General features: G+C 73.0%; 56 protein-coding genes (2 of these 56 running past the window's edge). 21 read left to right on the top strand and 35 right to left on the bottom strand.

The window, feature by feature from the left end:
• Positions 1–951, bottom strand: partial view of a carbon starvation CstA family protein gene (locus tag FS793_RS14395; protein WP_144721528.1) — the start only. 1,284 nt of this gene lie to the left of the window's left edge; the window shows 951 of its 2,235 coding nt (coding positions 1–951); it begins with the start codon at positions 949–951; the stop codon falls past the left edge of the window.
• Between the two features lie 83 nt (positions 952–1,034).
• On the opposite strand from FS793_RS14395, the gene FS793_RS14390 reads away from it, so the two are divergent.
• Entirely contained in the window at positions 1,035–1,775 is a 741-nt protein-coding gene (locus FS793_RS14390) for a GntR family transcriptional regulator (protein ID WP_260980181.1), read from the top strand.
• 169 nt (positions 1,776–1,944) lie between these two features.
• On the top strand, positions 1,945–4,107 hold the full coding sequence (locus FS793_RS14385; RefSeq protein WP_144721526.1) for a metallophosphoesterase family protein: 2,163 nt from the start codon (positions 1,945–1,947) through the stop codon (positions 4,105–4,107).
• Positions 4,108–4,177: 70 nt separating this feature from the next.
• On the opposite strand, the gene FS793_RS14380 is transcribed toward FS793_RS14385, so the two are convergent.
• The 7 genes from FS793_RS14380 to uppS form a co-directional block, all read right to left on the bottom strand.
• Positions 4,178–4,849 carry a methionine ABC transporter permease gene (locus FS793_RS14380; protein WP_144721524.1) on the bottom strand — a complete coding sequence of 224 codons (672 nt, stop codon included), beginning with the start codon at positions 4,847–4,849 and terminating at the stop codon, positions 4,178–4,180.
• Positions 4,846–5,877 (bottom strand): methionine ABC transporter ATP-binding protein, encoded by a 1,032-nt coding sequence (locus tag FS793_RS14375; RefSeq protein WP_144721522.1) that lies wholly within the window; start codon positions 5,875–5,877, stop codon positions 4,846–4,848. Before FS793_RS14375 ends, FS793_RS14380 begins: the two co-directional genes overlap by 4 nt.
• Before the next feature lie 87 nt (positions 5,878–5,964).
• Complete coding sequence (locus tag FS793_RS14370) at positions 5,965–6,867, bottom strand: MetQ/NlpA family ABC transporter substrate-binding protein (protein ID WP_144721520.1); 903 nt, start codon at positions 6,865–6,867, stop codon at positions 5,965–5,967.
• Between the two features lie 98 nt (positions 6,868–6,965).
• The gene (locus FS793_RS14365; protein WP_144721518.1) at positions 6,966–7,520 is read right to left on the bottom strand and encodes a prepilin peptidase; all 555 of its coding nucleotides are present in this window, start codon (positions 7,518–7,520) and stop codon (positions 6,966–6,968) included.
• Between the two features lie 57 nt (positions 7,521–7,577).
• Positions 7,578–8,174, bottom strand: a complete 597-nt coding sequence (locus tag FS793_RS14360) for a hypothetical protein (protein WP_144721516.1) — start codon at positions 8,172–8,174, stop codon at positions 7,578–7,580.
• Between the two features lie 113 nt (positions 8,175–8,287).
• The gene (locus tag FS793_RS14355) at positions 8,288–9,613 is read right to left on the bottom strand and encodes a PhoH family protein (RefSeq protein ID WP_260980180.1); all 1,326 of its coding nucleotides are present in this window, start codon (positions 9,611–9,613) and stop codon (positions 8,288–8,290) included.
• A gap of 559 nt (positions 9,614–10,172) precedes the next feature.
• Positions 10,173–10,943, bottom strand: a complete 771-nt coding sequence (uppS, locus tag FS793_RS14350) for a polyprenyl diphosphate synthase (RefSeq protein ID WP_260980179.1) — start codon at positions 10,941–10,943, stop codon at positions 10,173–10,175.
• Positions 10,944–11,016: 73 nt separating this feature from the next.
• On the opposite strand from uppS, the gene trhA reads away from it, so the two are divergent.
• Both trhA and FS793_RS14340 read left to right on the top strand, forming a co-directional pair.
• Positions 11,017–11,763, top strand: coding sequence for a PAQR family membrane homeostasis protein TrhA (trhA, locus tag FS793_RS14345; RefSeq protein ID WP_144721512.1), 747 nt, complete (start codon positions 11,017–11,019; stop codon positions 11,761–11,763).
• A 99-nt stretch (positions 11,764–11,862) separates the two neighbouring features.
• Positions 11,863–12,963: a trypsin-like serine peptidase gene (locus FS793_RS14340; protein ID WP_144721510.1), complete on the top strand. Its 1,101-nt coding sequence runs from the start codon at positions 11,863–11,865 to the stop codon at positions 12,961–12,963.
• An 18-nt stretch (positions 12,964–12,981) separates the two neighbouring features.
• Here the strand turns inward: FS793_RS14340 and FS793_RS14335 are convergent, their stop codons facing one another.
• The 8 genes from FS793_RS14335 to FS793_RS14300 form a co-directional block, all read right to left on the bottom strand.
• Positions 12,982–13,458: an FBP domain-containing protein gene (locus FS793_RS14335; protein ID WP_186329545.1), complete on the bottom strand. Its 477-nt coding sequence runs from the start codon at positions 13,456–13,458 to the stop codon at positions 12,982–12,984.
• 1 nt (position 13,459) lies between these two features.
• On the bottom strand, positions 13,460–16,327 hold the full coding sequence (gene secA / locus FS793_RS14330) for a preprotein translocase subunit SecA (RefSeq protein ID WP_144721506.1): 2,868 nt from the start codon (positions 16,325–16,327) through the stop codon (positions 13,460–13,462).
• 128 nt (positions 16,328–16,455) lie between these two features.
• Complete coding sequence (gene hpf, locus FS793_RS14325) at positions 16,456–17,091, bottom strand: ribosome hibernation-promoting factor, HPF/YfiA family (RefSeq protein WP_144721504.1); 636 nt, start codon at positions 17,089–17,091, stop codon at positions 16,456–16,458.
• A gap of 111 nt (positions 17,092–17,202) precedes the next feature.
• A complete protein-coding gene (locus FS793_RS14320; RefSeq protein WP_186329544.1) occupies positions 17,203–17,826 on the bottom strand; it encodes a ComF family protein in 624 nt (207 codons plus the stop codon).
• Positions 17,827–17,930: 104 nt separating this feature from the next.
• Positions 17,931–19,583 (bottom strand): LpqB family beta-propeller domain-containing protein, encoded by a 1,653-nt coding sequence (locus FS793_RS14315; RefSeq protein WP_260980194.1) that lies wholly within the window; start codon positions 19,581–19,583, stop codon positions 17,931–17,933.
• Between the two features lie 2 nt (positions 19,584–19,585).
• Positions 19,586–21,190 carry an MtrAB system histidine kinase MtrB gene (mtrB, locus tag FS793_RS14310; RefSeq protein WP_144721497.1) on the bottom strand — a complete coding sequence of 535 codons (1,605 nt, stop codon included), beginning with the start codon at positions 21,188–21,190 and terminating at the stop codon, positions 19,586–19,588.
• An 8-nt stretch (positions 21,191–21,198) separates the two neighbouring features.
• Positions 21,199–21,879, bottom strand: coding sequence for an MtrAB system response regulator MtrA (gene mtrA, locus FS793_RS14305; protein WP_144721494.1), 681 nt, complete (start codon positions 21,877–21,879; stop codon positions 21,199–21,201).
• A 49-nt stretch (positions 21,880–21,928) separates the two neighbouring features.
• Positions 21,929–23,215 (bottom strand): MFS transporter, encoded by a 1,287-nt coding sequence (locus tag FS793_RS14300; RefSeq protein ID WP_144721492.1) that lies wholly within the window; start codon positions 23,213–23,215, stop codon positions 21,929–21,931.
• Positions 23,216–23,281: 66 nt separating this feature from the next.
• On the opposite strand from FS793_RS14300, the gene FS793_RS14295 reads away from it, so the two are divergent.
• Together FS793_RS14295 and FS793_RS14290 are read left to right on the top strand one after the other, a co-directional pair.
• On the top strand, positions 23,282–23,833 hold the full coding sequence (locus FS793_RS14295) for a winged helix-turn-helix domain-containing protein (protein WP_144721490.1): 552 nt from the start codon (positions 23,282–23,284) through the stop codon (positions 23,831–23,833).
• A gap of 34 nt (positions 23,834–23,867) precedes the next feature.
• Positions 23,868–24,248: a hypothetical protein gene (locus tag FS793_RS14290; RefSeq protein ID WP_144721488.1), complete on the top strand. Its 381-nt coding sequence runs from the start codon at positions 23,868–23,870 to the stop codon at positions 24,246–24,248.
• A 152-nt stretch (positions 24,249–24,400) separates the two neighbouring features.
• On the opposite strand, the gene FS793_RS16320 is transcribed toward FS793_RS14290, so the two are convergent.
• The 4 genes from FS793_RS16320 to FS793_RS14270 are packed head-to-tail and all read right to left on the bottom strand — an operon-like array spanning position 24,401 to position 28,012.
• Positions 24,401–24,904, bottom strand: coding sequence for a biliverdin-producing heme oxygenase (locus FS793_RS16320; RefSeq protein ID WP_369008508.1), 504 nt, complete (start codon positions 24,902–24,904; stop codon positions 24,401–24,403).
• A 19-nt stretch (positions 24,905–24,923) separates the two neighbouring features.
• On the bottom strand, positions 24,924–26,720 hold the full coding sequence (locus FS793_RS14280; protein WP_144721484.1) for an ABC-F family ATP-binding cassette domain-containing protein: 1,797 nt from the start codon (positions 26,718–26,720) through the stop codon (positions 24,924–24,926).
• A gap of 31 nt (positions 26,721–26,751) precedes the next feature.
• Entirely contained in the window at positions 26,752–27,030 is a 279-nt protein-coding gene (locus FS793_RS14275; protein WP_144721482.1) for a DUF3467 domain-containing protein, read from the bottom strand.
• A 28-nt stretch (positions 27,031–27,058) separates the two neighbouring features.
• Positions 27,059–28,012, bottom strand: a complete 954-nt coding sequence (locus tag FS793_RS14270; RefSeq protein WP_144721480.1) for a 4-(cytidine 5'-diphospho)-2-C-methyl-D-erythritol kinase — start codon at positions 28,010–28,012, stop codon at positions 27,059–27,061.
• 48 nt (positions 28,013–28,060) lie between these two features.
• On the opposite strand from FS793_RS14270, the gene FS793_RS14265 reads away from it, so the two are divergent.
• Entirely contained in the window at positions 28,061–28,447 is a 387-nt protein-coding gene (locus FS793_RS14265; protein WP_144721478.1) for an MmcQ/YjbR family DNA-binding protein, read from the top strand.
• A 29-nt stretch (positions 28,448–28,476) separates the two neighbouring features.
• Here FS793_RS14265 and rsmA read toward each other — a convergent pair whose 3' ends face one another.
• Both rsmA and FS793_RS14255 read right to left on the bottom strand, forming a co-directional pair.
• Entirely contained in the window at positions 28,477–29,310 is an 834-nt protein-coding gene (rsmA, locus tag FS793_RS14260; protein WP_440130470.1) for a 16S rRNA (adenine(1518)-N(6)/adenine(1519)-N(6))-dimethyltransferase RsmA, read from the bottom strand.
• Complete coding sequence (locus FS793_RS14255) at positions 29,307–30,212, bottom strand: TatD family hydrolase (protein ID WP_440130469.1); 906 nt, start codon at positions 30,210–30,212, stop codon at positions 29,307–29,309. The genes rsmA and FS793_RS14255 overlap by 4 nt, the downstream gene beginning before the upstream one ends.
• A 159-nt stretch (positions 30,213–30,371) precedes the next feature.
• On the opposite strand from FS793_RS14255, the gene FS793_RS14250 reads away from it, so the two are divergent.
• A complete protein-coding gene (locus tag FS793_RS14250; protein WP_144721474.1) occupies positions 30,372–30,899 on the top strand; it encodes a hypothetical protein in 528 nt (175 codons plus the stop codon).
• A gap of 35 nt (positions 30,900–30,934) precedes the next feature.
• Positions 30,935–31,279, top strand: a complete 345-nt coding sequence (locus FS793_RS14245; protein WP_144721472.1) for a hypothetical protein — start codon at positions 30,935–30,937, stop codon at positions 31,277–31,279.
• A 7-nt stretch (positions 31,280–31,286) separates the two neighbouring features.
• On the opposite strand, the gene FS793_RS14240 is transcribed toward FS793_RS14245, so the two are convergent.
• The 4 genes from FS793_RS14240 to rsmI all read right to left on the bottom strand — a co-directional run bounded on the left by FS793_RS14240 (position 31,287) and on the right by rsmI (position 34,693).
• The gene (locus FS793_RS14240; protein ID WP_186329543.1) at positions 31,287–31,754 is read right to left on the bottom strand and encodes an SRPBCC domain-containing protein; all 468 of its coding nucleotides are present in this window, start codon (positions 31,752–31,754) and stop codon (positions 31,287–31,289) included.
• 77 nt (positions 31,755–31,831) lie between these two features.
• Positions 31,832–32,272: a gamma-glutamylcyclotransferase family protein gene (locus FS793_RS14235; RefSeq protein ID WP_222123770.1), complete on the bottom strand. Its 441-nt coding sequence runs from the start codon at positions 32,270–32,272 to the stop codon at positions 31,832–31,834.
• Positions 32,269–33,807, bottom strand: a complete 1,539-nt coding sequence (metG, locus tag FS793_RS14230; RefSeq protein WP_144721465.1) for a methionine--tRNA ligase — start codon at positions 33,805–33,807, stop codon at positions 32,269–32,271. The genes FS793_RS14235 and metG overlap by 4 nt, the downstream gene beginning before the upstream one ends.
• A gap of 61 nt (positions 33,808–33,868) precedes the next feature.
• Positions 33,869–34,693: a 16S rRNA (cytidine(1402)-2'-O)-methyltransferase gene (gene rsmI / locus FS793_RS14225; RefSeq protein ID WP_144721463.1), complete on the bottom strand. Its 825-nt coding sequence runs from the start codon at positions 34,691–34,693 to the stop codon at positions 33,869–33,871.
• Between the two features lie 42 nt (positions 34,694–34,735).
• On the opposite strand from rsmI, the gene FS793_RS14220 reads away from it, so the two are divergent.
• Entirely contained in the window at positions 34,736–36,301 is a 1,566-nt protein-coding gene (locus FS793_RS14220) for a dolichyl-phosphate-mannose--protein mannosyltransferase (protein WP_186329542.1), read from the top strand.
• A gap of 3 nt (positions 36,302–36,304) precedes the next feature.
• On the opposite strand, the gene FS793_RS14215 is transcribed toward FS793_RS14220, so the two are convergent.
• Positions 36,305–37,186 (bottom strand): aminoglycoside phosphotransferase family protein, encoded by an 882-nt coding sequence (locus tag FS793_RS14215; RefSeq protein WP_186329541.1) that lies wholly within the window; start codon positions 37,184–37,186, stop codon positions 36,305–36,307.
• Positions 37,183–37,779 (bottom strand): TetR/AcrR family transcriptional regulator, encoded by a 597-nt coding sequence (locus FS793_RS14210; RefSeq protein ID WP_144721459.1) that lies wholly within the window; start codon positions 37,777–37,779, stop codon positions 37,183–37,185. Before FS793_RS14210 ends, FS793_RS14215 begins: the two co-directional genes overlap by 4 nt.
• A gap of 78 nt (positions 37,780–37,857) precedes the next feature.
• On the opposite strand from FS793_RS14210, the gene FS793_RS14205 reads away from it, so the two are divergent.
• Both FS793_RS14205 and FS793_RS14200 read left to right on the top strand, forming a co-directional pair.
• On the top strand, positions 37,858–38,475 hold the full coding sequence (locus FS793_RS14205; protein ID WP_144721457.1) for an NAD(P)H-dependent oxidoreductase: 618 nt from the start codon (positions 37,858–37,860) through the stop codon (positions 38,473–38,475).
• Positions 38,472–39,137 (top strand): alpha/beta hydrolase family protein, encoded by a 666-nt coding sequence (locus FS793_RS14200; protein WP_144721455.1) that lies wholly within the window; start codon positions 38,472–38,474, stop codon positions 39,135–39,137. The genes FS793_RS14205 and FS793_RS14200 overlap by 4 nt, the downstream gene beginning before the upstream one ends.
• A 90-nt stretch (positions 39,138–39,227) precedes the next feature.
• Here the strand turns inward: FS793_RS14200 and FS793_RS14195 are convergent, their stop codons facing one another.
• The 4 genes from FS793_RS14195 to FS793_RS14180 form a co-directional block, all read right to left on the bottom strand.
• The gene (locus FS793_RS14195; protein ID WP_144721453.1) at positions 39,228–40,058 is read right to left on the bottom strand and encodes an aldo/keto reductase; all 831 of its coding nucleotides are present in this window, start codon (positions 40,056–40,058) and stop codon (positions 39,228–39,230) included.
• 107 nt (positions 40,059–40,165) lie between these two features.
• On the bottom strand, positions 40,166–41,038 hold the full coding sequence (locus FS793_RS14190; protein WP_222123769.1) for an alpha/beta hydrolase family protein: 873 nt from the start codon (positions 41,036–41,038) through the stop codon (positions 40,166–40,168).
• Position 41,039: 1 nt separating this feature from the next.
• On the bottom strand, positions 41,040–41,684 hold the full coding sequence (locus FS793_RS14185) for a hypothetical protein (RefSeq protein WP_144721451.1): 645 nt from the start codon (positions 41,682–41,684) through the stop codon (positions 41,040–41,042).
• Between the two features lie 94 nt (positions 41,685–41,778).
• Complete coding sequence (locus FS793_RS14180; protein ID WP_144721449.1) at positions 41,779–42,063, bottom strand: DUF1540 domain-containing protein; 285 nt, start codon at positions 42,061–42,063, stop codon at positions 41,779–41,781.
• 195 nt (positions 42,064–42,258) lie between these two features.
• Between FS793_RS14180 and FS793_RS14175 the strand changes: the two genes are divergently transcribed.
• Positions 42,259–42,918, top strand: coding sequence for a hypothetical protein (locus FS793_RS14175; RefSeq protein ID WP_144721447.1), 660 nt, complete (start codon positions 42,259–42,261; stop codon positions 42,916–42,918).
• A gap of 13 nt (positions 42,919–42,931) precedes the next feature.
• Here the strand turns inward: FS793_RS14175 and FS793_RS14170 are convergent, their stop codons facing one another.
• Entirely contained in the window at positions 42,932–44,692 is a 1,761-nt protein-coding gene (locus FS793_RS14170; RefSeq protein ID WP_144721445.1) for a DEAD/DEAH box helicase, read from the bottom strand.
• A 103-nt stretch (positions 44,693–44,795) separates the two neighbouring features.
• Between FS793_RS14170 and FS793_RS14165 the strand changes: the two genes are divergently transcribed.
• The gene (locus tag FS793_RS14165) at positions 44,796–45,143 is read left to right on the top strand and encodes a hypothetical protein (RefSeq protein WP_144721443.1); all 348 of its coding nucleotides are present in this window, start codon (positions 44,796–44,798) and stop codon (positions 45,141–45,143) included.
• A gap of 113 nt (positions 45,144–45,256) precedes the next feature.
• On the opposite strand, the gene FS793_RS14160 is transcribed toward FS793_RS14165, so the two are convergent.
• The gene (locus FS793_RS14160; RefSeq protein WP_144721441.1) at positions 45,257–45,706 is read right to left on the bottom strand and encodes a GNAT family N-acetyltransferase; all 450 of its coding nucleotides are present in this window, start codon (positions 45,704–45,706) and stop codon (positions 45,257–45,259) included.
• Between the two features lie 72 nt (positions 45,707–45,778).
• On the opposite strand from FS793_RS14160, the gene FS793_RS14155 reads away from it, so the two are divergent.
• Together FS793_RS14155 and hrpA are read left to right on the top strand one after the other, a co-directional pair.
• Positions 45,779–45,964, top strand: a complete 186-nt coding sequence (locus tag FS793_RS14155) for a hypothetical protein (RefSeq protein WP_144721439.1) — start codon at positions 45,779–45,781, stop codon at positions 45,962–45,964.
• Between the two features lie 68 nt (positions 45,965–46,032).
• Complete coding sequence (gene hrpA, locus FS793_RS14150) at positions 46,033–49,782, top strand: ATP-dependent RNA helicase HrpA (RefSeq protein ID WP_144721437.1); 3,750 nt, start codon at positions 46,033–46,035, stop codon at positions 49,780–49,782.
• A 57-nt stretch (positions 49,783–49,839) separates the two neighbouring features.
• Here hrpA and FS793_RS14145 read toward each other — a convergent pair whose 3' ends face one another.
• The gene (locus tag FS793_RS14145; protein WP_186329539.1) at positions 49,840–51,588 is read right to left on the bottom strand and encodes a carboxylesterase family protein; all 1,749 of its coding nucleotides are present in this window, start codon (positions 51,586–51,588) and stop codon (positions 49,840–49,842) included.
• A 154-nt stretch (positions 51,589–51,742) separates the two neighbouring features.
• On the opposite strand from FS793_RS14145, the gene FS793_RS14140 reads away from it, so the two are divergent.
• From FS793_RS14140 to FS793_RS14120, 5 genes are all read left to right on the top strand, one after another.
• Entirely contained in the window at positions 51,743–52,903 is a 1,161-nt protein-coding gene (locus FS793_RS14140) for a thiolase family protein (RefSeq protein ID WP_144721433.1), read from the top strand.
• A gap of 41 nt (positions 52,904–52,944) precedes the next feature.
• Positions 52,945–53,682: an SDR family NAD(P)-dependent oxidoreductase gene (locus FS793_RS14135; RefSeq protein ID WP_144721431.1), complete on the top strand. Its 738-nt coding sequence runs from the start codon at positions 52,945–52,947 to the stop codon at positions 53,680–53,682.
• Between the two features lie 59 nt (positions 53,683–53,741).
• Entirely contained in the window at positions 53,742–54,944 is a 1,203-nt protein-coding gene (locus tag FS793_RS14130; protein ID WP_144721429.1) for an MFS transporter, read from the top strand.
• Between the two features lie 108 nt (positions 54,945–55,052).
• Positions 55,053–55,868, top strand: a complete 816-nt coding sequence (locus FS793_RS14125; RefSeq protein WP_144721427.1) for an aldo/keto reductase — start codon at positions 55,053–55,055, stop codon at positions 55,866–55,868.
• A protein-coding gene (locus FS793_RS14120) for a TetR/AcrR family transcriptional regulator (protein WP_144721425.1) crosses the window boundary here: on the top strand, positions 55,865–56,306 show its 5' end (the start). Its footprint extends 518 nt past the window's final position; the window shows 442 of its 960 coding nt (coding positions 1–442); it begins with the start codon at positions 55,865–55,867; its stop codon lies beyond the right edge, outside the window. Before FS793_RS14125 ends, FS793_RS14120 begins: the two co-directional genes overlap by 4 nt.

Genomic DNA, 56,306 nt, shown 5'->3' with positions numbered 1-56,306 from the left:
GAGCATGCCGATGACGCCGATCTTCATGAACGTCGACAGGTAGTCGCGCGGCGCGAGCAGCACCCACACGGGCAGCACGGCGGCGATGAAGCCGTAGACGATGATCGCCCACGCGAGCGTCGTGCGGTCGAGCGTGAAGACGTCCTGACCCCACTGGGTCTCGGCGACGGCGCCGCCGCCGACGATCGCCGCCATGAGCAGCACGAAGCCGATGATCGACACCTCGGTGATGCGGCCGGGACGGATCCACCGCAGGTACGCGCCCATGAACAGCGCGATCGGGATCGTCATGGCCACCGAGAAGACGCCCCACGGGCTCTCGCCGAGCGCGTTGACGACGACGAGGGCGAGGATCGCCGTGATGATGATCATGATGAGCAGGGTCGCGACGATCGCGGCGGTGCCACCGACGCGGCCCAGCTCGTCGCGCGCCATCTGGCCGAGCGAGCGGCCACCGCGACGCATCGAGAAGAACATCACGAGGTAGTCCTGCACGGCACCGGCGAGCACGACGCCGACGATGATCCAGATCGTGCCGGGCAGGTAGCCCATCTGCGCGGCGAGCACGGGCCCGACGAGCGGGCCGGCGCCGGCGATGGCGGCGAAGTGATGGCCGAAGAGCACGCGACGGTCGGTCGCGACGTAGTCCTTGCCGTTGGCGAGGTGCTCGGCCGGCGTCGCCCGCAGGTCGTCGGGCTTGACGAGGTGGCGCTCGATGACCTTCGAGTAGAAGCGGTACGCGATGAGGTAGGTGCACACGGCGGCGAACACGAACCAGATGGCGTTGACGGTCTCGCCGCGCACGACGGCGAGCATGACCCAGGCGAGGCCGCCGAGCAGGGCGATGCCCGCCCAGAGCGCGATCTTCGCAGGGGTCCAGCGGGTGCGGGTGACGGGTGCAGCGGCCGGCGGCAGCTCGCGATCCTTCGTGGGGGTCGTGTCGGTGCTCATCGCGATGTCTCCTATGACGTCGTGGGCTGTCCCCCAGCGTAGGCGATGAGCACCCTGAGGATCCCCGATGGGAGGATGGATCCGTGGAGGGCGGGCGCGAGCAGCAGGCCGCGCCGCAGCGTCTGCGCTACCGCGAGGTCGCTGCCGCGATCGACGTCGAGATCGCCTCGGGCGCCGTGGCAATCGGGTCGCGACTGCCGTCGGAGGCGTCGCTCGCCGCTCGCCACGGCGTCGCACGCGGCACGGTGCGCAAGGCGCTCGCGCACCTGCAGCGTCGCGGCGTCGTCGCCCCGCAGCGCGGTGCCGGCTGGGTCGTGCAGTCGCCGGTGCGCGCCTACGGGCTCGCCGGCTTCCGGTCGTTCGCGCAGTGGGCGCGCAGTCGCGGGCTCGAGCCCGGGGGCCTCGTCGTCGCCTCCGCCCAGCAGCCCGCCGACGCCGCGCTCGCGCGCCGCATGCGCGTCCCCGTGGGCGACGCCGTGCTGCACGTCACGCGCGTGCGCACGCTCGACGGGCAGCGCGTGATGGTCGAGCGATCCGCGTACCCGTCGTGGGTCGCGCCCGTCGTGCGCGACCAGCCGCGCGATGCGCCCTCGGTGGCCGAGCTGCTCGCCGATGCGGGCTTCGCCGAGGCGGAGGGCTCGCACCGGCTCGACGCCGTGGCCGCCTCGAGCGACGACGCACGACTGCTGGGCGTGCCGCGCTCGAGTCCGCTGCTGCTCGTCGACCGCCACGCCATCGGGGTCGACGGCCGCACGATCGACGTCAGCGTCGACCGCTACCTGCCCGGCACCGTGACCTTCGAGGTGCGCTCCGACGGACGCTGACGCGCCACCGCGCAGGGCCGCGGTGGACAGGTGCGCGCAGCCGTCCGCTCGGATCCCGCGCGGGCGCGGGGTGGGCAGCCGGTCGGTCGCCTCCCGTTCACCTTCGCGTCGACGACCCCCGCGAGGCTCCGGGTGCGCGTCCTCCCGACGCGCGAAGAGAGGAGCTCCCATGCACCCCCGATCGCAGCGCCGCCGCTCCGCGACGCGCATCGTCGCCCCCGCGGCCCTCGTCGCAGCGCTCGTCGCCTCGCCGCTCGCCGCATCCACGGCCATCGCCGCACCCGACGCCGCACCCGACGCGGCGGTGCAGGCCGCCGCGTCGACGCTGACGCTCGACGCCGTCGTCTACGAGACGGGCCAGCCGATCACGGCCACGTACGCGACCGACGTGCCCGACGCGACCAACTGGGTCGGCATCTACCCCGCCGGCGTCACGCCCGGCGACCAGCCGTCGACGCTGTGGGACTACGCGCCCGACGCGTCCGGCGCGCTGCCGTTCTCGGGCGACCTCGCGGCAGGCGAGTGGACCGCATGGTTCCTCGCGCAGGACGGCTACGAGTCGCTCGCCGAGCCCGTCGCGTTCACGGTGGCGGCCGACCCCGAGGCGTCCGTGCCCGGCGACCCGTCGGCGCCCGTCGCGATCGACCCCGTCGTCACCGACGTCACGACCGACGGCGTGCTCGCCCGCGAGGGCTTCGACGCCGTCGGCGCGCCCGACGCGCCGGCAGCCACCGGCACCTGGGCGAGCATGACGCGCGACGCGTGGACGGCTGACGTCGACGAGATGCGCGGCCGGTTCTCGCGCGCGCACGGCGCCATCGCGATCGCCGACGCGCAGCAGGCGGGCGGCGAGGCGTACTCGGCGACGCTCGCGCTCGACCCCGTGTCGGTCGAGGGCCTCGCGGCCGTGCGCCTCACCTTCGACAGCCACTACCGCGGCGCGCCCGGCCAGTCGGGCATCGTGCTCGCGTCGTTCGACGGCGGCGAGGCGACCGAGGTGCTGCGCCTCGACGACACGACGGTCGTCAGCGGCTACGACGAGACGCAGATGAACGCCATGCAGAACGTCGTGCTCGACGTGCCGGTCGGCGCCTCCGACGTCGCGTTCACGTGGGTCTTCGCGGCCGGCACCGGCGGCCGCTACTGGGCGATCGACTCCGCGACGGTGCACCAGGTGCAGCAGGACGTCGCCGGCTCCCCGACGCAGGCCTGGGTCGTCTCCGACATCCAGGGCCACCCCGCCGACCTCCAGCAGGGCATCGGCCAGATGGCGCAGCTCGCCCCCGACGCGAACGGCCTGCTCATGGTGGGCGACATCGTGAGCTCGGGCACGACGGCCGAGTGGGATGAGATCGACGCGGTCATGGATGCGACGGCCGGCGTGCGCCCCGAGCAGACGATCGCGGCGATCGGCAACCACGAGCGCTACGCGTCGGGCGGCTTCGAGGCGAACCGTGCGCGGTTCCTCGAGTTCGCGCAGCGCGAGGGCGTCTACGACGAGTACGTGCTCGAGGGCACGGGCGGCGCGGTGCCGGTCATCGTGCTCGGCCAGGAGTTCGCCTCGCCGACCGACGTCGCGATGAGCGACGCGCAGGTCGCGTTCCTCGAGGAGCGCCTGGCGCACTGGACCGCCCTCGACCGCCAGGTCGTCGTGCTGACGCACTTCCCGCTCGGCGAGACGACGTCGGGCACGTGGGCGCCGAACTACTCCGAGCACCACCAGATGAACGATCGCCTCACGAGCATCCTCGGCAACTACCCCAACGCCGTCGTCTTCTCGGGCCACACGCACTACCCCGCCGAGCAGGGCGACTGGGCGATGCAGCGCCGCACCGACGACGGGCACGCCGACGGCTTCTGGTCGATCAACACCATGGCGATGCACATCGAGTGGGATGCGGTCGGCGAGGACACGGCGACGCGCTCCGAGGTCACGACGGGCGACGTGAACCGCGGCAGCGTGCTCGACGTCTACGGCGACCGCCTCGTGGTGACGGCGTACGACTTCTTCGCCGACTCCGCGCAGCTGCAGCAGGTCACGATCCCGAACCCGCTCGTGGCGTTCGACGAGCAGGCCGCCGAGGTCGTGCCCTCGCCGGAGCCGTCGCCCGAGCCTTCGGTCGACCCCACGCCGTCGCCGAGCGACGACCCGGCTCCGTCGGCACCGACCCCGTCGACGACGCCCGGCGTCGGCGACGACGTCGCGGGCGGCGAGGGATCGCTGCCGCAGACGGGCGCCGACGTCGCGTGGCTCGCAGCCCTCGTGGCGGCGGCGGTCGCCGCGGTCGGCGGCGGGCTCGTCGCGCGGCAGCGCATGCGCCGCCGCGGCTGACGCGGGACCGCATGCTGGAGGCGGCCGGGCTGACGCCCGGCCGCCTCTCGCGCATCCGCCCTCAGCCGCGTCAGTGGCGCAGGATGCGGCGCGCGAGCCAGTTGCCGAGGCCCTGCACCAGCTGCGTGACGACGATGATGATCGCGAGCGCCGACCACGTCACCACCGGGTCGAAGCGGCGGTAGCCGTAGTCGAGCGCGTAGGCGCCGAGACCCTCGCCGCCGATGATGCTCGCGACCGACGACATGTCGATGAGGGCGACGGTCGCGAACGTGTAGCCCAGGATGAGCGGGCCGAACGCCTCGGGCAGGATCACGGTGCGGATGATGCGCCACGGGCTCGCACCCATCGCCCGCGCCGCCTCGACGACGCCCGGGTCGACCGAGATGAGGTTCTGCTCGACGATGCGCGCGATGCCGAACGTCGCGGCGATCGAGATCGAGAAGATGATCACGTTGGTGCCGAGCCCCGTGCCGAGCACCGCACGCGCGACCGGCTGCAGCGCGACGATGAAGATGATGAACGGGATCGGCCGGATGGTGTTCACCAGAGCGTTCAGCACCCAGAACGCGACGGGCTGCGCGAGCACGCCGCCGCGTCGCGTGACGTAGAGCGCCGTGCCGACGAGCAGGCCACCGATGCCGCCGAACAGCAGCGAGACCGCGACGAGCCACAGCGTGATGCCGGTCTGCTCGAACAGCGTGGGCAGCAGCTCCTGCAGCCGCTCGACGAGATCGTTCATGCCGTCACCTCCGTGATCGTCACGCCGGAGCCGATGCTCGCCACGGCATCGCGGATGGCTGCGTCGTCGCCGCGCACCGCGATGGTCAGCAGGCCGTAGACGCGGCCCTGGATGTCGTCGACGCCGCCGTGCACGAGGTGGAAGTCGACGCCGGCACGCGCGAGGGCGCCGAAGACGCGTGCCTCGCTCGCGCCCTCGTCGGTGAACGAGATCGTGAAGAGTCGGCCGTCGTGCTGCTGCCGCAGGGCCACGAGCGCATCCCCGTCGGGCAGCGCGCGCACGACGGTGCGCACGAAGCGCCTGGCCGTGTCGGTCTGCGGCCTCGTGAACACGTCGTACGTGGCACCCGACTCGACGACGCGCCCCTGCTCCATGACGGCGACCTTCGTCGCGATGCGGGCGATGACGTCCATCTCGTGCGTGATCACGACGATCGTGACGCCGAGCTCGCGGTTGACGCGTGCCAGCAGGTCGAGCACCTCGTCGGTCGTCTCGGGGTCGAGCGCGCTCGTCGCCTCGTCGGCGAGGAGGATCGCAGGCTCGGCCGCGAGCGCGCGCGCGATGCCGACGCGCTGCTGCTGGCCGCCCGAGAGCTGCTCGGGGTAGGCATCCGCCTTGTCCTCGAGGCCGACGAAGCGCAGCAGCTCGTCGACGCGGGCGCGCCGCTGGTCGCGCGGCATGCCCACGACCTCGAGCGGGTAGGCGACGTTCGCGCGGATCGTGCGCGATCGCAGCAGGTTGAAGCGCTGGAAGATCATGCCGATCCCCTGCCGCACCTCGCGCAGGCGCGCGCCCGACAGCGACGTCACGTCGACGCCGTCGACCTGGATCGACCCCTGCGTCACGGGCTCGAGGCCGTTGATGAGGCGCACGAGCGTCGACTTGCCGGCACCCGAGTAGCCGATGACCCCGAACACGTCACCGCGCTCGACGTCCAGGCTCACGCCGTCGACGGCGACGACGGTCGCGCCGCCTCTGCGCCGCGGTGGGTACGACTTCGTCACGTCGGTGATGGAGATGTGCGGCATGTGCTTCGTCCTCATCGGTGGTGGTCGGTGGGTGACGCGGTGAGCGCGGGCACCATCGCTGGTGCCCGCGCTCGTCGTCATCGAGTCCTACTGCTGCGACTCGATCTGCTCCTGCACCTCGGCGAGCGAGGACTGCAGCTCGTCGGCGGGGATCACGGTGAACACGGCCGTGTTGCCCGCGAACTCCTGCACCTCGTCGAGCAGCTCCTGGTTGCCCTGGTAGATGTCGACGAGCTGGTTCAGCACCTCGTTGTCCGTGTCCTCCGCGCGGACGACGAAGACGTTGACGTAGGGCAGCGCCGACGGGTCCGACGGGTCGTCGGCAGCGATGGCGTCCTGCGAGCTGATGCCGGCGGAGCCGAGGAAGTTGTTGTTGATGACGGCGCCGGCGACGTCGGGCAGCGAGCCTGCCGTGATCGATGCGTCGACGGGGGTGACCTCGACGCGCGACTCGTCCTCGATGATGTCCTGCACCGACGACGCGGTGCTGCCGCCGTCCTCGAGCTCGACGAGTCCGACCGACTGCAGCACGAGCAGCGCTCGTGCCTGGTTCACGACGTCGTTCGGGATGACGATGGTCTCGCCGTCGGGGATGTCCTCGACCGAGTCGTACTGCTGCGAGTACAGGCCCAGCGGGTAGATCGCCGTCGAGCCGATGGGCTGCAGGTCGTCGCCCGATGCGACGTTGTAGTCGGCGAGGTACTGGATGTGCTGGAACTGGTTGATGTCGAGGTCGCCCTCGCTCAGCGCGGGGTTCGGCTCGGTGTACTCGGAGAGCAGCTCGATCTCGACCGAGATGCCCTCCTCGGCGGCGAGGTCGGCGAACGTGTCCCAGTAGTCGGCGGGGTCGGTGGTGCCGATGCGCACCGGGTTCTCCTCCGAGCCGAGCGCGGCCTCGGAGTCGCCGCCGCCGGCGCCGCCGGCGCAGCCCGCGAGCAGGAGGGTGGATGCGGCGGCTGCCGCGGCGAGGGATCGAGCGAAGGTCGACATGGTGGTGCTCCTGGGAAGGTCCTTGGGGGTGCTCCCACGGTAGGAAGCATCGGGACCCGCGGACCAATCGGATCGTCACACTGCGCAATGCGCGACGGTCACACGGCGGCGAGCACCGCCGAGACCCCGGTGCCCGCGAGCAGCCACGGCCCGAAGGGCACCGACTCGGCACCGCGCACCGTCGCCACGAGCCCCACGGCGCCGCCGAGCACGAACGCGCACGCGATGCCGGCGAGCGGCAGCCACCACTCGAGCGGCGCGGTCGCGAGCGCGAGCCCCGCGCCGAGCTTCAGGTCGCCGGCGCCCATGCCGCCGAGCCACCACATCGCGCCGAGCATGACCGCGACCGCGAGCGCCACGACGCCGCCCATCCAGGCGCCGAGCACGGCGCCGACGCCGGCGCACGCGAGCGCGACGCCCAGCAGCGGCACCGTGAGCACGTTGGGCAGCCGTCGGTCGGCGAGGTCGATGCGAGCGAGCGCAGGTGCGACGAGCGCCGCGACGACGAGGGCCGTCGTCGCGGCACCCGTCGCGCCCATCCAGCCCGCCTGCACCGACAGCAGCGCGGCACCGGCTGCGAGCGCGAGACCGAGCGCCACGTCGATCGCGCGCAGCCGCACGGGAACGGCGGGGGCGCGGACGGCGGCGAGCATGCGGGCACGCTAGCCCCGCCCGTGCGATCGCGTCGGCGACCGTCCACAGACCGTCGGTCAGCGCGCCTCGGACTCCTGCTCGAGCGCACGGTCGAGGACATCCCGCTCCCCGACGACGTCCGAGTGGCGCAGCGCACCCGCCCGATCGATGCGACCCTGCGCGCGCACGGCGAGCGGGATGAAGATCGCCGTGATCGCGGGGCCGATCCACATGACGACGCCGTGCAGCACGTCGACCCACGGCATCGACAGCACGCCCGGCAGCCAGATCGCGAGCGGCAGGAGCGCGGCTGCGCCGATCCATCCGGCGACGCCGGGCGCGTGCGCGCGCTGGATGCGCCACGTCTCGCGCACGTGCACGCTGCCGGGCCACTGCCGCTCGTCGCGGTCGTGCCCCACGCACAGGTACACGGCCATCGCCACGACGAGGGCCATCCAGATGGCGATCGTCGCGGCGATCGACCACTGCACCGGCACCGGCATCGCGCGTCCACCGGTGAGCACGTCCGACCGCACCGCGATGAGCGTCAGCGCGCCCAGCTGCACGAGCGTGACTGCGGCGATGGAGCCGACGAGGCTGCGTTGCTCGCGTCGTACGCGCCGCACGACCTCGGCTCGGCGCTCACCGGTCCTGGTCGCATCTCCCCGTCCCATGCATCGACGATGCCCGCCCGACCTGGGTGCTCCGTGCACGCACGAGCGCCCGCATCCAGCGGATGCGGGCGCTCGGCGTGAGATCGGCTGCGACGGACGGTCTCGCGCTCGACCTAGTGGTCGAGCAGGCTCGTGACGAGGGCGGCGATGCGGCTGCGCTCGCTGCGCATGAGCGTCACGTGGCCGAAGAGCGCGTTGCCCTTCAGGGTCTCGATGACGCTCGCGACGCCGTCGTGGCGTCCGACGCGCAGGTTGTCGCGCTGCGCGACGTCGTGCGTGAGCACGACGCGCGAGTTCTGGCCGATGCGGCTCAGCACCGTCAGCAGCACGTTGCGCTCGAGCGACTGCGCCTCGTCGACGATCACGAACGCGTCGTGCAGCGAGCGGCCGCGGATGTGCGTGAGCGGCAGGATCTCGAGCAGCCCGCGGTCGGCGACCTCGTCGAGCACGTTGTCGGAGACGAGCGCGCCGAGCGTGTCGTAGATCGCCTGTCCCCAGGGGTTCATCTTCTCGTCCTTGTCGCCCGGCAGGTAGCCGAGCTCCTGGCCGCCGACGGCGTACAGGGGGCGGAAGACGATGACCTTCTTGTGCAGGCGACGCTCGAGCACGGCCTCGAGGCCGGCAGCGAGCGCGAGCGCCGACTTGCCGGTGCCCGCCGTGCCGCCGAGGGACACGATGCCGACCTCGTCGTCGAGCAGGAGGTCGATCGCGAGACGCTGCTCGGCCGAGCGGCCGTGCACGCCGAAGACGTCGCGGTCGCCGCGCACGAGCGTCATGACGCCCGGGCCCGTGACGCGGCCGAGCGCCGAGCCGCGCTCCGAGGTGATCACGAGCCCCGTGTTGAGCGGCAGGCCGTCGACCATCGGCGTCGTGAGGCGCTCGTCCTCGTAGAGCGTGGCCATCTCGTCGCCCGACAGCGCGACCTCGGCCGTGCCCGTCCATCCGGACTCCACGGCCTGCTCGGCGAGGTACTCCTCGGCCGCGAGGCCGATCGACGCGGCCTTCACGCGCATCGGCATGTCCTTCGACACGACGCACACGTCGAGGCCGTCGTTCGCGAGGTTGCAGGCGACGGCGAGGATGCGGGAGTCGTTGTCGCCCAGCTGGAGGCCCGAGGGCAGCACGGTCTGGTTCGAGTGGTTGAGCTCGACGCGCAGCGAGCCGCCGCTGTCGGTCGGCACGGGGAAGTCGAGCCGCTCGTGGGCGACGCGGAGGTCGTCGAGGTTGCGAAGCGCCTTGCGAGCGAAGTAGCCGATCTCGGGATCGTGGCGCTTCTTCTCGAGCTCGGCGATGACCACGACCGGGATGACCACGGAATGCTCCGCGAACCGGTGGATGGCGCCGGGATCGGACAGCAGCACGGACGTGTCGAGCACGTAGGTGCGCTGCGCGGTCTGCAGCTGGTCGTCGATCTCGGGGGCGTGGATGGCCTCGGGCACGTGGGCTCCTCACCGACTCGGTCGGAACTTCGGGCGGCCGCCTCCCTTCACGGCGTCGCGGCCGCGGTGGGTCGTCGGGCATGTGCCCGACTGAGGCTGACGCTACGCCCGCCCTCCGACACGGCTCGCAGCGACACGCGGCACGTTCGGCGCGTTCACGGACTCGTAACACCGGGGTCGCAGGCGGCCGGGGATGGGCACCGAGCCAGCTGGCCGTCAAGGCCGCGAGCGCCACCCACCCCATCAGGGTGCCGCCCTCAGCAGCTGGTCGAGGAGGTCCCGAGCCCGAAGGGCGAGGAGCCGTCACGAGACCACGCGACGTGCCTGCTCGACGCGACCCTGCGCGTGGCCGGGCAGGAGCCGCGGTCGCGTGGCCTCGTGACGCGTGCTCGCTGCGCTCGCGCGCTCCTCGACCAGCTGGTGAGGGTCGTCCCTGCCCTTCGTGACCTGCTCCTCCCAGTTGGTCGAGGAGGCCCCCCGAGCGTCAGCGAGGAGCCGCCACGAGACGCCGGGGCCGACCCACCCGGCACCGAGCTGCCGCTCCGACGCGTCCCGCGGGTCAGCGGCCGAAGCGGCGCGAGCGCTGGCCGTAGTCGCGCACCGCGCGCAGGAAGTCGACCTCGCGCATGTCAGGACCGAGCGCCTCCATGAAGTACAGCTCGCTGCGCGCCGACTGCCACAGCATGAAGTCGCTCAGTCGCTGCTCGCCCGACGTGCGGATGACGAGGTCGGGGTCGGGCTGGCCCGTCGTGTAGAGGTGCTGTCCGATGAGCTCGGGGCTCAGCAGCTCGGCGAGCTCGTGGGTCGTGCCGTCGTGGCTCTCGAGGATGCGGCGGATGGCCTCGACGACCTCGTGCCTGCCGCCGTAGCCGACGGCGAGGTTCACCTGCATGCCCGGCGCCTCCCTCGACCGCTCCACCGCGGCGCCGACGGCTGCTGCGAGGTCGGCGGGGAGCGCCGAGGAGGAGCCGACATGGCGGATGCGCCAGCCGGTGCCGGTCGACAGCGCGTCGGCGAGGTCGGCGATGATCGCGCACAGCTCGTCGAGCTCCTCGGCGTCGCGGCTGGCGAGGTTGTCGTGCGACAGCAGGTACAGCGTCACGACCTCGACGCCCAGCTCGTCGCACCACTCGAGGAACTCGTGCATCTTCGCGGCGCCGGCGCGGTGGCCGTGGCCCACGCTGTCGAGCGCGTTGAGCCGAGCCCAGCGACGGTTGCCATCGATGATCATCGCGATGTGCGTCGGCACGGGGCCGCCCGCGAGCTCCCGGCGGAGGCGGCGCTCGTACGCGCGGTACAGGATGCCTGTCCCGCCTCGTCTCGTCGCCACCTCCCCAATGTATGCCCCCTGCGTGCTGCGTCCATCATGGACGAGGCATTGCGTACGTCGTACACTGAAGAGCATGCAGACCGACTCTCCCCGCCGCGACCACGCGGCCCCCGCGTCGAGCGATGCCGAGGCCGAGTCGCTTCCGCACCTCCCGCTCATCGAGGCCGCAGGCGACGCCGTCGCCGCATCCGCACGCGAGGAGAAGCCGTCGTGGCGTGGCTGGATCCACCTCGTCACCGCTCCCCTGGCGCTCGTCGCGGGCATCGTGCTCGTCGCGCTCGCCGACACGACCGGCGGCAAGGTCGCCTCGGCGATCTTCATGGCCACGAGCCTGCTGCTGTTCGGCGTCTCGGCGACGTACCATCGCTTCCACTGGAGCGACCGGGCGCGCCTGGCGCTCAAGCGCCTCGACCACTCGAACATCTTCCTGCTCATCGCCGGCACCTACACGCCCCTCGCGGTGCTCACGCTCTCGACCGAGCAGGCCACCATCCTGCTCTCGATCGTGTGGGGCGGCGCCGCGCTCGGCATCGCCTTCCGCGTGCTGTGGGTCACGGCGCCGCGCTGGCTCTACGTGCCGCTGTACGTCGCGCTCGGCTGGGCCGCCGTCGCGTACCTGCCCGCGATCTACGCCGTGAGTCCCGCGACCGCGATCCTCATCGGCGTCGGCGGCCTCGCCTACACGGTCGGTGCCGTCTTCTACGGCATCAAGCGCCCCAACCCCGTGCCCGGCCACTTCGGCTTCCACGAGCTGTTCCACGCCTGCACCGTCGTCGCGTTCCTCTGCCACTGGACCGCGATCCTCATCGCCGCGATCTGACCTGGGACGGGTGACGCGCAGCGAGCGCGCACCCGGCACCCGGCACCCTCCCGAGCGCGCGGACGTACGATGCATCCGTCCGTCTCGGATGGGAGTCCCATGACCACGCCTCGTCGGGTGCGCGCCATCGTCGTCGCGAGCGCCGCCGCGCTCGCCCTCAGCGGCTGCATCGTCCTGCCCCCGCCCCTGCCGCAGCCGCAGCCGCTGCCGACGACGCAGCAGCCGCAGCCCCAGCCCACGCAGACGGCCGAGCCGACCGAGACGGTCGACCCCAGCCAGTTCGTGCAGCCCGACGAGCCGGTCGCCGACAGCGACCCGACGCCCGAGGACGTCGGCGCCTACTACGCCGGCGAGAGCCCCATCACGAGCGCGGGCTACTCCCCCGACGCCGCGACCGACGTCATCCTGCAGCCCACGCGCGGCACGCCGCTCGTGCAGTCGCAGGCCGGGCTGCCCGACTCGACCGAGGGCGACGAGTACCTGCCCGACGTCGCACCGTCGCTCACGGGCGACCTCATCCAGTCGACCGTCGGCCGGCTCGACATGACCGACGACGAGGGCGGGCAGTACACGTGCTCGGGCACGGTCATCAACGGCGAGACGCAGGACATCGTCATCACGGCCGCGCACTGCGTGTTCAGCGACGACACCCGCACCGAGATGGCATCCATCACGTTCACGCCGGCGTACGACGACGGCGCCGCGCCGTTCGGCGTCTGGGAGGCCGAGGACTGGTGGTACCCCGAGCAGTACATCACCGCCAACGACCGCTGGCTCGACGGCCAGGACGACAACGGCTGGATGGGCTTCGACTTCGCGTTCATGCGCATGGCGCCCGACGCGCAGGGGCGGGAGATCGAAGACGTCGTCGGCGGCCAGGGCGTGAGCTTCCAGGCCGAGACGAACGGCATCGTGTTCGCCGGCTACCCCGGCGACCCCGCTCCGTTCGACGCCGAGGTGCAGCGCTACTGCTCCGACTCGACCATCACCTACGGCGTCGGCGGCGACCCGAACCTGGGCGTCGACTGCGTCATGGGCTCGGGTGCGTCGGGCAGCGGATGGGTGTCGAACGTCGACCCCGCGACGGGCGCCGGGCTCATCGTCGCCGTCTACTCGAACGGCGGCGGCTCCGAGGGCTACGGCCCGCCGCTCGGCGTCACGGCCTACGGCGGCCTCGTGACGCTGCAGTCGGGCGGCTGAGCGCGGCCAGGCGCCGCGTCAGGCCATGACGCGGCGCGTGAACGCGCCGAGCCGCTGCAGCATCGCCTCGCCGCGCTCCTGGATGCGCGACGCGCTCGCCATGTACGGCGGCACGATGCGGATCGAGTGCGAGCACGACAGCGACTCGCAGATGTAGGTGCCGAGCGAGTCGCCCGCGCGACCCTTCTCCCCAGCACGCGGCGCCGTGAAGAGCCGCACCTGCGTCGCGGGCTGCGTCGAGTGGCACAGCGTGCACATCGCCGCGATGCCCGGGCGCAGCGTCGCGGTCGACGACCGCACGACGATGCCGACGGGCTCGCCGCCGAGCCACTGCACGATGTAGCCGAGTCGCGCGGAGTGCGGGCTGCGCCAGCCCAGGTACTCGCGCTCCTCCCAGATCGTCTCGTGCAGACCCGGCATCGTCAGCTGCTCGAGCTGCTGCTCGGTCGCGTTCACGAACGACGACCGGATCTGCTCCTCGGTGAGAGGCCGCACGTCAGCGCTTCTTGCCCTGCGATCGCCGCTGCTGCCGGTTGCCGCTCGGCGCTGCCGGCGTGCCCCCCTCCGCAGGCTCGGACTGCCCGAAGGCACCCTTCTGCGCGGGCTGCGGCCGCACGGGCTGCGCCTTCGGCACCTGACGACGCTGCTGGCGCGACTGACCCTGCGCCTGCGCTGCCGCAGCGGCCGCGGGGTTGCCGGACTTCTGCTTCGCCAGGTTCGTCGCGCCCTGCAGGGTGCGGCCGCGCTGGTCGGAGACCGCCACCTCGCCGTCCTCGTCGGGGGCCGAGTACGTGAGCTTCGACTGGTCGTCCTCGGGCGCGTCGAGCCCGCCTCCCTCGACCGCCGCGGGTGCGCCGGTCGTGGTCTGCTGCACCTTGACGTCGAGGTTGAAGAGGAAGCCGACCGACTCCTCGCGGATCGCCGCCATCATCTGCTGGTAGAGCGTGAAGCCCTCGTTCTGGTACTCGATGACGGGGTCGCGCTGCGCCATGGAGCGCAGGCCGATGCCCTCGCGCAGGTAGTCCATCTCGTAGAGGTGGTCGCGCCACTTGCGGTCGATGACGCTCAGCACGACGCGACGCTCGAGCATGCGCATCGCAGCCTCGGTGAGCGCCTCCTCGCGACGGCCGTAGGCGAGTCGCGCATCCGAGAGCAGCTCGTCGGCGATGAACGACGACGTGAGGCGCGGGCCGGCCTCGGCCACGACCTCGTCGATCGTGATGCCCACCGGGTACATGGTGCGCACCTCGGTCCACAGCGCCTCGAGGTCCCAGTCGTCGGCATGGCCGGCGGAGGTGTGCTCGTCGACGAGCTCCTTGATCGCGGTCTCGAGGAAGCCCTGCACGCGGTCCTGCAGGTCGTCGCCGTCGAGGATGTGCCTGCGGTCGGCGTAGATCGACTCGCGCTGGCGGTTCATGACGTCGTCGTACTTGAGCACGTTCTTGCGCATCTCGGCGTTGCGCGCCTCGATCTGGCCCTGCGCCGAGCGGATCGCGCGGGAGAAGACCTTCGACTCGAGCGGCACGTCGTCGTCCTCGTCGGCGCCGATCGACAGGAAGCGCTGCGCGACGGGGCCGCCGAACAGGCGCATGAGGTCGTCCTGCATCGACAGGTAGAAGCGGCTCTCGCCCGGGTCGCCCTGACGGCCGGAGCGGCCGCGCAGCTGGTTGTCGATGCGTCGCGACTCGTGGCGCTCGGTGCCGAGCACGTAGAGGCCGCCGACCTCGAGCACCTTCGCGGCCTCCTCGGCGACCTCGGCCTTGACCTGCTCGAAGACCTCGTCCCAGACGGCCTCGTACTCGTCGGGCGTCTCGACGGGGCTGAGTCCGCGCTCCTCCATCGCCTGCACGGCGAGGTGCTCGGCGTTGCCGCCGAGCATGATGTCGGTGCCTCGACCGGCCATGTTCGTGGCGACCGTCACGGCGCCGACGCGGCCGGCCTGCGCCACGATCGCAGCCTCGCGCGCGTGGTTCTTGGCGTTGAGCACCTCGTGCCTCACGCCGCGCTTCTTGAGCTGCGTCGAGAGGTACTCGCTCTTCTCGACGCTCGTCGTGCCCACGAGCACCGGCTGGCCGGCCTCGTGACGCTCGACGATGTCGTCGACGACGTGGCGGAACTTGCCCTCGACCGTCGCGTACACGAGGTCGGCGTTGTCCTTGCGCGACATCGGCTTGTTCGTGGGGATGGGCACGACGCCGAGCTTGTAGGTCGACATGAACTCGGCAGCCTCGGTCTCGGCCGTGCCCGTCATGCCCGAGAGCTTGTCGTAGAGGCGGAAGTAGTTCTGCAGGGTGACCGTCGCGACCGTCTGGTTCTCGGCCTTGATCTGCACCCCCTCCTTCGCCTCGATCGCCTGGTGGATGCCCTCGTTGAAGCGGCGGCCCTGCATGATGCGGCCCGTGTGCTCGTCGACGATGAGCACCTCGCCGTTCAGCACGACGTAGTCGGTGTCCTTCTTGAACAGGGCCTTCGCCTTGAGCGCCGTGTTGAGGAACGAGATGAGCGGCGTGTTCGCCGACTCGTAGAGGCTGTCGATGCCGAGCGTGTCCTCGACCTTCTCGATGCCGGGCTCGAGCACGCCGACGGTGCGCTTCTTCTCGTCGACCTCGTAGTCGACGTCGGGCTTGAGGCGCTTGACGATGCGGGCGAACTCGCCGAACCACTTGTTGGCCTCGCCTGCCGCGGGACCCGAGATGATGAGCGGCGTGCGCGCCTCGTCGATGAGGATCGAGTCGACCTCGTCGACGATGACGAAGGCGTGGCCGCGCTGCACCATCGCCTCCTTCTGGTGCGCCATGTTGTCGCGCAGGTAGTCGAAGCCGAACTCGTTGTTCGTGCCGTACGTGACGTCGGCGGCGTACTGCTCGCGCCGCACGTCGGGCGTCTGGCCCGCGACGATGCAGCCGGTCGTCATGCCCAGCGCGCGCAGCACGCGGCCCATGAGCTCGGCCTGGTAGCTCGCGAGGTAGTCGTTGACCGTGACGACGTGGACGCCCGTGCCGGGGATGGCGTTGAGGTAGGCGGCGACGACGGCGACGAGCGTCTTGCCCTCACCGGTCTTCATCTCGGCGATGTTGCCGAGGTGCAGCGCTGCAGCACCCATGATCTGCACGGGGTAGGGGCGCATGCCGAGCGTGCGGCTGGCCGCCTCGCGCACGGCCGCGAACGCCTCGGGCAGCATCGAGTCGAGGGACTCGCCGAGCGCGAACCGCTCGCGGAACTCGTTGGTCTCCTCCGCGAGCTCCTCGTCGGTGAGGTCCGCGAACCCCGACTCGAGGGCATCGACGTCCTTCGCGATCCGCTCGAGGCGTCGCAGGATCCTTCCCTCGCCTGCGCGCAGGACTCGCTCGAAGACGTTCGCCACGGATGTCTCTCCCGTTCGGTGGATGTAACGGTTCGATAACCGAGGGTCCATGCTACCCCGGTCGGTCTGGACGCACGGGCGCCGGCGTCCGCCCTGGGCGGAACGCCGGCGCCGAGGTGCGAGCGGCCTCAGTCGAGGTCGGTCGTCTCGCCCTCGAGCGTGATGACGCCGTACGACCAGCCCTTGCGTCGGTAGACGACGGCGCACTGGTCGGTCTCCGCGTCGACGAAGAGGTAGAACGGGTGGCCCACGAGCTCCATCTGGTCCACCGCCTGCCGCGTCGTCATGCGCTTCGACGGGAACTGCTTGCGACGGATGACGACGGGCGACCACTCCTGCTCGTCCTCGACGATCGGCACCTCGCCGGTCGCGACGGCGGTGAGCACGGCGGCGTCGGCGGGCGTGACGTCGAGCCCGCGGAAGTCGCCGGAGGCGACCTCGCGCACCGAGGCGCGCTTGGCGCCGCGGTCGGTGCGCTTGTCGTGGATGCGGCGTGCCCGCTCCATGAGCTTGTGGAAGGCCGCGTCGAACGCGATGTACTTGTCGGGACCCTCGGCCTCGGAGCGGATCACGCTGCCGGGCACGAGCACGGTGATCTCGACGCGGCCACCTGCGGTGGCGTTCGGATCGGCATGCCGCGACACGCGCATCGCGATCGAGGTGGCACGGGGCAGCAGCAGGCCGATCTTCTCGAGCTTCTCCTCGGCATACGCCTCGAAGCGATCGGTGATGCGAGCCCCTCGGGCGGTGATCTCGACGTCCACGGTGACCTCCAACCTGATAGGGCGATCCGCCCCGGGTCGGTGGCGGAAGCGCCTTGGGTCGGGTCAGCCTATCGGCACGTGCCCGGCCCGTGTCCAGCACGCATCCATGCGTCAGCCATGACGCGGCACCCGCGCGACGACGACCGCCGCGACGACGTGGGCGCCGCCCGCACGGGCTGCGGCCACGGCCTCGCGCAGGGTCGCGCCGGTGGTCGCGACGTCGTCGACGACGACGACGCGAGCGCCATCGATCCTCGGCGCGTCGCGCGTCCTGACGCGGAACGCGGCGCGGTGCAGCCGCGCCTCCCGGCCCTGCCGCTTCTGCTGCCCGTCGGCGACCTGCACGAGCTCGATCCACCGCATCCCGGCCCTGCGCGCGAGCACCCGCACGGGCACGAAGCCACGGCGTCTCGTGCCCTCGCGACTCGCCGGGACGAGCACGACCAGCGGCGTGTCGTCCTCGCCCGACGCGACCTCGTCGACGAGCCGCCGCAGCGTCGACGCGAGCAGCCGCGTCGCCGACCCGCGCCCCTCCTCCTTCGCCGCGAGCACGACGGCGCGCGCGGCGCCGTCGTACGTCGCCGCCCACGCCACGCGCACATCGCCGCGATGCTCGACATGGGTCGTGCCGAACACGGCCGCGCACGCACGGCACACGCCGTGGTCGGGTGCGCCGCAGCCGGCGCACTCGCGCGGCCAGAGCACCCCGAGGGCCTCGCGGATCGATCGATGCATGCCGCCAGCGTGCCCGGGCGCGCCGCCGGCATCGCCGCGCCTGCGCATGGACAGCGTGCGCCGCGACCTGGGGAGCACGCGCGCGCCGTGCGGCGCGGGCGTCGTCAGATCTGCGTCGCCACCAGCTGCACGTCGGCGACCTCGGCAGACGGCTGCCACTGCCCGCCGCGCAGCACGAGCAGCTCGCCCAGGGCCGACCGCGCCCGCAGCACCGCGGACGCGCCGATGCCGCCCGCGAGCTGCGTGATCGCATCCTGCGGCGTCGACAGCTGCTGCGTCGCGCCGCCGACCGTGAGCAGCACGAGCTGCTGCCCGCGATCCTGCGTCGACGACAGCACCGCGATCGACGTGCCCGTCGCCCACGCGACGTCGACGGCCGAGCCCGTCACGAGCGGCATGCGCTGCGGCGACGCGACGCTCACCGGCACGCCGTCCTCGCGCACGATGCCCGCGACCCACGCGGCCGTGCCGCCCGCGACGTCGGTGACGATCGCGATGCGCGCGCCGTCGCGCGACACCTCGACGTCGCGGATCGTGCCCTGCAGGTCGGGCAGCCCGAGCACGATCTCGCGCGCGCCGTCGCTCACGACGATCGCCTGCGTCGCCGCATCCGGCACCCACCACGCCCAGCCTGCCCGGTCGAGCGACGGCGCCACCGTCGCACCCGTGTCGAGCACCACGGGATCGGCGCCCGGCACGAGGCGCAGCACCTGCCCGGAGGCGAGGGCGACCGCGAGACCATCGTCGTCGCGCACCGTCACCGACGTCGCCTCGGCCGCCTCGAGGTCGATGCCCAGGTCGCTCTCGAGGGGCGCACCCCCCTGACCGACGTACGACAGCTCCCCGCCGGCCAGCACGATCGGTCGCGCGTCGACCGATGGCAGGGACGCCTCGGGAGCGTCGCGCGAGGTGGCCGAGTAGCCCTCGACGCCGTCGACGCCCACGACCACCTCCGTGATGCCCAGGCGCACCATCGACTGCTGCAGCTGCAGCGCGAGCATGCTGAGCTCGTCGCTCGACGACTCCTGCACCTGCTCGAACGACACCGTCACCTCGGCGACGTCGTCGTCGAGCACGACGTCGCCGACGCGTACGGCGTCGGCATCCGCCGCCGTGAACACCGCGGGCGCGAGCCACGCGACCGGGCCCGCGAGCGCGGCGTCGACGATCGCCGCCGGCAGGTCGGTGCTCGAGCGCGGGAACCAGCGCACGTCGGGCACGAACGTCGCGCGATCGTCGGCGAACCAGGCGAGCGACTGCGGGTCGAAGAGCCGCTCGAAGCTGAAGCGCGACAGCACGAGGCCGTCGGGCGCCTCGGCGATGCGCCACTCGCCGCGCTCCTCGATGAGCACGAACGTGCGCCGCGCCGTGTCGTCCGCGACGGTCGTGAACGTGCCGTGCTCGTCGACCGTGCCGACCACGTCGATCGTCGCCTCGACCGTCGCCGAGTCGGTCGAGGTGAGCTCCGGCTGCCCGGACCGCAGCGCGACGCCCGCGAGGGGATCCCACGCCGCGCCATCCGCGAGGTAGTCGCGGGCGATCGAGAAGTCGTCGGCGGGGCTGAGCGCGGCCTGCAGGAAGCCCTGCACGATCTCCTCCTGCGACGCGCCGGGCGTCGGGCCCTCCGCGATGAACTCGACGTCGCCGAGGCCCGTGCCCTCCTGCACCTCGCCGGCCGACACCGGCCCCGAGTCGGGCAGGCCCACGCAGCCGACGAGCGCGAGCGCCGCGGCGCCCGCGACCAGCGCCTTCCGCATCCTCACGATCGACCCTCCACGATCTCGATGGCGCCCGTGTCCTCCGGCGGCAGCGCGATGGGCGACACCGCATCGAGCGCGACGCCGCGCGGGATCGTGAGGCGGAACGCCGTGCCCTCGCCGACCCGCGACCACACGTCGAGCACGCCGCCGTGCAGCACGGCGTCCTCCTGGCTGATCGCGAGCCCCAGGCCCGTGCCGCCCGTGCGACGCTGCCGCGACGGGTCGGCGCGCCAGAAGCGGTCGAACACGCGCCCCGCCTCCTCCGCCGACATGCCCACGCCGTGGTCGCGCACCGCGATAGCCACGGCGCCGTGGTTCGAGTCGACCGTCACCGTGATCGCGCGGCCCTCGCCGTGGTCGATCGCGTTGCCGAGCAGGTTCTGCAGGATGCGGCGGATGCGGCGCGGGTCGACCTCGGCGTCGAAGTGCCCACCCGGCGCGACGAGCCGGACGGCGGAGCCGCGCTCCTCGGCGAGCAGGCGCACCGACTCGATCTCGTTCTCCGCGAGCCGCACGACGTTCGTCGGCTCGATCTCGAGCGTCGCGGCGCCGGCGTCGAAGCGCGACATCTCGAGCAGGTCCGAGAGCATGACCTCGAACCGGTCGATCTGCGTGTGCAGCAGCTCCGCGGTGCGCGCCGCGACCGGATCGAGGCTGTCGCGACGGTCGTAGAGCACGTCGCCCGCGAGCCGGATGGTGGTGAGCGGCGTGCGCAGCTCGTGGCTCACGTCGGAGACGAAGCGCTGCTGCAGCGTCGACAGCGCACCCAGGCGCGTGATCTGCGACGACATCGAGTCGGCCATGTGGTTGAACGACCTGCCCAGGCGCGCGAGCACGTCGTCGCCGCGCACCGCCATGCGCTCGTCGAGCCTGCCGCTCGCGAGCTTCGCGCTCGTCGCCGCTGCCTGCTCGACGGGGGCGACGACCATGCGCACGACCACGAGGGTCACGAGCGCCACGAGCGCCAGCAGCGCGACGCCGCCGATCACCATGGTGGTCTGCATGCGCTGCAGCGTCTCCTGCGCCTCCTCGAGGCTGTGCACGATGTAGAACTCGTACTGCCCGGCGCTCGGCACCTCGAGCAGCGTGCCCACGATGAGGCCCGGCGCGGTGCCGTCGGGCGTCGTCAGGCGCACCGACTGGTAGTACGGCTCGCCATCGGATGCCGCGACGCGCTGCCGCAGCTCCGCCGTGAGCAGCGAGTCATCGAAGCCGGCGACGCGCGTGTCGCCGAGATCGACCGCCGACTGCGCCTGGTCGGTGGAGCGCAGCACGGCGTAGGCCGCGAGCGCCGGGTTCGAGATGAAGCCGGCCGCCGACTGCAGCGCGCTCTCCTGCAGCTGCGCGAGCTCGGCCGTCGTCGACGATCCCGCCGCATCCGTGAACACCTGCTGCGCCGCCGTCGTCGCGCGCACCGACTCGAGCACGGCCTCGTCGCGCCGCTGCTCGAAGATGCTCGCACCGATCGAGATCGACATGTAGCCGCCGACGACCGCCATCGCGAGCAGCGACAGCAGCACGCTCGTGGCGACGATGCGCAGCTGCAGCGACTGCCGCCACGACGCGGCGATGCGCTGCGGCAGCGAGCGCCCCACCGCCTGCATCGGCGCGCCTAGGCGGCGACCGCGCCGGCGCGGTAGCCGACGCCGCGCACGGTCGTCACGACGCGCGGCTCGTCGGGGTCGAGCTCGACCTTCGACCGGAGGCGCTGCACGTGCACGTTCACGAGGCGCGTGTCGGCCTTGTACTGGTAGCCCCAGACCTGCTCGAGCAGCATCTCGCGGCTGAAGACCTGCGCGGGCTTCGACGCGAGCGTGACGAGCAGGTCGAACTCGAGGGGCGTGAGCTGGATGCGGTCGGCGCCCCGACGCACCTCGTGCCCGGGCACGTCGATCGTGAGGTCGGAGACCTGCAGCGTCGTCTGCTCGGGCTCGCGACCGGGACGCAGGCGCGTGCGGATGCGCGCGACGAGCTCCTTGGGGTTGAAGGGCTTGACGATGTAGTCGTCGGCGCCCGCCTCGAGGCCGCGCACGACGTCGGTCGTCTCGCCCTTCGCCGTGAGCATGATGATGGGCGTGCCCGACTCGGCGCGGATGAGCTGGCAGATCTGGATGCCGTCGAGCCCGGGCAGCATGAGGTCGAGCAGCACGAGGTCGGGCTGCACGGTGCGGAACCGGTCGAGCGCGTCGATCCCGTCGGGGCAGAACTCGAGGTCGAAGCCCTCGGCACGCAGCACGATGCCGATCATCTCCGCCAGGGCGGTGTCGTCGTCGACGACCAGGATCGTGGGCATCGGGCTCCTCTCGCCGGGCCACGATACCCGAGGGAGGCTCAGCGTCGGCTCACCGCGCGGCGTCGCCCGGTGCGACCTCCGCGGGCTGCTCCTGCGCATCCGCGAGCCGCGTTGGCAGCGCCCGCATCGTGCGGAATCGGCTGAGCAGGAACGGCGGGATCGCGAGCGCGCCCACCGCCACGCCGATCCACATGGCCTCGACGGTGCCGAGCGCGGTGCCGAGGCCGCCTGCGACGAGCGCGCCGATCGGCATGACGCCCCACACGACGGTGCGGATGGAGGCGTTCATGCGGCCGAGCAGGGGCTTGGGGCACAGTCGCTGGCGTGCGGTGACCTGCACGATGTTGAAGACGAGCACCGTGAAGCCGAAGATGGCCTCGCCCACCATGAGCAGTGCGACGGCGGCGTCGGGCACGAGCACCGCGAGCGGCAGGAGCGATGCCGAGACGGCGAAGACGACGGTCGACCACGTGATGGCCGGGCCCTCGCCGATCGCCCTGGCGATGCGCGTCGCGAGCAGCGAGCCGGCGAGGCCGCCGATCGCGCCGACCGACATGATGACGCCGAACAGGAAGGCGTCGATGCCGAGGATCCGCAGGATCGCGATGGGCAGCAGGGTGTAGACGATGATCGAGCCGAGGTTCGACAGCGCGACGGTGGCGACGACGCGGCGCAGCAGGTCGTTGCCCGCGACGAAGCGGATGCCCTCCCCGATCTCCACGAAGAGGTTGCGGCGCTCGTGCCTGGGGCGCACGACCTCGCCGTCGCGGATGCCCGAGAGCGCGAGCGCCGAGACGAGGAAGCCCGCGACGTTGGCGAGCAGCACGACGGGTGCGGCGAGGAGGCCGAGCAGGCCGCCCGCGATGGCGGGCCCGCCGAGCCGCATGGTCTGCGCCGTCGCCTCGAGCACCCCGTTGGCGTCGCCGACGTGGTCGTCGTCGACGAGCACGGGCACGAACGACTGGTAGCCGACGTCGAAGAACACCGTCGCGATGCCCACGACGCCGCCGACGACCACGAGGTGCCAGATCTCGAGGTGCCCGAGGATCGCGAGCAGCGGGATGACCGCGACTGCTGCGGCGCGCACGAGGTCGGCGACGATCATCACGTGGCGCTTGCGCATGCGGTCGAGCCACGCGCCGGCCGGCAGGCCGACGAGCAGGAAGGCGGCCGTCTGCGCGGCGCCCAGGAAGCCCATCTCGGCATCGGTCGCCTGCAGCATCGTGACGGCGATGATCGGCATCGCGATGCCCGCGAGCTGCGCACCGAGCTGGCTCGTGCCCTCGCCCGCCCACAGCAGCGTGAACCCCGGCTGCCTCCACACGCTGCGTCTCATGTCGTCGATGATGACACACTGATTGGGCTTTCCCAATGACTCGCCGCCGTCTGCCACGATGGGGTCGTGAGCGAGCCCAGCACGACGCCCGTCCCCGAGGCAGCGGACGCCTCGCTCGAGGCCCGCGCGAAGGCGCTCGGCTCCCCCATCCGCTGGCGCATCCTGCGTCTGTGCCTGCACGAGCCGCGCACGAACCGCGAGCTCGCCGCGCTGCTCGACCGCAACCCGGCGACGATGCTCCACCACGTGCGCACGCTCGTCGACGCCGGCTACCTCGCGCCGCAGGAGGCACGCCGCGGCACGCGCGGCGCCCGCGAGATCCCGTACCTCGCCACGCGGCTCACATGGACGGAGGACGAGCAGACGTCGACGTCCGACGTGCTCGTGCGCACGTTCCTCCAGGAGATCGAGGGCCTGCCCGCCGACGACGTCGGCATCATGCGCGCCGGCCTGCGCCTGTCGCAGGACGAGCTGGAGGAGTACTGGCGTCGCACCGAGGAGATCGTCAGGGACCTCATGGCCCGCCGCGAGGCCGAGCCCGACGTCGAGCGCACGTCGTGGGGCGTGTTCCTGGCCGTGCACCCCGACCGGCAGCAGGACGGGCCGGCGGCGAAGTGAGGTCGCGCACAGGACGGCATGATCGACTCGCGCCGTGACCGCGAACGAGGCTGGGCGACGTCGGCGAGGCATCGCCGCACGCGTCGCGACGATCGTCGCGGTGCTCGGACTCCTGTACGGATGCCACGTCGTGCGCCTGGAGATCGGGCGCACCGAGGGCGACGTTCCGCCGGCCTCCGCGCTGGCCCTCCCGCCGGGTACCGTCGTCGTCGCGACCGACTCGATGTGCGCCTCGGGCGGGTGCTGGCGTTGGCTCGAGGTGACACCGGCCGAGGGCACGACGCCACCCGCGCTCATGGAGGCGCTCGGCACGACGCCGGACAGACGACTGCCCGGATCGATCGTCGATCCGCGCTCGATCGTGGTGCACGCCGTCGTCGACGACGACCGGGTCGGGATCACGATGTCGTACTGAGGCAGCACGGGTGACCATCCGATCCCCGGCTGGCACGGAGCCATCGTCGGCGCTCGCGGACCATCGCGGCCTGCAGGAGATGTGCACGTGCGCGGGCCGGCAGATTCCTCTGGGGCGCTGCCCGCCCGCGCACGTGCACATGCCTCCTGCGCCTACGCGGCGTCGCGCGCCTGCGTGATCGTCCAGAGGGCGTCGAAGATGCCCGCGTTCAGCTGGAAGGCGTGCTTCGCCTCCGAGACGAGACGCTCCTCGTCGGCCGCGTCCCACGGCATGCCGTCGAGCGCCGCGCGGTAGGCGCGACGGATCGGCACGGGGCCGCCCGCCGACGCGAAGTCGTAGAACGAGACGTGCTCGTCGCCCGCGCCGAAGTGGCGCTTGAGCATCGTCGCGATGACCTGGCCGCAGGAGATGTCGCCGAGGTAGCGCGTGGAGTGGTGCGCCGTGAACGCCGGAGCGTCGTCGCGCACCGACAGCACGCGCGCGACGTACGCCTCCGTCGCCGGCAGGACGGGCACGCCCGCCGTGCCGCCGAGCGCCTCGAGGTCGGCGCGGATCGCGTCGGACCGGTCGAGGTTCCGATCGGCGAGGAAGGCGGGGTCGCCCGTCTGCGGCATGCGCGACTCCATCGCCCGGTAGACGGGCTCGAGCTGCGCCAGGTAGAGGCGGTGGTCGACCTCAGCCCTCCAGGCGGTCCGCGGCCTCCAGCCACGCCTCCTCGAGCTCCGCGAGCCGCTCCTCGACCTCGCCGAGCTCGCGCTGCATCGCCAGCAGCCGGTCGTAGTCGCTCTGGTCGACGACCGCGAAGTCGGCCAGCAGCGCCTCGCGCTGCTGCGTCGCCTTCTGCACGCGGCGCTCGAGGCTGCGCACCTCGAGCTCGAGCTGTCGCCGCTCGGCACCCGAGATGCGCTCGCGCGAGGGTGCGCCGCCCTGCGCATCCATGGGCGACGCCGCCCTCCCCCGCAGCGATGCCGCCTCGGCCTCGATGCGGAGGTACTCGTCGACGCCGCCGGGCAGGTGCTGCAGCCGGCCGTCGACGACCGCGCGCTGCTGGTCGGTCACGCGCTCGATGAGGTAGCGGTCGTGGCTCACGACGATGAGGCAGCCGGCCCACGAGTCGAGCAGGTCCTCGAGCGCCGCGAGCATGTCGGTGTCGAGGTCGTTCGTCGGCTCGTCGAGGATGAGCACGTTCGGCTCGTCGAGGATGATGAGCAGCAGCTGCAGGCGACGCCGCTGCCCGCCGGAGAGGTCGCGGATGGGCGTGGAGAGCTCGTCGGACTGGAACCCGAGGCGCTCGAGCAGCTGCCCGGGCGTCATCTCCTCTCCTCCCGAGCCGTACGACGAGCGGAGGCGCCCGACGACGGTGCGCACCGGCTCGTGCTCGACGTCCTGCAGCTCGGCGAGCTCCTGGCTGAGCTGCGCGACCTTCACCGTCACGCCGCGCTTCACGCGGCCGCTCGTCGGCGCGAGCTCGCCCGAGATGAGCTGCAGCAGGGTCGACTTGCCCGCGCCGTTGCGGCCGAGGATGCCGGTGCGCTCCCCCGGTGCGATGAGCCACGTGATGTCGTCGAGCACCGACCGCTCGCCGAACGAGACCGACACGTCCTGCAGGTCGACGACGTCCTTGCCGAGGCGCGTGACGGCGAGCTGCGCGAGCGCGATGCGGTCGCGCGGCTCGGGCACGTCCTCGATGAGCTGCGTCGCCGCGTCGATGCGGAACTTCGGCTTCGCCGTGCGCGCCGGCGCGCCCCGCCGCAGCCACGCGAGCTCCTTCTTCATGAGGCTCTGGCGCTTCGCCTCGGTGACCCGCGAGACGCGGTCGCGCTCGACGCGCTGCAGGATGTAGGCCGCGTAGCCACCCTCGAACGGCTCGACGATGCCGTCGTGCACCTCCCACGTGTCCGTGCAGACCGCATCGAGGAACCACCGGTCGTGCGTCACGACGGCGAGCGCGCCTCTGCCGCTGGCAAGGCGGCGCACGAGGTGGTCGGCGAGCCAGGCGATGCCCTGCACGTCGAGATGGTTCGTGGGCTCGTCGAGCAGCAGCACGTCCCAGTCGCCCGCGAGCAGGCGAGCCAGCGCGACGCGGCGGCGCTGGCCGCCCGAGAGCGACGCGATCGTCGCATCCCACGGCACGTCGCCCGCGAGGCCCGCGACGATCTCGCGGATGCGGGCGTCGCCCGCCCACTCGTGCTCCTCGCGGTCGCCGACGATCGTCGCGCCCACGGTGCCCTCGTGGTCGAGCACGTCGCGCTGGTCGAGCATGCCCACGCGCAGGCCGCCGCGGTGCGTCACGCGCCCGTCGTCGGGTGCGAGCGTGCCGGCGAGCAGCCGCAGCAGCGTGGACTTGCCGTCGCCGTTGCGGCCGACGACGCCGATGCGATCGCCATCGTCGACGCCGAGCGAGATGCCGTCGAAGATGACGCGGTTGGGATGCGCGAGCCGGATGCGCTCGGCGCTGAGGAGATGTGCCATGTCCTCCCCAGCGTAGGCGCGGGAGCCCGGGTCAGTCGCCGAGCGGCTCCTCGCGCGGAGCCTTGCCCGTCGCCCGCTCGTAGTGCGCGAGCTGCTCGTTGAGCGCGCGCATGAGCTGGAAGACCTGGTCGGGCAGCACCTTGACGCGGCTCACGACCTGCGCGTCGAGCGCGTCGGGCGCGCGACCCGTGATGGCGGCGAAGTCGAGCGTGAAGTACTGGCCGTTCTGGCCGACGGCGACGAAGTCGGCGAGCACGCCGCCCGCGACGGACTCGGGCACGTGCATGCGGATGGCGGGCTCGGCGCTCATGGCTCCATGATCTCGCAGCGGTCCATGCTCAGTCGATGAGTCGCGCGCCCGGCACGGGGCCCGTGACCTTCGTCGCCGGGATGCGCGCCGCCGAGAGCGCGATCTGCAGCTCGAGCGCCGAGTCGAGGTCGGCGCACAGGAAGGCGCACGTCGGCCCGGATCCCGAGACGAGGCCGGCGAGCGCGCCGTTGCGCTCCCCGAGCTCGAGCGTGCCCGCGAGTCGCGGGGCGAGGTGCAGCGCCGCGGGCTGCAGGTCGTTCGAGAGCACCTCGGCGAGCATGTGCGCGTCGCCGAGCCGCAGCGCCTGCAGCACGCGCGCGTCGACCTCGGGCCGGCGCACGGCGGGCATGATGTCGGCGCGGTGGCGCATGCGATGCTCGTCGAGCTCGGCGTACACCTCGGGCGTCGCGAGGCCGTCGTCGCTGAACGCGAGCACCCAGTGCAGCTGGCCCTGCGCGAGCGCGGGGCTCAGCTCGTCGCCGCGGCCGGTGCCGACGGCCGTGCCGCCCTGCAGCGCGAAGGGCACGTCGGCGCCGAGACGCGCAGCGAGGCGGTGCAGCTCATCGCGGCCGAGCCGCAGCCCCCACAGCTCGGCGCACGCGACGAGCGTCGCCGCCGCATCCGCCGATCCCCCGCCCATGCCGCCGGCGATGGGCACGTGCTTCTCGATCGACAGCGCGACGCCGTTCGTGACCTTCGCGTGGCGTGCGAGCAGCATCGCGGCGCGCACGGCGAGGTTGTCGGCGCCGGTGGAGAGCCCGGAGGAGTCGACGGGACCCGTGAACTCGACCGAGAAGTCGTCGGCCTCGCGCGCCTCGACGATCTCGAGGAGGCTCACCGCGTGGTAGGCCGTGGCGATCTCGTGGTAGCCGTCGTCCTGCAGCGAACCGACGCCGAGGTAGACGTTGATCTTCCCGGGCGCCTTCGCTCTGACGACGCTCGGCTGCACGTCTTCGACCCTAGCCGCGCGTCGGGGGTCCATCCTGCACGTGCGCCCAGCGGTGGGATGCGCGGGCGTAGGGTGCCCGCCATGGCGCACCCGCCGAAGGTCGACCCTGCCGCGCCGCACGTGGAGCGCGTGCGACGGATGGCGCTCGCGCTGCCCGGCGCGCGGGAGAAGATGTCGCACGGAGCGCCCGCGTTCTTCACGACCAAGGTCTTCGCGTACGTCACGGCGAGCGAGCGCGTCGAGGGCGAGCTCGTGCGCCGCGATCGGGCGCTGTGCGTGCTGCTCGAGGCCGACGAACGGCTCGCGCTGCTGCACGAGGGCGCGTTCGCGCCCGCCTACCTCGGCCCGTCGGGCTGGGTCGCGATCGACGCCGAGACGCTCGACGACGCCCGCCTGGCCGAGCTGCTCGACGCGTCCTTCCGCGTCACGGCGCCCGTGCGTCTCGTGCGCGAGCTCGACGCGCGCTGACGCTGCGACGACGCAGACTCCGCGGGGACTCAGACGAGCAGCGCCCCCGCGCGCGTGAACGCCGCGAGGTCGAGCTGCTCGCCGCGCAGCGTCGGCTCGATGCCGACCGACTCGAGCGCCGTCGACGCCTCCGCCGACGAGCCGAACGTGCTCGACAGGGCCTGGCGCAGCATCTTGCGTCGCTGTCCGAAGGCGGCGTCGATCACGCGGAACGTCGCCTTCCGCAGCGCCTCGTCGCCGGGCGTCTCGCCGCGGCGGAAGCCCACGAGCACGCTGTCGACGTTCGGCACCGGCCAGAACACCTGGCGCGACACGTCGGCCTCGAGCGCCCACGACCCCCACCAGGCGGCCTTCGCGCTCGGCACCCCGTACGTCTTCGACCCGGGCGGCGCCGCGAGGCGGTGCCCCACCTCCGCCTGCACCATCACGAGGATGCGGTCGATCGACGAGAACGTCTCGAGCAGGTGGATGAGCACGGGCACCGAGACGTTGTACGGCAGGTTCGCGACGACCGCCTCGGGGGCGACGGCGACGTCGTCGGCCGTGAGCAGCAGCGCATCCTTCGTCACGACCGTGAGCGACGCCTCGGGCTGGTGCTCGGCGAGCGTGCGCGGCAGGCGCTCGGCGAGGCGCTGGTCGATCTCGACGGCCGTGACGGCGCACCCCGCCTCGGTGAGCCCGAGCGTGAGCGAGCCGAGGCCCGGCCCGACCTCGAGCACGGCGCGGCCGTCGACGTCGGCGGTGCGCACGATGCGACGCACCGTGTTGGCGTCGTGCACGAAGTTCTGCCCCCAGCGCTTGGTCGGGGTGAGGTCGAGCTCGGCCGCGAGGCGGCGGATCTCGGTGGCGCCGAGCAGGGTCATGCCCACGTACCGTACGCGCGATGCGTGTTCTCGGTGAGCTGCGCGGCCAGCGCGTCGGCGTCGACGCCGCGGCGCTCGGCCATCGCGCGCACCGTGACGGGGATGAGGTACGGGCTGTTCGGTCGACCGCGGTGCGGCGCGGGCGTCAGGAAGGGCGCGTCGGTCTCGACGAGCAGCAGCTCGGGGTCGGTGACCGTGATGGCGCGGTGCAGGTTGTGCGCGTTGCCGAACGTGAGCGTGCCGGCGAACGACATGTACCAGCCGTGCTCGTTCGCGATGCGCGCGAGATCCTCGTCGCCCGAGAAGCAGTGGAAGACCGTGCGCTCCGGGGCGCCGACGCGCAGCAGGGTCTCGACGACGGCGTCGTGCGCATCGCGGTCGTGGATCTGCAGCGCGATGCCGTGACGCTTCGCGATGTCGATGTGCGCCTCGAACGACTCGTGCTGCGCGCGCCTGCCGTCCTCGCCGGTGCGGAAGAAGTCGAGGCCCGTCTCGCCCACGGCACGCACGCGCGGCTGCCCGGCGAGCTCGTCGATGCGGCCGAGCGCGTCGAAGAGCGTGTCGGCGTCGGCGTAGCCGGGCGCCTCGTTCGGATGCAGCGCGACGGCCGCGAGCACGCGCGGGTCGAGCTCGGCGAGCGCGGCCGACCACTCCGACGACGGCACGTCGCCGCCGACCTGGATCACGCCGGCGACGCCCGAGCGCTCGGCGGCGTCGAGCGCCTCGCGGTAGCCGAACGCATCCCCGTCCTTGATCTCGAGGTGCGTGTGGTTGTCGTACACCGGCACGGCCAGCGGCGCGGGCTCGGGCGGCCGCGTGAGGTCGCGCCCCTCGCTCGAACGCTCGCGCACGTACTCGCCGCCTGGCAGCGAGTGGGGTCCTGGCTCATCGGGCAGCGGCACCTGACCAGCCTAGGCGCGCCCAGCCATGCCGATCGTCGGTGCGAGCCATGGCCGGTCTCGGCGATCGCACGAGCGACCGGACGAACGACTCGCACCCGCGGTTGTGTGGTGCCGCCCCTCCGCGTGCGCCATGCTCGAGAGGAGTCGAAGGAGGCCGACATGACCACCATCACGCGCACGACCCGCACCGCCCTCGCGGTGCTCGCCGCGGCGGGGCTCGCGCTCACCGCCGCATGCTCGTCGACGACCAGCCCCGGCGCATCCGGCGAGCCCAGCGACGAGCCCACCTCGTCGACGACCCCCAGCCCGATCGACTCGGCGCCGCCCGCCGCGGGCGACCCCACGGCGATCCCCGACGACGACCCCCGCCTCTCCGACGCCATGGGGGCGCCGTCGTTCCCCGTCGTCGAGTGGGCCGAGGCCGGCACGACGCTCACGGTCATCGTGGGCGGCTCGGGCTCGTCGAGCTGCGTCGCATCGCCCGTGGGCGCCACGGTCGAGGACGAGACGGCGATCACGGTCGCCTTCGCCCCGCCGTCCGGCGACATGATGTGCACCGCCGACTTCCGCGTCTACGGCTGGGAGTTCCCGCTCACCGAGGGCGTCGACGCGACGCAGACCGTGGAGGTCTCGATCACGGGCCTGCAGGAGGGCGCCGAGCCGACCGTCGTGCCGCTCGCACCGTAGTGGTCGACGAGCGCCAGCCGCGCATCGTCGAGGGGATGCGCGTCGAGCGGGCCGCGAGACGCGGCCTGCCCGACGGCATGCCCGAGCGGGCGCTCGGCCGCGGGCCGATCGTGCGCCGCATCGACGCCGACCGCGTCGTCGTCGCATTGCGCGCGCCGATCGGAGCCGCGCCCGTCGCGATCACGACCCGTCGCGTCGGCGACGCCGTGCACGCCGTGTTCCAGCCCTCGATCGGCACGGGACCGCGTCGCGAGCCCGTGCCGTGGCACTACGTGCTGCGACTGCCGGGCCCGGTGCCGACGGATGCGCCGCTCACGATGAGGATCGTGGGACTCGGCTTCGACCCGGACGTCGACGTCGACGTGCCGCCGCTGCCCTAGCCCGGCGTCAGGCCAGCTGCGCCAGCAGCTCGTCGAGGCGCTCGAAGTCCGAGTCCATCCCGCCCTCGTCGAGCCCCGACTCCACCATCTGGTCGCACGCCTCCTTCGACGAGTACGTCGACGTGACGACGAGGTCGGTGAGGCCGGGCGCCACCTCGACGAGGTCGAGCATCTCGAGGGTCACGCCGTGCTCGCCCTCGAACTGCCACGTGTGCACGATCCGCGTCGGCAGCACCTCGTGGTACGAGCCCCAGAAGCGGTAGCGCCCCTCGCCGACCTCGACGGTGTAGTCGAACGCGCCGCCCGTCGTGGGGTCGAAGTGGTCGAGGCGCACGTGGCTGCCGCGCGGCCCCATCCATCGCACGAACAGGTCGGCCGTCGTGTGCGCGCGGTGCACGTCCTCGACCGACGCCTGGAACGTGCGCCGATGCACGATGCCCTGGTCGCCGACGCGCTCGTGGGTCGTGGTCGTCACGGGATGCCTCCTGGGTCGGCGCGCCATGCGCCGACTCCGACGCTAGCCCGCTCCCCCGACGCTGGCGAGGGCTCGGCTCAGCCCGCGGTGCGCGGCACGTAGATCCACGCCTCGCGGCCCGAGGCCAGCACGATCGTCGTGCGCTCGTAGCCGACCGACTCGTAGCGATCGGTCGCCGCGAGCGCCTCGTCGTCGAGGGTCAGCACGCCGCCGTCGACGCGGTCGGCGACGTCGCCGGAGCGCTCGATGCCGGGATGGAGGTCGCTGCCCGACGCCGCGATCACGGCGGGGTCGGTGATGCGCACCGTCGTGAGGCGCCAGCCGACGAGGGCGTCGGGCACCGTCGGCACCGTGCCGCCGTACAGCGTCTGCTGCACCGACTCCTGGCGCAGCGTGCCGAACGAGAACACCGCGTGGGCTGCCGGCGCGGCGGCCGGCTCGTCGCCGATCGACGGGTCGTCGAGCAGCGGCCCGTCGGCGCCGGGGACGCCGCGGTCGAAGCCGTCGGTGCCGGTCACTGCGCCTCGACCCGCGGGAACAGCGGCGGGATCGTCTCGACCCGACCCGTGCCGCGCCATGCGTGCGCCGAGCGGATGGGCTGGTCGCGCACCTCGCCCTCGCCGCCGACGGCGGCCCAGAGCGACTGCGTCGAGCGGGTCATGACGGGGGCGAGCAGGATCGCGGCCGTGCCGATGCCCTGCACGAGCGTCGCGAGCACGGCGTCGAGCTCGTCCTGGCGGGCGTCGTCCTTCGCGAGCACCCAGGGCGCCTGCTCGGTGACGAAGCCGTTGAGGCGGTCGACGATGCGCATCGCCTGGTCGATGGCCTCGTGGATCTGGAAGCGGTCGATCGCCGCATCCGCCCGCGTCACCGACGCCTCGAGCAGCTCGGCGACCTCGGGCACGGGCGCGACGTCGGGCACGACGCCGTCGCGGTACTTCTGCACCATCGCGATCGCGCGCGACGCGAGGTTGCCGAGGCCGTTCGCGAGCTCCGAGTGGTAGCGGGCGTCGAGGTCCTCCCACGAGAACGAGCCGTCGGAGCCGAAGGCGATGGCGCGCATGAAGTAGTAGCGGAAGGCGTCGACGCCGAACACGTCGGTGATCTGCCGCGGCTCGATGCCCGTCGCCTTCGACTTCGACATCTTCTCGCCGCCCACGAGCAGCCAGCCGTGGCCGAACACGTGGTCGGAGACCGGGATCCCGGCGGCCATCTGCATCGCGGGCCAGATGACGGCGTGGAATCGGGCGATGTCCTTGCCGACGATGTGCACGGCGGGCCAGCGCCGCTCGAACGTCTCGTCGTCGACGCCGTAGCCGATCGCCGTGACGTAGTTGAGCAGCGCCTCGAACCACACGTAGACGACGTGGTCCTCGTCCCACGGCACCTCGATGCCCCAGTCGAAGGTCGAGCGGCTGATCGACAGGTCGGTGAGCCCCTGCGACACGAACGACCGCACCTCGTTGCGCACGTGCTCGGGCTGCACGTAGTCGGGGCGGTCGGCGTAGAGGTCGAGCAGCTGCTGCTGGAACTCGGAGAGCTTGAAGAAGTAGTTCGCCTCGCGCACCGTCTCGACGGGACGCGAGTGGATGGCGCAGACCAGCTGCCCCTCGTACTCGCCCGTGCCGGGCACGAGGTCGCTCGCCGTCTTGTACTCCTCGCAGCCGACGCAGTACTCGGCCTCGAACTCGCCGTGGTAGATCCAGCCGGCGTCGTACAGGCGCTGCAGGAAGATCTTCACGCCACGCTCGTGGCGCTCCTCGGTCGTGCGGATGAAGTCGTCGTTCGCGATGTCGAGCAGGTCGAGCTGCGGCTTCCACGCCGTCTCGACGAGGCGGTCGGTCCACTCCTGCGGCGACGTGTCGTGCGCCGCGGCGGTGCGCATGATCTTCTGACCGTGCTCGTCGGTGCCCGTGAGCATGAACGTGTCGTCGCCGCGCATGCGGTGCCAGCGCGCGAGCACGTCGGTCGCGACCTCGTTGTATGCGTGCCCGATGTGCGGCACGTCGTTGACGTAGTAGATCGGCGTCGTGACCGTGAACCGCTCAGGCATGGTCTCCATCCTACGAAGGATGCGGGCGTGGTTACGCCGCGTGCCGCCTGCGCACGCGCGGTCAGCCGCGACGGGCCGCGAGCGCGGCGTCGTACAGCTCGCGCTTGCCGCGGCCCGTCTCGTCGGCGACGGCCGCGGCGGCGTCCTTGAGCCGCTCCCCCGCGGCGACGCGGACGAGCACGTCGGCGACGGCGTCGTCGAGGGATGCAGGCGCGGGCGTCGCGCCCCCGATCACCAGCACGATCTCGCCCTTCACGCCCTCGCGCGCCCATGGCTCGAGCTCGGCAGCCGTGCCCCGACGCACCTCCTCGAAGCGCTTCGTGAGCTCGCGCGCGACGGCGACGGGACGATCGCCGAGCTCGTGCGCGACGTCGGCGAGCGCGTCGGCGAGGCGGTGCGGCGACTCGAACAGCACGACGGTGCGGCGCTCGTCGGCGAGCGCGCGCAGCGCGGTGCGACGCTCGCCCTGCTTGCGCGGGAGGAAGCCGTCGAACGCGAAGCGATCGGTCGGCAGGCCCGACAGCGCGAGCGCCGTGAGCACCGCCGACGGGCCCGGCAGCACCGTCACGGGCACGTCGGCCGCGATCGCCGCCTGCACGAGGCGGTAGCCCGGGTCGGAGACCGTGGGCATGCCGGCGTCGGTGAGCAGCAGCACGTCGGTCTCGCGCGCCTGCTCGGCGAGCTCGGGGGCCAGGGCGTCCTCGGTGTGCTCGTGCACCGCGACGAGGCGCGGGCGCTCGTCGCGCTCGACGTGCAGCGCCGCGAGCAGGCGCTGCGCGGTGCGGGTGTCCTCCGCCGCGATCACGGGAGCGGAGGCGAGCGCCTCGCGCAGCCGCGTGGTCGCGTCGCCGAGATTGCCGATGGGCGTGGCGGCGACGAGGAGCATGCATCGATCCAAGCACCCATCGCCCCGTGGGAGGATCGCCGAGTGACGCTCACGGACGCCAGCCCCGAGCATCCGGACGCGCAGCCGGTCGCCTCGGAGCCCGCCGCACCGCGCCGCGACCTCCTCGCTCCGCTGCGCACGCCGCGGGCGCGTCGCCTCATCGACCTCGCAGCGCCGATCGGCGTCGTCGCGCTCGCCGCCACGCTGCGGTTCGCGAACCTCGGCAACCCCCACGAGCTCGTGTTCGACGAGACGTACTACGTCAAGGACGCGTTCTCGCTCTGGCAGCTCGGCTACGAGGGGCAGTGGCCCGACGACGCGAACGCCGCGTTCGTCGACGGCGAGTCCACGCTGCAGTCGACGCCCTCGTTCGTCGTGCACCCGCCGCTCGGCAAGTGGATCCTCGGCCTCGGCATGGGCCTCGGCGGCATCGACGACCCGTTCGCGTGGCGCTGGCCCGCGGCGCTCGTCGGGGTGCTCGTCGTCGTGCTCACGATGCTCGTCGCGCGCGGCCTCACGCGCTCGTGGACCTTCGGTGCGCTCGCGGGCCTCCTCCTCGCGATCGACGGCCAGGCCATCGTGATGAGCCGTACGGTGCTGCTCGACCAGACGCTCGCGCTCTTCGTGCTCGCCGCCGCCGCCGCGCTGCTGCTCGATCGTCGCGGCGCACCGGCGCGCATCGTGCGCTGGCGGCATGCGCATCCGGGATCCTGGCTCGGGCCGGCGCTGTGGTCGAGACCCTGGGTCGTCGCCGCCGGCGCGCTGCTCGGTGCCGCATGCGCCGTGAAGTGGTCGGGCCTGTACTTCGTCGCCGCGTTCGGCCTGTGGTCGGTGGCGCTCGACGCGCTCGACCGGCGCCGCGCGGGCATCCGCGGCTGGCACGTCGGCACGCTGCTCACCCAGGCGCCCACGAGCCTCGTGCTCGTCATGCTGCCCGCCCTCGCGGTCTACCTCGTGTCGTGGACGGGCTGGTTCGGTGGCGGCTACGGCTCGTCGTGGGCGCGCGACAACCCGGGCGAGCTGCTCACCGGCGCGCTCGCATGGGTGCCGGAACGGCTGCAGGCGCTGTGGCACTACCACGAGCAGATGTGGACGTTCCACGTCGGCCTCACCAACGACCACCCGTTCGAGAGCCCCGCGTGGCAGTGGCTGCTGCTGCTGCGCCCCACGGCGTTCCTGCTGCATCTCGACGGCGACCAGATGACGTTCATCACCGCCCTCGCGAACCCCGTGATCTGGTACCCGGCCGTCGCGGCGCTCGCGGTGCTGCTCTATCGCATGGGCTCGCGGCTCGACCGCACCGCCGCGTTCCTCGTCGTCGCCGTCGCCGCCGGCTACGTGCCCTGGCTCGCCTTCCCCGACCGCACGATCTTCGCGTTCTACACGATCGTGTTCGAGCCGTTCCTCGTCATCGGGCTCGCCTACCTGCTGTGGCGGCTCGTGCACGGTTGCGTGCGGCCGACGACCGCCCTCGTGGGGCGCATCGTCGTCGCGGCGCTCGTCGTGCTGGCGATCGCGGCCACGATCTTCTTCGCACCCCTCTGGTACGGCGTGTGGGAGCACGAGGACCTGCTGCGCCTGCGCTACTGGCTGCCCGGCTGGCGCTGACCCCTACCGCTCGTCGACGATCGGGTCTGCGAGCACCGCGGCGAGCGCCCGCGCCTGCACGTCGCGCTGCGCCGCGTCGGGGTCGGCGAGCGTGACGAGCGCCTTCCACAGCGCCCAGCCGCGCGCCCGCCGCCACGTGTCGTCGTCCAGGCCGACGGCGTCGCGCAGCACGCGGCGGCCGGAGGCGTCGAGCCCGGTCCAGGCGAGCACGAGGTCGCACGCGGGGTCGCCGACGCCGAGCTGGCCGAAGTCGATGACGCCGGCGAGGCGTCCGTCGACCTGCAGCAGGTTCGTCGCGGCGACGTCGCCGTGCACCCACACCGGCGCCTCGTGCCACGACCACGCCAGCGCCTGCTCCCAGATCGCCTCCGCCGCGTCCGCGTCGATGGTCCAGCCGATCGCGCCGAGTGCGCGACGCACGTCGGCGTCGTAGACGCCGAGGTGCGCGCCGCGGTGGAAGGTGCGCTCCCCCGCCGGCGGACCGGCGGCGGCGGGGATGCGGTGCAACGCGCGCAGGAAGGCGCCGACGTCGGCCGCGAAGGCATCCGACGCGATCGACATGGGCTCGAGCGGCTCCCCCGACACCCAGCGCCGCACCGCCCAGGGGAACGGGTAGCCGTCGCCGGGCTCGCCGACGGCGACGGGCTCGGGCACCGGCACCGGCAGGTGCGGCGCGAGCTCGGGCAGCCAACGATCCTCGACGGCGATGGCGCCGACGTAGCCCGCCGCGCTCGGCAGGCGCACGACGAGGTCGGGCCCGAGCCGGAAGGTGCGGTTGTCGTTGCCCTGCCGCTCGACGGGCCGCACGGGCAGGTGCGCGAGGTGCGGCAGCTGCGCGGCGACGAGACGCTCGACGAGCGTCGCATCGATCCGGAGCGTCGTCACGGCGTGCGCGTGAGGGTCGCGCCCATCGCGAGGTAGGCCTCGAACGCGGGGCGCACGGCATCGATCGGCACGTGGCCGGCGGCGACGAGCTGCGCGAGGCCGTGCGCGGCGCCCCAGGCGCCGACGACGGCCGCCTCGATCTCCTGCTCGCCGAGCTCGGGCGCGACGCGTGCGATCGCGGCGCCGATGAGCGCCTCGTTCTCGGCGATGAGCGTCGTCATCTGCGGGCCGGTCTCGCCCGGCACGCACACCTCGGGGTCGAAGATCACGGCGAAGCCGTGCGGGTGCTCGTGCGCGTAGCCCACGTAGGCGGCGCCCATGGCGACGAATGCAGCCCGCGCGTCCGTCTCCCGCTCCCCCGCGGCGCGTTGCGCCTCGACGAGTCGCGTCATGTGACGGACGCCGAGTCGCTGCAGCAGCGCATGACGGTCGGCGAAGTGGTGGTACGGCGCGTTGTGGCTCACGCCTGCACGCCTGGCGACCTCGCGAAGGCTCAGGGACGCGGCGCCGCGCTCGGCGAGCAGGCTGTCGGCCGCCGCCTCGAGCGCGCTGGCCAGATCGCCGTGGTGGTAGCGCGACTCGGATCTTGACATGCGCAAGATCGTACCGGATGCTGGGCAGTGTCCAGATTATGGGCACTGTCAAGATCTCATTCGAGCAAGGAACCTCCCATGCGCACCCTCGTCATCGACGGCCACCCCGACCCCGACTCCCTCTCGGCCGCGCTCGCCGCCCGCTACGCCGCCGAGAGCGACGACGCACGACTGCTCGTCGTGCGCGACCTCGACTTCGACCTCGTGCTGCGTCGCGGCTACCGCAGCGACCAGCCCTTCGAGCCCGACCTCGCCGACGCGCTCCAGGCGATCCGCGACGCCGAGCACGTCGTCGTCGTGACGCCCGTCTGGTGGGGCTCGGTGCCCGCGCTCCTCAAGGGGTTCCTCGATCGGGTGCTGCTGTACGGCGAGGCGTTCCGCTACACGGAGCGGGGCCTTCCCGTCGGCCTCCTCGCCGGCCGCACCGGCCGCCTCGTCGTCACGAGCGACTCGCCGCGCTGGTACCTGCCGCTCGTCGGCGACACGACCGTGCGACACCTGCGCACGACGACGCTGCGCTTCTGCGGCATCCGCCCCGTGCGCCTCACGCGTGTGGCCGGCGTACGCTCCTCGACGTCCGAGCAGCGGCAGCGCTGGCTGGACCGCATGGCTGCGGACGCGCGCCGCGACGGCGCGGCGACCGACGCGCATCGCCGGGCCGAGCAGCAGGCGTCGGCGGGCATGATGGTGCGGTGACCGACGCCCCCATCGCCATCCCGCACGCCGACGCCGCCGCCATCGAGGCGATCGTCTCGGAGCCCGAGGGCGAGGCCTGGGCGACGGTCGTGCTCGCCCACGGCGCCGGGGCGGGCAAGGACCACGGCTTCATGGTGGGCATGGCGCACGCGCTCGCGGATGCGGGCCTGCGCGTCGTGCGCTTCGACTTCCCGTACGTCACGGCGGGCAAGCGCTTCCCCGACCGCGCCCCGGCCGCGATCGCGGCGTGGCGCTCGGCCACCGACGCCGCCCGCACGCTCGGCGACGTGCCGCTCGTCGCCGCCGGCAAGTCGTTCGGCGGCCGCATGGCCACGATGGCGGTCGCCGAGGGGATGCCGGTCGACGCGCTCGTGTCGCTCGGCTACCCGCTGCACGCGCCCGGCAAGCCCGAGCGGCTGCGCGACGAGCACCTGCACGGCATGACGACGCCGCACCGCATCGTCCAGGGCACGAACGACCCGTTCTCGTCGGGCGACCTGCTGGAGGGCGTCGTCGCCCGCATCGGCGGCTCCGCGACGATCGACGCCGTCGAGGGCGGCGGGCATTCGTTCGAGGTCGCCGGGCGCAAGCGCACGCCGGAGGTCATCGCGACCGAGCTCGCTCCTCGCGTCGTCGACTGGCTGCGGGCGACCGTCGGCTGAGGCGCACCGAACGCGCACCCCGCCCCGACACGACCGACGGGCCGCATCCATCTCGGATGCGGCCCGTCGGCGCGAGCTGGTCGAGCGCGGTCAGTTGACCTCGGCCGGGTCGGCGGAGACGCGGCCCGCGGCGCCCTGGTCGAGCGCGTCGATCGTGGCGATCTCGTCGGCGGTCAGCTCGAAGTCGAAGACCTCGGCGTTCTCGCGCATGCGCGACGCACGGTTCGACTTCGGGAAGACGATGTGCCCGTGCTGGAGGTGCCAGCGCAGCAGCACCTGCGCCCACGTCTTGTCGTGCGCGGCGGCGATCGACGCGACCTGCGACTCGTAGTCGACCTTGCCCTGGCCCAGCGGACCCCACGCCTCGAGCAGGATGTCGTGCTCGGCGGCGATCGCGGCGGTCTCGCGCTGCTGGAACTGCGGGTGCAGCTCGATCTGGTCGACGACGGGCTTCGGGCCGCCCTCGGCGAGCAGCGCCGGCAGGTAGCGGTGGTCGAAGTTCGACACGCCGATCGACGTCGTGAGGCCCTCGGTCTGCAGCTCCTGGAACGTCGTCCAGGTCTCCTGCCACAGGCCCTTCTCGGGGCACGGCCAGTGGATGAGGTACAGGTCGACCCGCTCGAGCCCGAGCTTCTCGAGGCTCGACGCCATCGCGTCGCGCGAGGCGGTGCGACCCTGGTCGTCGTTCCAGCACTTCGTCGTGACGTAGAGCTCGTCGCGCGCGATGCCCGAGGCGGCGATGGCTCGACCGACGCCCTCCTCGTTGCCGTACACGGCGGCGGTGTCGATGTGGCGGTAGCCGGCCTCGAGCGCGTCGGTGACGATGCGCTCGGTCTCGGCCGGGTTGACCTTGAACACGCCGAACCCGAGCTGCGGGATGGACGTGCCGTCGTTGAGGGCGACCGTGGGGATGGACGTCATGGGGCTCCTTCTCGTCTCGTCGACGCTCGCGGAGAGCCACGCGGGGTCGCCGCGCTCGGCCGTCGATGCCGCGATGCGCTCGACGCCTCGAGCCTATCGACGCAGGCTCAGCCGATGACGTCGATCAGCCATGCGCGAACCCGCGCCCAGCTGCCGCTCCCGGGGTCGAGGTGCGCGAAGTGGTCCTCGCCCGCGACGACCTCGAGCGTCACGTCGTCGCCGGCGGCCGTCGCGACGGGCGCGTAGTCCTCCGACAGCCACGGTGGCACGAGCACGTCGGCGTCGCCCGTCACGATCAGCTGCGGCACGCCGAGCGGCACCATCTGCTGCGGCGACGTCGTGGCGGCGAGCTCGGCCGGCACGGGCTCGTCGGGGCTGATCCCGAGGATCGATGCGACGGCGCCGCCGCCCACCGACTCCGCCTGCGCCGTCACGAGGTCGTTGACCCCCGCCTGGCTGCACGCGGCGATCGGCGAGAGCGCGGGATTCGCGCCCGGCGCGTCCGCGGGCAGCAGGTGCCTGCCCGCCGCCCACAGCGCCAGGTGGCCGCCCGCCGAGTGACCCACGATCGCGACGCGGTCGATCGCGACGCCCGCCTCGGGGCCGACGGTCGCGAGCAGGTCGACCGCGGCGGCGACGTCGGTGAAGGTCGCGGGATGGCCGCCGCCGGCGCCGACGCCGCGGTAGTCGACGTTCCACACGGCGTAGCCGTCGGCGACGAGGTCGGCCGCGACCGCGTCCTCGAGGCTGCGGTCGTAGCCGGCCTGCCAGAACCCGCCGTGCACGAGGATCACGGTGCCCCGCTGCTCGCCGGGCGGCAGGATCAGGTCGCAGACCTGCGCGGGGTCGTCGCCGTACTCGTGCGTGGTCGTCACCGCCCCATCCTCCTCGACGAGCTCGGCGACCGGGTCCGGCGCGCAGCCCGCGAGCGCTGCGGCGGCCGCGATCGAGCCGGCGAGGAACGTGCGGCGACGCAGCACGTCAGCGTCGCCGCGGGATCGAGAGCAGCAGGGCGAGCAGCGCGAGCGCCAGCGCGACCGCCTGCGGCGCGACGTTCGAGAGGCTCGAGCCCTGCACCAGCAGGGCCATCGCGACGGTGGCGACGGCCGGCGCGAGCAGCAGGACGAGGAACGCCCACCAGCGAGCGCCCGAGGCGAGCAACCAGCCCAGGATGCCGGTGCCGACCAGCAGCGACTGCGGGGTGACGACCCATCGGATCTCCGGCGGGATGCGCACGGGCCCGCCGAACAGCAGCAGGCCGAACCCGAGCGCGAGGCCGGCGCCGACGACGAGCACGATGATGCCGAGGATGCGGCGTCCGGCGCCGCCCGGCGCGAGCGCGAAGGCGACGACGACCGCGACGAGGCCGAGGAGGCCCCCACCGGCGAACAGCAGCACCGCCTCCAGCGGCAGCTGGCTCGTCGTGCCGGACGCCGAGCGGAGCACGCCGTCGAAGAGCAGCACTCCTCCGACGATGCCGAGCAGCCCGGCGAGCAGCCAGTGCCTGCGGTCGAGCCTGCGACCCGTGCGCAGCGGCTCGAGCGGCGATCCGGGCGTCGCCGGCATGGGCACGGCGTGCGGCCTGGGCGGCGCCATGGGATCGCCGGGAGGGTGCGGGAGGCTCATGACGAGAGCGAAGCACCGAGCGCTGGATGCGCGCTGACGCCCCGCCGGGGAGCGACGGGCCGCCAGTCGGTCGCGCGGGCGCGGACGTCGAGGATCAGGCGGCCTCGTACGTCTCGCAGTGGGCGGTGCCCTGGCCGCCGGCGATGCGCACCTCGCCTGCGAGGCACAGCGCCGACTGGTTGTGCACGCACTCGGTGCGCTGGCAGGCGCCGACATGGCTGATGACCTTGGGCAGGCCGCCGTCGATGCCGAGCGGCAGGAAGGTGGCGCAGCCGGCACCGTCGCCACCGACGGTGATCGCGGGTGCGTGGCATCCCTCGTGGTTGTAGCCGCAGTCGGTGGCACTGCACGACACGGTGGGGAGCTGCTCGATGGTCATGGCGTTCCTCCTTGGCTCTGCCGCCAGGATGCACCCGCAGCGTCGCGCTGTCCAGCAAGGTCAGGCTGGCCTGACCGGTGGTTTTGCAGTGAGGACAGCCTTACCTCGACGGGCTCGCCGCCTCGTCGTGGAGCGTGCTGCCAGCCTCGTGACGCAGGATGGGGGACGTTCTCCTCGAGCCATCGGAGCCCTCGCATGCGCCGCAGCGTCCTCGCCGTCCCCGCCGCCCTCGTCATCGCCCTCGCGGGCTGCACCGTCGCGGAGCCGGAGTCGAGCGAGGTGCCCTCCTCGACGCCGTCGGCGACCGCCTCCGAGTCGCCGACCCCGTCGCCGACGGCCACCGAGGAGCCCGTCGCCGAGTGGCCGCAGTGCAGCGACGACTACGTGTTCGCCGACAACCAGGCGGGCATCGGTCAGCTGGCCGGCACGCGCGACGAGGTGCTCGCAGCCCTCGCGCCGCGCGGCGAGTTCGCCGCGCCCGACGCCCTCGACGGCCTCGACGTGCTGTGCGTCGTGACGACGACGGGCTACGTCGACGGGGCGCCAGCCGAGAACGGCGAGCGCCAGGGCGTCGACATCTCGGTCGCGCTCGTCGCCGCCGAGCCGCTGCCGGATCCCGTGCTCCAGGCGTGGGCTGCCGCGAACGGGTACGAGCCGAGCACGGGCGACGAGTTCGCCGAGCGCGTGCGCCCCGCCGAGGCCGACGGCTCGTCGTCGAAGATCGTGTGGGTCCCGATGTCGTACCGGGGTTGGGACGAGGCGGCGCTGGCCGAGCAGTCGGTGCTGCTCGGCTTCGAGCTCGCCCTCGACGATCGCACCGTCGTCTTCTACGACTTCGCCCCGCTGCCCGGCTGACCCGCGCGGCGCCTCAGGCGTCGATCGCGCGCCGCAGGTAGTGGATGCGGTCGCGCAGCTGCTGCATCGACGCCTTCGCCACCTCGGGGCCGCCGCACACGCGCCGCGCCTCGGCATGCACCATGCCATGCGTCTGCTTGCGCTTCTTCGCGACGATCGTCACGAGCGCGTTGAGCAGCTGCCGGTCCTCGCGCAGCGAGCGGAAGAGGGCGTCGGGCTGCGGCGGCGCCGGCTTCTCGGCGATGCGAGCGGCCTGCCTGCGCTGACGTCGCTGCAGCAGGTCGGAGACCTCCTCCGGCTCGAGGATGCCGGGGATGCCGATGAAGTCGAGCTCCTCGTCGGTGCCGGGCTCGACGAGCTGCCCGAACTCCTGGTCGCCGAAGAGCACCTTGTCGAACGTCGCCGCCGACGACAGCGGCTGCCACGTGAACGGCGCCTCCTCGCGGTCCTCGGGGTCGGGCTTCGCCGCCGCCTCCATGAGGGAGTCGTCGAGCAGCTCGTCGTCGTCGGTGGGCTTGCCGAGGGCGTGGTCGCGCTGGCGCTCGAGCTCGGCGGCGAGCTGCAGCAGCACCGGCACCGACGGCAGGAACACCGTCGCCGTCTCGCCGCGACGCCGCGATCGCACGAAGCGGCCGATTGCCTGCGCGAAGAACAGCGGCGTCGCCGACGACGTCGCGTACACGCCCACCGACAGGCGCGGCACGTCGACGCCCTCCGACACCATGCGCACGGCGACCATCCACCGCGACTCGTCGTTCGAGAACTCCTCGATGCGCGCGCTCGCACCCGCGTCGTCCGAGAGCACGACCGTGACGCGCTCGCGGCAGATGTCCTCGAGGATGCGCGCGTACTCGCGCGCCTGCGCCTGGTCGGTCGCGATGACGAGGCCGCCGGCGTCGGGCACCTGCTCGCGCACCTGCGTCAGGCGAGCGTCGGCGCTGCGCAGCACCTGCTGGATCCACGTGCCGCCCGGGTCGAGCGCCGTGCGCCACGCGGCCGACGTGATGTCCTTCGCATCCTCGTGCCCGAGGGTCGCGCGCATCTCGTCGCCCATCGACGTGCGCCACTCCATCGTGCCCGCGTACGCCATGAACAGCACGGGACGCACGACGTGGTCGGCGAGCGCGCGAGCGTAGCCGTAGTCGTAGTCGGTGGCCGAGTAGCGCACGCCGTCCTCGGCAGGCACGTACTCGACGAACGGGATGGGTGCGTCGTCGCTGCGGAACGGCGTGCCGGTGAGGGAGAGCCGTCGCGTGGCGGGACCGAACGCCTCGCGCACGGCCTCGCCCCACGAGAGCGCGTCGCCGCCGTGGTGCACCTCGTCGAGGATCACGAGCGTGTCGGCCGAGCGCGTCATCCGCTCGTGCAGCGCCGGCCGCGCGGCGACCTGCGCGTACGTCACGGCGACGCCGTGGAAGTGCCCGGCCGCCTCGCCGTGGGCGTTGCGGAACCCGGGGTCGAGGCGGATGCCGGCGCGGGCGGCCGCGTCGGCCCACTGGGTCTTGAGGTGCTCGGTGGGCGCGACGACCGTGATGCGGCGCACCGCGCCGCGGCGCAGCAGCTCGGAGGCGAGGCGCAGGGCGAAGGTGGTCTTGCCGGCGCCAGGCGTCGCGGATGCGAGGAAGTCGCGCGGCTCGCGCTCGAAGTACCGCTCGAGCGCCTCCTGCTGCCAGGCGCGCAGCGTCTGCGCCGTGCCCCAGGCGGCACGCTCGGGGAACGTGGGCGGGAGGTGGTCGGCGGCCCACGAACCGTAGTGCTGGGGCTCGCTCGACATGACGGTCCACGGTAGCCCCGACGTCCGACGCGACACGAACGGGACCGGCCCGCCTGCGCCCGGATCCAGCGGGCTCGCACGGTCGCGGCGTAGCATCCGCAGCATGCACTTCCCCATCGGACTGCTCGCCATCGCGGTGGCCATCTCGATCGCCGCGTGGCGCACGCGTCCGCGCTGGTGGGTCGTGACGATCGGCGCCCTCATCGCCTTCGGGCTCGTGTGGAGCGTGCTCGGCATCCTCGGGGTCACCGTGACGCTCGGCGGCATCGTGATCGCGACGGTCGGCTGGATCTACCTCGGCCTGTGCATCGTCTCGATGCTCGCCGCCCTGCTCGTGCTCGAGCGGCGCGGACCGAACGGCGAGGAGGCGCCGCCGCTCATCGGCGACAACCCGCTTGACGGCGATCGGGACGACGCCGGCGATCCCACGCCCACGCGCGACCTGCCGTAGCGCTCAGCGCTCCCGCAGGCGGAGTCCTGCGTTTCGCAGGCGATCACGGGGGTCGGAGGGAAGATACCCCTCCGCTACCCCTGATCGCCTGCGAAACGCAACTGACTGACGAGTCAGGCGCCGGGCGTCGCGTCGTAGGTGAGCCAGCGCGTCCTCGTCGCCACGCGGTCGTAGAGGCGCTGCGCCGTGGCGTTGTCGTCGGCGGTGATCCAGCGGACGACGGATGCGCCCTCGAGCGCGGCGATGCCACCGAGATGGGCGATGAGCGCGTGACCCACGCCCTGCCCGCGCACCGCCTCCGCCGCGTACAGGTCGTCGAGCCACACGCCCACCGTGCCCGTCGACGGGCGCGCGAACCGCCGGTGGTGCGCGATGCCGACGAGGGCGCCGTCGGCCTCGGCGACGAGCCCGCGCACCTCGTGGCCGGCATCCGTCAGCCACGACCACACGCGCTCGACGACCGCCTCGTCGGCCTCGAGGCGGTAGAACTCGCGGTACGCGCGGAACAGCGTCGCCCACTGCTCGCGGTCGTCGGGGCGCACGGGTCGGATCGTCACTGCCATCCCTCGATGCTGCCAGCCCACAGCGAGCCCCCGCGCGGCTTCGCTACCATCCACGCGACGGAAGGTGGCGCGATGTCCGACCCCGAGATCCCCAGCGAGATGCCCCCGGTGACCCCCGAGTTCCAGGCCGACCTCGACATGTTCACCAAGGGCGCGCTCGACGAGGAGCAGCTCGTCGAGCGCTACATGGAGCGCCTCGGCTACGGCGACCTGTGGCGCCAGCAGCAGCGCCTCGCGCCGGGCGAGCTGCCCGAGTAGCGCGCTCGCCGTCCGCCTCCAGCGGACCCGCGCATGCGACGCGACCGGGCTGCGAGAGGATGGACGGGATGCACATCGCCTATCCGGCCGACCTGCCGGTCTCCGCGCGGCGCGACGAGATCGCGGCCGCCATCGAGGCGAACCAGGTCGTGATCGTCGCCGGCGAGACCGGCTCGGGCAAGTCGACGCAGCTGCCCAAGATCTGCCTCGACCTCGGGCGCGAGCGCATCGCCCACACGCAGCCGCGCCGCATCGCCGCGCGCACGATCGCCGAGCGCGTCGCCGAGGAGCTGCAGGTCGAGCTGGGCGCCGAGGTCGGCTACCAGGTGCGGTTCACCGACAAGGTCTCCGCCGACACCAAGGTCGCGGTCATGACCGACGGCGTGCTGCTGAACCGCATCCACCGCGATCCGGACCTTCGGCAGTACGACACGATCATCATCGACGAGGCGCACGAGCGCTCCCTCACGATCGACTTCCTCGTCGGCTACCTGCAGCGCCTCCTCCCCCGTCGCCCCGACCTGCGCGTCATCGTGACGAGCGCCACCATCGACCCCGAGTCGTTCTCGCGCCACTTCGGCGGCGCGCCCATCATCGAGGTCTCGGGCCGCACCTACGGCGTCGACGTGCGCTACCGCCCGCTGACGCGCGAGGCGATGAGCGAGGACGACGGGGATGACGACGCGCACGACGACGTCGACCCGATCGACGGCATCCACGACGCCATCCAGGAGATCTGGCGCGACGACGAGGGCGACGTGCTCGTGTTCCTCTCGGGCGAGGCCGAGATCCGCGATGCGCAGGATGCGCTCGCGGGCCGTCTCGGCGCGAGCGTCGAGATCCTGCCGCTGTACGGACGCCTCTCGGCGGCCGAGCAGCACCGCGTCTTCGAGCGTCGCCCCGCCGGCGTGCGCCGCCGCGTCGTGCTCGCGACGAACGTCGCCGAGACGAGCCTCACGGTGCCCGGCATCCGCAACGTCGTCGACACCGGCACCGCCCGCATCTCGCGCTACTCGACCCGCGCCAAGGTGCAGCGGCTGCCGATCGAGGCCATCAGCCAGGCCTCCGCGAACCAGCGCTCGGGCCGTGCCGGCCGCGTCGCCCCCGGCATCGCGATCCGTCTCTACGCCGAGGAGGACTTCGCGAAGCGGCCGGCCTTCACCGACCCCGAGATCCTGCGCACGAACCTCGCCTCGGTCATCCTGCAGGCGGCGACCCTCGGGCTCGGTCCGCTCGAGGACTTCCCCTTCCTGCAGCCGCCCGAGCGGCGAGCGATCGCCGACGGCACCGACCTGCTGCGCGAGCTGCAGGCCGTCGAGCGCTCGGGCGCCGTCACGCGCGTGGGCCGCAGCATCTCGCGACTCCCCGTCGACCCGCGCTTCGCGCGCATGGTGCTCGCGGGCGTCGATGCGGGCGTCGCCGACGCCGTCATCCCGATCGTCGCGGCGCTGTCGATCCAGGATCCGCGCGAGCGTCCGCTCGAGCATCGTGCGCGCGCCGACCAGCTGCATGCGCGCTTCGCCGACCCGACCTCCGACTTCATCTCGCTGCTCAACCTGTGGCGCTACCTGCGCGACGAGCAGCGGCAGCGCTCGGGCAACCAGTTCCGCCGCATGTGCCGCGACGAGCACCTCAACTTCCTGCGCGTGCGCGAGTGGCAGGACGTCGTGCGACAGCTCGAGCGGTCGCTGCCGAGGGATGCGCAGCCGTCGGGCTCGCGCGGCGGCGGCGGGCGCTCGCGCGGCCACGAGACGAGCGCCGAGCCGTTCTCGACGAGCGCGACCGAGATCCACAAGGCGCTGCTCGCCGGCCTGCTGAGCCAGATCGGCGTGCGGGATGCCGAGAAGCGGGACTTCGTGGGCGGGCGCGGCACGCGGTTCCACATCCATCCCTCGTCGACGCTGTCGAAGAAGCAGCCGCAGGCCGTCATGGCCGCGGAGCTCGTGGAGACGTCGCGCCTGTTCGCACGCGTCGTGGCCGGCATCGACCCCGCGTGGGCCGAGCCGCTCGCGGGCGACCTCGTGAAGCGGCAGTGGTTCGAGCCGCGCTGGTCGAAGCGCGACGGTGCTGCGATCGCGACCGAGCGCGTCACGCTCTACGGCGTGCCGATCGTGCCGCAGCGGCGCATCCAGCTCTCGCGCGTCGACGCGCTGCTCGCGCGCGACCTGATGATCCGCCACGGCCTCGTCGCCGGCGAATGGCAGGTGCGCGAGCGCTTCCTCACCGCGAACCGCGAGCTCATCGCCGAGATCGAGGGGCTCGAGGAGCGTCAGCGGCGCCGCGACCTGCTGCTCGACGACGAGCGCATCGTCGAGCTGTACGACGCGCGCATCCCCATGCACGTCACGGACGCGCGCGGCTTCCAGCGGTGGTGGCGCGATGCGCGCACCGAGACGCCGGATCTGCTCACCTTCACCCGCGACGACCTGCTGGGGCGCGAGGAGGGGCCGGCCGAGGACCAGTACCCGACCACGTGGAGGCAGGGAGACCAGACGCTGCGCCTCTCGTACCGGTTCGAGCCCGGCGCCGACGACGACGGCCTCACGGTGCACGTGCCCATCGCGCTGCTGCCGCGCCTCACGCCCGCGGGCTTCGACTGGCTCGTGCCCGGCATGCGCGAGGAGCTGCTCACCGCGATGATCAAGGCGCTGCCGAAGCACGTGCGCCGGCACGTCGTGCCTGCCGGAGACTGGGCGCGGTCGATGCTCGTCGACCTGCCCGCCGCGCCGACGGGCGAGCCGATCGCGCAGGTGCTCGCCGACCGCATCCGCGCCACGGCGCACACGCCCGCGGATGCGTCGGACGTCGAGTGGGCGCGCGTGCCCGGGCACCTGCTGCCACGCTTCGTCGTCGAGGGCGCGAAGGGCAAGGCGCTGGGCGCCGGCCGCGACCTGGCGGCGCTGCAGGCGAGGCTCGCCCGCCAGGCGACCGTGGAGGTCGCCGCCGTCGTGACGCACGACCTCGAGCGCGAGGGCGTCGACGGGTTCGAGTCCGACCTGCCGCGCTTCGTCGACGTGCGCCAGGGGCAGGGCACCGTGCGCGCCTACCCCGGCCACCGGCTCGCGAAGGGCGGCCGCGTCGACGTGGCGCTGTTCTCGACCGAGGCCGAGCGCGACGCCGCCGAGCACGCCGCGGTGCGCCGCATGCTCGCCGACGCCGTGCAGTCGCCGCAGTCGTACGTGCAGGCGAACCTGTCGAACGCCGAGCGGCTCGCGCTCGGCGCCTCCCCCTATCCGTCGACGGCGCGACTGTTCGACGACGTGCTGCTCGCGATCGTCGACGAGGAGCTCGCCCTCGGCGGCCCCGTGCGGTCGGCGCAGGACTTCGCCCGCATCCGCACCGCCGTGTCGTTGGGGCTCGTCGAGCGGATGTTCGACGTGACCGCGCGCGTCGCCGCGGTCCTCACTGCCGCGCGGGCAGCGGATGCGGCGATCCGCGACGTGTCGTCGCTCGCGTTCATGGCGCAGCTCGCCGACGCGCGTGCCACGTTGGAGGGGCTCGTGCACGACGGGTTCATCGTGGCCGCCGGGGTGTCGCGCCTGGCACGGCTGCCGGTGTACGTGAAGGCGGTCGAGCACCGCGTGCGACGCCTGCCCGAGACGGCGCACCGCGACGTGCAGTGGATGGCCGAGGTGACGGACGCCGTCGCGGCGCTGCGTGCCGCGGGCGGCGCGATCCCGCTGCCGTCGACGGCCGCGCCGCACCTCGTCGAGGCGCGCTGGATGATCGAGGAGCTGCGGGTGAGCCTCTTCGCCCAGACGCTCGGCGCCCGCGGCCCCGTGTCGGTGCAGCGCATCCGCCGCGCCCTGCAGCCCTGATCCCCCGAACGTCTCGAGGCATTCGGCCACGGTCGATGCCAGAGGTGGCCGAGAACCTCACAGGGCTCGAGGGCGGCGCGGGGCGATGCCCGCTGCCGTGAGCGGCGCGAGGCGAGACCAGCCGGCCGGGTCGACCGTGGGCGTCGAGTCTGCGGCGAGGTCGGATGCGCTGCCCAGGATGCGCGTGACGCCCGGAGCCTCCGACCAGGCCCGCCAGCCGGGGGCGCCGTCGGTCGCGAACGCCACCATCGCGCCGTGCACCGCGTCGGCGAGCGGCTGCGGGGCGTCGGCGCCGACGAGGCGCTCGGCGTGCGCGTCGCCGAGCGCATCGAACGCGAACGGCACGTCGACGCAGTGCACGGCCGCGCCGCGCGTCGGCGACGCCCAGTCGAAGCGGTACGCCCACGTGTCGGCCCCGCCTGCGAGCGCGGCGGGCACCCGCTCGCCCGCGCGCACCGCCGGATCCGGATGCTCGAGCGTGCGCCGGGCGCGCACCGTCGGGTCTGCGGCATGCTCGCGCGCATGCGCGGCGCCCACGACCGTGCCGCTGAAGATGACGTCGGAGAGGTAGCGGCACGCGAGCGCGCCGGCACCGGCGCGCGCGGCGTCGGGATTCGCGGCGACGTACGCGCGCCTCGTCGCGGCATCGACGTGCGCCGCGCCGAGGGTCGCGCGGCTCGGGATCGCCCGCAGCGCACCCGTCGCACCGCGCAGCCAGCGCGGCACGAGCGCCTCGGTGAGCGCGAGCTCGTCGTGCATCGCCCCCACGACGAGCGGCACCGCCGCGCCGGCGCCGGCGGCGAGCGCATCCATCGTGGGCCGCTCGACGAGCTCGCCATCGACGACCGGGCCGATCGCGAGCAGCTCGTCGACGAGCCGGTAGAGCCCTCGCCCGGCCCCGCGACGCGCCTTCGGCTGCGCGCGCAGCACGTCGTGCTCGGTCGTGCGGCGCATGGTCTCGAGCGACGGCACGCCGCCGTGCGCGCCGATCCCGAGGCGGTCGCCGAGCCGCGCCGCCAGCGCGCGCGCCGTCTGCTCGGGCACGTCGGCGAGCGCCGGGGACGCCGCCCACGCCTGCGCGAGCAGGCCGACGGCAGCCCGCATCCCGAGCAGCGACAGCACGGCGCCGCCGCCCGCCGACTGCCCCGCGACCGTGACGCGCGAGGGGTCGCCGCCGAACGCTGCGACGTGCCGCTGCACCCACTCGAGCGCGCAGAGCCAGTCGCGCACCCCGCGGTTCTGCGGCACGCCCTCGATCCAGCCGAACCCGTCGAAGCCGAGTCGGTACGAGACGAGCACCGTGACGACGCCGTCGCGCGCGAAGGTGCCGTTGCCGTACCAGGGGCTCGCTGGCGAGCCGGTCGTGTAGCCGCCGCCGTGGATCCAGACGAGCACGGGCAGGTGCGCGTCGGCGCTCGGGTCGGGGGTGAGCACGGTGACGTGCAGGGTGTCGTCGCCGGCGACGCTCGGCTCGGGGATGAGCGCCCGCGGGTCGCCGACGCGCTGCGGCGTCGCGCCGTTCGCGGTGGCGTCGCGGATGCCGTCCCAGGGCGCCTTCGGCACCGGCGCGCCGAATCGCCGCGCGCCGATCGGTGCCTCGGCGTACGGGATGCCGCGGAACGCGGCGACCTGCGCGGTCGGTCGCCCGTGGGCTCGACTCGACGGCGAGCCGACCGTCTCCCACCGGCCGCGCACGCGGCCCGAGGGCGTGGGGACGACGATGTCGTCGCCATCGCGAGCGCCGCGGTTCGCGTCGGCCGCATCGCGAGCGCCATCCGCACCCGCATCCCTCCGCTCGCCGCTCACCCGCTCGACGCTACGCATCCCTCCTCTGCCGCGCCTGTGGTGGCCGTGATCGGGCAGTCGTGGTTCGCCCCACGGCGTGTCGTCGACCACTCCTGCCCGATCGAGCGCCAGACGTGACCAATCACCCGAGGGGCGCCGCCGCTAGGTTGGGAGCGTGAGCGCCGTCATCGTCGACGTCCTGCGCACCGCATCGGGCAGGGGCAAGCCCGGCGGTGCCCTGTCCGCGTGGCATCCCGCCGCCCTGCTCGGCACGGTCATCGCCGAGCTCGTCGATCGCGCGGGCATCGACCCCGCGCTCGTCGACGACGTGTACGCGGGATGCGTGAGCCAGGTCGGGCAGCAGACGCAGAACGTCGCCCGCACCGCCGCGCTCGCAGCCGGCCTCCCCGTGACGGTGCCGGGCACGACGATCGACCGGCAGTGCGGCTCGAGCCAGCAGGCCATCCACTTCGCCCACGCCGCGATCGCGTCGGGCCTCGCCGAGTGCGTCGTCGCGTGCGGCGTCGAGCTCATGTCGACGCATCCCATCGGCTCCGCCGCCGTCGGGCGCGACCCCATCCCGGGGCAGGTGCGCGGGCGCTTCCCCGGGCTCACGCACCAGGGCGTCGCCGCAGAGCTCGTCGCCGCGCGCTTCGGCATCGGGCGGGATGCGCAGGACGAGTACGCCGCCCGCAGCCACGCCCGCGCCGCCGCCATCGAGTGGGGCGACGAGATCCTGACGGTCGCGGGCATCGACGGCGACCACGGCGTCGACGAGACCGTCCGCCCCGGCACGACCCTCGAGCGCCTCGCCACGCTGCAGCCCGCGTTCCGCACCGATGCGCTCGCCGCCGAGCATCCCGGCCTCGACTGGTCGGTCACGGCCGGCAACGCGTCGCCCCTCACCGACGGCGCCTCCGCCGTGCTCGTCACGAGCGAGGCCTTCGCGGTCGCGCACGGGCTGACGCCGCGCGTGCGCATCGTGGACTCCGTCGTCGTCGGCTCCGACCCCGTCGAGATGCTGTCGGGCGTCATCCCCGCGACCGACCGCATCCTCGACCGGCAGCGCATGCGCATCGACGACGTCGACCTCGTCGAGGTCAACGAGGCGTTCGCCTCCATCCCGCTCGCGTGGCTCGCCGCGATCGGCGGCGACGGCGACCGGCTCAACGCGCGCGGCGGCGCCATCGCCCTCGGGCACGCGCTCGGCTCGAGCGGCACGCGCATCATGACGACGCTCGTGCACGGCCTCGAGCGCTCGGGCACCCGCTACGGGCTGCAGACGATGTGCGAGGGCGGCGGCATGGCCAACGCCACGCTCGTCGAGCGGCTCTGACCCTCACCGCACGACTTCCACCCATCCCACGAGGAGGCTCCATGGACATCGCAGGCACCAGCGCGCTCGTCACCGGCGGCGCGAGCGGACTCGGCGCCGCCACCGCCGCCATGCTGCGGGATGCCGGCGCCCACGTCGTCGTCGCCGACATGCGCGCGAGCGACGCCGAGGGCATCCGCTCCGTCGAGACCGACGTCACCGACGAGCAGCAGGTGCAGCGCGCCGTGGATGCGGCGAGCGAGGCGGCGCCGCTGCGCATCGTCGTGCAGTGCGCGGGCATCGCGACCGCCGAGCGCATGGTCGGCAAGGAGGGGCCGCTGCCGCTCGATCGGTTCTCGCGCGTCATCGCCGTGAACCTCGTCGGCACGTTCAACGTCGCGCGGCTCGCCGCGGCGCGGATGCAGGAGACCGAGGCGGTCGGCGAGGAGCGCGGCGTGCTCGTGCACACCGCATCCGTCGCAGCGTTCGACGGCCAGGTGGGGCAGGCGGCGTACTCCGCGTCGAAGGGCGGCGTCGCGGCGATGACGCTGCCGCTCGCGCGCGAGCTCGCACGCAGCCGCATCCGCGTCATGACGATCGCACCCGGCATCTTCCGCACGCCGATGATGGCCGGGCTGCCGGAGGCGGCGCAGGCGTCGCTCGCCGAGCAGGTCCCGCATCCCTCGAGGCTCGGCGACCCGTCGGAGTACGCGGCGCTCGTGCGCCACGTCGTCGAGAACCCGATGCTGAACGGCGAGACGATCCGCCTCGACGGCGCGATCCGCATGGCGCCGCGCTGAGTCGCGACGCGGGCTGACTGCACCCAGCAGACGGCCAGACGCGGGATAGGATCGCGGGCATGCGCGCGTACGGGGAGGTCCTGCAGGCTCCCGGCGTCGCACGCATCATGACGGCGCAGCTCGTCGCCCGGTTCCCGCAGGGCATGTACTCGCTCGGCCTGCTGCTGCACGTCGAGCGCACCTTCGACTCGTACGCCGCCGCAGGCCTCGTGCTCGCCGCGCTCTCGATCGGCCAGGGCGTCGCGGGCCCGCTGACGACGCGGTGGATGAGCCGCTGGGGCACCCGCCCGGTGCTGCTGCTCACGCTCGTCGTCGCCGCCGCGAGCATCCTCACGATCGCGCTCGTGCCGCTGAGCCTGCTCGCCATGACGGGCATCGGCGCCATCGCGGGCCTCGCGATGCCGCCCATCACCCCTGCCGTGCGCACGCTGTACCCGACGATGGTGACGCAGCGGCTGCTGACGAGGCTCTTCAGCCTCGACGCGACGCTGCAGGAGATCATCTGGGTCGTCGGCCCCGTCGCGATCACGTTCATCTCGACGCAGGTCGGCACGGTCGAGGGCCTCGTGACGGCGGCCGCGGTGCAGCTGCTCGGCGGGCTGTGGTTCATCCTCTCCCCCGAGGTCGGCCGCATGCGCATCCCGCCATCGGCGAAGCGCATCGGCGGCGTGCTGCGGAAGGTGCCCGTCGTGCTCGTCGTCGTCACGGGCATGCTGCTCATCGGCGGCTTCGCGGCGTCGGAGGCCGCGGTCGTCTCGGTGTTCGGCCACGACGGCTTCGAGGCGGGCATGGTCATCGCCGCGAACGCGTTCGGCTCGCTCGTCGGCGGCCTCGCGCTCGGCGGCGTCACGATCCACCGCCGCTCGCTCGCGATCCGCATCGCCGTGTGCGCCGTCGGCTTCGGCCTCGCCTGCCTCATCCTCGACTTCTGGTGGCTCGCGCTCATGTTCTTCCTCGCCGGCATCGGCATCGCGCCGGCGCTCTCGGCGATGTCGTCGATCGTCGCCGCGACCGTGAAGTTCTCGGACACCCCCGAGGCGTACGGATGGATCGGGTCGGGCCAGCTGATCGGCGCGGCCGTGGGCTCTGCGGTCGCAGGCATCCTCATCGACTGGCAGGGGCCGATCGGCGGCTTCGCCGTGGCCTTCGTGCTCGCGTCGGCGGCGGCGATCGTCGCGTGGGCGCTGCGCTCGCGGCAGCCCGACCTCACGCAGGGCATCGGCGAGCCGCCCGAGACGGCGCCGGTCGAGCTGCCGCGCTGACCGCGCGGCATCCGGGTCGCACGCGCCGGGCGACCCGGTGGCTCGCGCGAGCGCAGCGCGCGCCTCGCGGGACGCACCCCGCGCAGCGGTCTACGCCAGGATGGGGGCATGGTCGCCCATCTGCCCCTGCTCGACGGCTCGAGCATCCCCGCGATCGGCCTCGGCCTCTACAAGGTGCCGCCCGCCGAGACGGCGCGCGTCGTGGCCGACGGCCTCGCAGCCGGGTATCGGCTCATCGACGGCGCCCAGATGTACGACAACGAGGCCGCGATGGGCGCGGCGGTGCGCGACAGCGGCATGCGCGACGAGCTGCAGGTCGTCACGAAGTTCTGGGGCGACCCCGTGCAGTCGTACGACGCCGTGCTCGCCGACTTCGCCGCGTCGGAGGAGCGCATCGGCCTCGACGTGATCGACGGCTACATGATCCACTGGCCGCGCGCGCCGCGCGGCACGTTCGTCGAGACGTGGCGCGCGTTCCAGACCCTGCGCGACGAGGGCCGCGTGCGCTGGATCGCGGTCGCGAACTTCGGCGAGGCGGAGCTGCAGACGCTCTTCGACGAGACGGGCGAATGGCCCGTCGTCAACCAGGTCGAGTCGCACCCGTGGCTGCCGCAGCACGCCCTGCGCGCCTTCCATGCCGCGAACGGCATCGTCACGCAGGCGTGGAGCCCGCTCGGTCGCGGCCGCCTGCTCGACGACCCGACGCTCGTCGCGATCGCCGCCGAGGTCGACGCGAGCCCCGCCCAGGTCGTGCTGCGCTGGCACCTGCAGCTCGGCGGAGCAGCGGCACCCAAGTCGATGCACGCGTCGCGCCTCGCCGAGAACATCGCCGAGATCCCCGCGCTCTCGAGCGAGCACCTCGCCCGCATCGCCGCGCTCGAGTCGGGCGTGCGCACGGGCACGGCGCCCGAGGATCGCCCGTGAGCGGGCCATCCTCGGCGCCGGCACCCGGCGCCCCCGCGCTCCCCCACGCCGTCGCGATCGCGTGGGGCGTCGCCGAGCTGCCGCAGCGCGGCCCGAAGCGCGAGCTGTCGACCGAGCGCATCGTCGAGGCGGCGATCGTCATCGCCGACGCCGACGGCATCGACGCCGTGAGCATGGGACGCGTCGCGACGGCGCTGGGCTTCACGCCCATGTCGCTCTACCGCTACGTCACGGGCAAGGACGACCTGCTGCTGCTCATGGTCGACCGTGCGTCGGAGATCCACTCGCCGCCCACCGATGGCGGCTGGCGCACCCGCCTGCGCACGTGGGCGACGTCGGTCCGCGCCGCGTACCAGGCGCATCCGTGGCTCACGAGCATGCCGCCGTCGGCGACGCCCACGACCCCGAACCGCCTCGCGATCCTCGACGGCGCGCTGG

The organism is Agrococcus jejuensis, from assembly GCF_007679035.1.
Classification (GTDB): domain Bacteria; phylum Actinomycetota; class Actinomycetes; order Actinomycetales; family Microbacteriaceae; genus Agrococcus; species Agrococcus jejuensis_A.
The sequence above is the reverse complement of the archived record's forward strand: the minus strand, read 5'-3'. Positions and strand labels throughout refer to the sequence as shown.

Coding starts and splice junctions, on each gene's coding strand:
- FS793_RS14385 (WP_144721526.1), top strand. CDS start 1,945: ATGCACCCCCGATCGCAGCGCCGCCGCTCCGCGACGCGCATCGTCGCC.
- FS793_RS14380 (WP_144721524.1), bottom strand. CDS start 4,849: ATGAACGATCTCGTCGAGCGGCTGCAGGAGCTGCTGCCCACGCTGTTC.
- FS793_RS14375 (WP_144721522.1), bottom strand. CDS start 5,877: ATGCCGCACATCTCCATCACCGACGTGACGAAGTCGTACCCACCGCGG.
- FS793_RS14370 (WP_144721520.1), bottom strand. CDS start 6,867: ATGTCGACCTTCGCTCGATCCCTCGCCGCGGCAGCCGCCGCATCCACC.
- FS793_RS14365 (WP_144721518.1), bottom strand. CDS start 7,520: ATGCTCGCCGCCGTCCGCGCCCCCGCCGTTCCCGTGCGGCTGCGCGCG.
- FS793_RS14360 (WP_144721516.1), bottom strand. CDS start 8,174: ATGGGACGGGGAGATGCGACCAGGACCGGTGAGCGCCGAGCCGAGGTC.
- trhA (WP_144721512.1), top strand. CDS start 11,017: ATGCAGACCGACTCTCCCCGCCGCGACCACGCGGCCCCCGCGTCGAGC.
- FS793_RS14340 (WP_144721510.1), top strand. CDS start 11,863: ATGACCACGCCTCGTCGGGTGCGCGCCATCGTCGTCGCGAGCGCCGCC.
- FS793_RS14320 (WP_186329544.1), bottom strand. CDS start 17,826: ATGCATCGATCGATCCGCGAGGCCCTCGGGGTGCTCTGGCCGCGCGAG.
- FS793_RS14315 (WP_260980194.1), bottom strand. CDS start 19,583: ATGCGGAAGGCGCTGGTCGCGGGCGCCGCGGCGCTCGCGCTCGTCGGC.
- mtrB (WP_144721497.1), bottom strand. CDS start 21,190: ATGCAGGCGGTGGGGCGCTCGCTGCCGCAGCGCATCGCCGCGTCGTGG.
- mtrA (WP_144721494.1), bottom strand. CDS start 21,879: ATGCCCACGATCCTGGTCGTCGACGACGACACCGCCCTGGCGGAGATG.
- FS793_RS14300 (WP_144721492.1), bottom strand. CDS start 23,215: ATGAGACGCAGCGTGTGGAGGCAGCCGGGGTTCACGCTGCTGTGGGCG.
- FS793_RS14280 (WP_144721484.1), bottom strand. CDS start 26,720: ATGGCACATCTCCTCAGCGCCGAGCGCATCCGGCTCGCGCATCCCAAC.
- FS793_RS14275 (WP_144721482.1), bottom strand. CDS start 27,030: ATGAGCGCCGAGCCCGCCATCCGCATGCACGTGCCCGAGTCCGTCGCG.
- FS793_RS14270 (WP_144721480.1), bottom strand. CDS start 28,012: ATGGACCCCCGACGCGCGGCTAGGGTCGAAGACGTGCAGCCGAGCGTC.
- FS793_RS14265 (WP_144721478.1), top strand. CDS start 28,061: ATGGCGCACCCGCCGAAGGTCGACCCTGCCGCGCCGCACGTGGAGCGC.
- rsmA (WP_440130470.1), bottom strand. CDS start 29,310: ATGACCCTGCTCGGCGCCACCGAGATCCGCCGCCTCGCGGCCGAGCTC.
- FS793_RS14250 (WP_144721474.1), top strand. CDS start 30,372: ATGACCACCATCACGCGCACGACCCGCACCGCCCTCGCGGTGCTCGCC.
- FS793_RS14245 (WP_144721472.1), top strand. CDS start 30,935: ATGCGCGTCGAGCGGGCCGCGAGACGCGGCCTGCCCGACGGCATGCCC.
- metG (WP_144721465.1), bottom strand. CDS start 33,807: ATGCCTGAGCGGTTCACGGTCACGACGCCGATCTACTACGTCAACGAC.
- rsmI (WP_144721463.1), bottom strand. CDS start 34,693: ATGCTCCTCGTCGCCGCCACGCCCATCGGCAATCTCGGCGACGCGACC.
- FS793_RS14210 (WP_144721459.1), bottom strand. CDS start 37,779: ATGTCAAGATCCGAGTCGCGCTACCACCACGGCGATCTGGCCAGCGCG.
- FS793_RS14205 (WP_144721457.1), top strand. CDS start 37,858: ATGCGCACCCTCGTCATCGACGGCCACCCCGACCCCGACTCCCTCTCG.
- FS793_RS14195 (WP_144721453.1), bottom strand. CDS start 40,058: ATGACGTCCATCCCCACGGTCGCCCTCAACGACGGCACGTCCATCCCG.
- FS793_RS14185 (WP_144721451.1), bottom strand. CDS start 41,684: ATGAGCCTCCCGCACCCTCCCGGCGATCCCATGGCGCCGCCCAGGCCG.
- FS793_RS14180 (WP_144721449.1), bottom strand. CDS start 42,063: ATGACCATCGAGCAGCTCCCCACCGTGTCGTGCAGTGCCACCGACTGC.
- FS793_RS14175 (WP_144721447.1), top strand. CDS start 42,259: ATGCGCCGCAGCGTCCTCGCCGTCCCCGCCGCCCTCGTCATCGCCCTC.
- FS793_RS14170 (WP_144721445.1), bottom strand. CDS start 44,692: ATGTCGAGCGAGCCCCAGCACTACGGTTCGTGGGCCGCCGACCACCTC.
- FS793_RS14165 (WP_144721443.1), top strand. CDS start 44,796: ATGCACTTCCCCATCGGACTGCTCGCCATCGCGGTGGCCATCTCGATC.
- FS793_RS14160 (WP_144721441.1), bottom strand. CDS start 45,706: ATGGCAGTGACGATCCGACCCGTGCGCCCCGACGACCGCGAGCAGTGG.
- FS793_RS14155 (WP_144721439.1), top strand. CDS start 45,779: ATGTCCGACCCCGAGATCCCCAGCGAGATGCCCCCGGTGACCCCCGAG.
- hrpA (WP_144721437.1), top strand. CDS start 46,033: ATGCACATCGCCTATCCGGCCGACCTGCCGGTCTCCGCGCGGCGCGAC.
- FS793_RS14135 (WP_144721431.1), top strand. CDS start 52,945: ATGGACATCGCAGGCACCAGCGCGCTCGTCACCGGCGGCGCGAGCGGA.
- FS793_RS14130 (WP_144721429.1), top strand. CDS start 53,742: ATGCGCGCGTACGGGGAGGTCCTGCAGGCTCCCGGCGTCGCACGCATC.
- FS793_RS14125 (WP_144721427.1), top strand. CDS start 55,053: ATGGTCGCCCATCTGCCCCTGCTCGACGGCTCGAGCATCCCCGCGATC.